This is a genomic window from Mesotoga sp. H07pep.5.4 (assembly GCF_003664935.1).
Taxonomy (GTDB): Bacteria; Thermotogota; Thermotogae; order Petrotogales; family Kosmotogaceae; genus Mesotoga; species Mesotoga prima.
Genome location: NZ_JFHM01000011.1, coordinates 1 through 57671, shown reverse-complemented (window position 1 = coordinate 57671; position 57671 = coordinate 1). Strand labels below are relative to the sequence as shown.

Annotated in this window: 53 protein-coding genes and 1 pseudogene (1 of these 54 running past the window's edge); 30 read left to right on the top strand and 24 right to left on the bottom strand. The window is 45.0% G+C overall.

Annotated features, from left to right (window positions below; genetic code table 11):
- Positions 1–471, top strand: partial view of a class I SAM-dependent methyltransferase gene (locus tag Y696_RS07330; protein ID WP_099771381.1) — the 3' portion only. The gene continues 192 nt to the left of window position 1, outside the view; the window shows 471 of its 663 coding nt (coding positions 193–663); its start codon lies off the left edge, out of view; the stop codon is at positions 469–471.
- A gap of 200 nt (positions 472–671) precedes the next feature.
- On the opposite strand, the gene Y696_RS07325 is transcribed toward Y696_RS07330, so the two are convergent.
- Positions 672–1685: an SIS domain-containing protein gene (locus Y696_RS07325; protein ID WP_121510179.1), complete on the bottom strand. Its 1014-nt coding sequence runs from the start codon at positions 1683–1685 to the stop codon at positions 672–674.
- Positions 1686–1810: 125 nt separating this feature from the next.
- On the opposite strand from Y696_RS07325, the gene Y696_RS07320 reads away from it, so the two are divergent.
- The 12 genes from Y696_RS07320 to Y696_RS07265 all read left to right on the top strand — a co-directional run bounded on the left by Y696_RS07320 (position 1811) and on the right by Y696_RS07265 (position 13937).
- The gene (locus Y696_RS07320; RefSeq protein WP_014731042.1) at positions 1811–2620 is read left to right on the top strand and encodes an alpha/beta fold hydrolase; all 810 of its coding nucleotides are present in this window, start codon (positions 1811–1813) and stop codon (positions 2618–2620) included.
- A 172-nt stretch (positions 2621–2792) separates the two neighbouring features.
- Positions 2793–3815, top strand: a complete 1023-nt coding sequence (locus tag Y696_RS07315; protein WP_121510110.1) for a 3-oxoacyl-ACP synthase — start codon at positions 2793–2795, stop codon at positions 3813–3815.
- A gap of 11 nt (positions 3816–3826) precedes the next feature.
- On the top strand, positions 3827–4573 hold the full coding sequence (locus Y696_RS07310) for a beta-ketoacyl-ACP reductase (protein ID WP_014731040.1): 747 nt from the start codon (positions 3827–3829) through the stop codon (positions 4571–4573).
- Positions 4570–5748 carry a TetR/AcrR family transcriptional regulator gene (locus Y696_RS07305; protein WP_121510109.1) on the top strand — a complete coding sequence of 393 codons (1179 nt, stop codon included), beginning with the start codon at positions 4570–4572 and terminating at the stop codon, positions 5746–5748. The genes Y696_RS07310 and Y696_RS07305 overlap by 4 nt, the downstream gene beginning before the upstream one ends.
- Positions 5745–7043 (top strand): acetyl-CoA hydrolase/transferase family protein, encoded by a 1299-nt coding sequence (locus Y696_RS07300; protein WP_121510108.1) that lies wholly within the window; start codon positions 5745–5747, stop codon positions 7041–7043. The genes Y696_RS07305 and Y696_RS07300 overlap by 4 nt, the downstream gene beginning before the upstream one ends.
- 10 nt (positions 7044–7053) lie before the next feature.
- On the top strand, positions 7054–8253 hold the full coding sequence (locus Y696_RS07295) for an acetyl-CoA C-acetyltransferase (RefSeq protein WP_121510107.1): 1200 nt from the start codon (positions 7054–7056) through the stop codon (positions 8251–8253).
- A 97-nt stretch (positions 8254–8350) separates the two neighbouring features.
- Positions 8351–9586, top strand: coding sequence for an ABC transporter substrate-binding protein (locus Y696_RS07290; RefSeq protein ID WP_121510106.1), 1236 nt, complete (start codon positions 8351–8353; stop codon positions 9584–9586).
- A 69-nt stretch (positions 9587–9655) separates the two neighbouring features.
- Positions 9656–10585: a branched-chain amino acid ABC transporter permease gene (locus tag Y696_RS07285; RefSeq protein WP_121510105.1), complete on the top strand. Its 930-nt coding sequence runs from the start codon at positions 9656–9658 to the stop codon at positions 10583–10585.
- Positions 10582–11520, top strand: a complete 939-nt coding sequence (locus Y696_RS07280) for a branched-chain amino acid ABC transporter permease (protein ID WP_121510104.1) — start codon at positions 10582–10584, stop codon at positions 11518–11520. Before Y696_RS07285 ends, Y696_RS07280 begins: the two co-directional genes overlap by 4 nt.
- Position 11521: 1 nt before the next feature.
- A complete protein-coding gene (locus Y696_RS07275; RefSeq protein ID WP_014731033.1) occupies positions 11522–12238 on the top strand; it encodes an ABC transporter ATP-binding protein in 717 nt (238 codons plus the stop codon).
- Positions 12238–12942, top strand: a complete 705-nt coding sequence (locus Y696_RS07270) for an ABC transporter ATP-binding protein (protein WP_014731032.1) — start codon at positions 12238–12240, stop codon at positions 12940–12942. Before Y696_RS07275 ends, Y696_RS07270 begins: the two co-directional genes overlap by 1 nt.
- A 206-nt stretch (positions 12943–13148) precedes the next feature.
- Positions 13149–13937 carry an alpha/beta fold hydrolase gene (locus Y696_RS07265; RefSeq protein WP_259459879.1) on the top strand — a complete coding sequence of 263 codons (789 nt, stop codon included), beginning with the start codon at positions 13149–13151 and terminating at the stop codon, positions 13935–13937.
- Positions 13938–14009: 72 nt separating this feature from the next.
- Here Y696_RS07265 and Y696_RS07260 read toward each other — a convergent pair whose 3' ends face one another.
- Positions 14010–15110 carry a helix-turn-helix transcriptional regulator gene (locus Y696_RS07260; protein ID WP_014731030.1) on the bottom strand — a complete coding sequence of 367 codons (1101 nt, stop codon included), beginning with the start codon at positions 15108–15110 and terminating at the stop codon, positions 14010–14012.
- Positions 15111–15607: 497 nt separating this feature from the next.
- On the opposite strand from Y696_RS07260, the gene Y696_RS07255 reads away from it, so the two are divergent.
- The 5 genes from Y696_RS07255 to Y696_RS07235 all read left to right on the top strand — a co-directional run bounded on the left by Y696_RS07255 (position 15608) and on the right by Y696_RS07235 (position 22238).
- Positions 15608–16783, top strand: a complete 1176-nt coding sequence (locus Y696_RS07255) for an ROK family transcriptional regulator (RefSeq protein WP_121510102.1) — start codon at positions 15608–15610, stop codon at positions 16781–16783.
- 12 nt (positions 16784–16795) lie between these two features.
- Complete coding sequence (gene xylB, locus Y696_RS07250; protein WP_121510101.1) at positions 16796–18271, top strand: xylulokinase; 1476 nt, start codon at positions 16796–16798, stop codon at positions 18269–18271.
- Between the two features lie 14 nt (positions 18272–18285).
- On the top strand, positions 18286–19608 hold the full coding sequence (gene xylA / locus Y696_RS07245) for a xylose isomerase (RefSeq protein ID WP_183084194.1): 1323 nt from the start codon (positions 18286–18288) through the stop codon (positions 19606–19608).
- A gap of 642 nt (positions 19609–20250) precedes the next feature.
- A complete protein-coding gene (locus Y696_RS07240) occupies positions 20251–20880 on the top strand; it encodes a YkgJ family cysteine cluster protein (RefSeq protein ID WP_259459878.1) in 630 nt (209 codons plus the stop codon).
- 107 nt (positions 20881–20987) lie between these two features.
- Positions 20988–22238, top strand: coding sequence for a hypothetical protein (locus Y696_RS07235; protein ID WP_121510099.1), 1251 nt, complete (start codon positions 20988–20990; stop codon positions 22236–22238).
- Positions 22239–22319: 81 nt separating this feature from the next.
- Here Y696_RS07235 and Y696_RS07230 read toward each other — a convergent pair whose 3' ends face one another.
- A complete protein-coding gene (locus tag Y696_RS07230; protein ID WP_259459877.1) occupies positions 22320–22829 on the bottom strand; it encodes a winged helix-turn-helix domain-containing protein in 510 nt (169 codons plus the stop codon).
- 163 nt (positions 22830–22992) lie between these two features.
- On the opposite strand from Y696_RS07230, the gene Y696_RS07225 reads away from it, so the two are divergent.
- A complete protein-coding gene (locus Y696_RS07225) occupies positions 22993–23772 on the top strand; it encodes a hypothetical protein (protein ID WP_006486818.1) in 780 nt (259 codons plus the stop codon).
- 82 nt (positions 23773–23854) lie between these two features.
- Positions 23855–25511, top strand: a pseudogene (hcp, locus tag Y696_RS14485) (hydroxylamine reductase).
- Here hcp and Y696_RS07215 read toward each other — a convergent pair.
- Both Y696_RS07215 and Y696_RS07210 read right to left on the bottom strand, forming a co-directional pair.
- Entirely contained in the window at positions 25471–26496 is a 1026-nt protein-coding gene (locus Y696_RS07215) for an alpha/beta hydrolase (RefSeq protein WP_121510098.1), read from the bottom strand. The pseudogene hcp and the gene Y696_RS07215 sit on opposite strands and share 41 nt — an antisense overlap.
- 19 nt (positions 26497–26515) lie before the next feature.
- Positions 26516–28630 carry a hypothetical protein gene (locus Y696_RS07210; protein WP_121510097.1) on the bottom strand — a complete coding sequence of 705 codons (2115 nt, stop codon included), beginning with the start codon at positions 28628–28630 and terminating at the stop codon, positions 26516–26518.
- A gap of 344 nt (positions 28631–28974) precedes the next feature.
- Between Y696_RS07210 and Y696_RS07205 the strand changes: the two genes are divergently transcribed.
- The 3 genes from Y696_RS07205 to Y696_RS07195 all read left to right on the top strand — a co-directional run bounded on the left by Y696_RS07205 (position 28975) and on the right by Y696_RS07195 (position 31601).
- The gene (locus Y696_RS07205; protein WP_121510096.1) at positions 28975–30024 is read left to right on the top strand and encodes an acyltransferase family protein; all 1050 of its coding nucleotides are present in this window, start codon (positions 28975–28977) and stop codon (positions 30022–30024) included.
- A 141-nt stretch (positions 30025–30165) separates the two neighbouring features.
- Positions 30166–31125, top strand: coding sequence for a hypothetical protein (locus Y696_RS07200; protein ID WP_121510095.1), 960 nt, complete (start codon positions 30166–30168; stop codon positions 31123–31125).
- Entirely contained in the window at positions 31122–31601 is a 480-nt protein-coding gene (locus Y696_RS07195; RefSeq protein ID WP_121510094.1) for a hypothetical protein, read from the top strand. The genes Y696_RS07200 and Y696_RS07195 overlap by 4 nt, the downstream gene beginning before the upstream one ends.
- On the opposite strand, the gene Y696_RS07190 is transcribed toward Y696_RS07195, so the two are convergent.
- The 14 genes from Y696_RS07190 to Y696_RS07125 form a co-directional block, all read right to left on the bottom strand.
- Positions 31598–32695 (bottom strand): helix-turn-helix transcriptional regulator, encoded by a 1098-nt coding sequence (locus Y696_RS07190; protein WP_121510093.1) that lies wholly within the window; start codon positions 32693–32695, stop codon positions 31598–31600. The genes Y696_RS07195 and Y696_RS07190 overlap by 4 nt on opposite strands.
- A 136-nt stretch (positions 32696–32831) precedes the next feature.
- The gene (gene zupT, locus Y696_RS07185; protein ID WP_121510092.1) at positions 32832–33626 is read right to left on the bottom strand and encodes a zinc transporter ZupT; all 795 of its coding nucleotides are present in this window, start codon (positions 33624–33626) and stop codon (positions 32832–32834) included.
- Positions 33627–33760: 134 nt separating this feature from the next.
- The gene (locus Y696_RS07180; protein ID WP_014731015.1) at positions 33761–34300 is read right to left on the bottom strand and encodes a 2-oxoacid:acceptor oxidoreductase family protein; all 540 of its coding nucleotides are present in this window, start codon (positions 34298–34300) and stop codon (positions 33761–33763) included.
- Positions 34297–35049, bottom strand: a complete 753-nt coding sequence (locus Y696_RS07175) for a thiamine pyrophosphate-dependent enzyme (protein ID WP_014731014.1) — start codon at positions 35047–35049, stop codon at positions 34297–34299. The genes Y696_RS07180 and Y696_RS07175 overlap by 4 nt, the downstream gene beginning before the upstream one ends.
- Positions 35050–35058: 9 nt before the next feature.
- Positions 35059–36117 carry a 3-methyl-2-oxobutanoate dehydrogenase subunit VorB gene (locus Y696_RS07170; RefSeq protein ID WP_121510091.1) on the bottom strand — a complete coding sequence of 353 codons (1059 nt, stop codon included), beginning with the start codon at positions 36115–36117 and terminating at the stop codon, positions 35059–35061.
- A gap of 10 nt (positions 36118–36127) precedes the next feature.
- On the bottom strand, positions 36128–36352 hold the full coding sequence (locus Y696_RS07165) for a ferredoxin family protein (protein WP_121510090.1): 225 nt from the start codon (positions 36350–36352) through the stop codon (positions 36128–36130).
- Positions 36349–37020 carry a cobalamin biosynthesis protein CobQ gene (locus tag Y696_RS07160; RefSeq protein ID WP_121510089.1) on the bottom strand — a complete coding sequence of 224 codons (672 nt, stop codon included), beginning with the start codon at positions 37018–37020 and terminating at the stop codon, positions 36349–36351. Before Y696_RS07160 ends, Y696_RS07165 begins: the two co-directional genes overlap by 4 nt.
- Positions 37017–38102 (bottom strand): butyrate kinase, encoded by a 1086-nt coding sequence (buk, locus tag Y696_RS07155; RefSeq protein ID WP_121510088.1) that lies wholly within the window; start codon positions 38100–38102, stop codon positions 37017–37019. The genes Y696_RS07160 and buk (Y696_RS07155) overlap by 4 nt, the downstream gene beginning before the upstream one ends.
- Positions 38102–39001 carry a bifunctional enoyl-CoA hydratase/phosphate acetyltransferase gene (locus Y696_RS07150; RefSeq protein ID WP_121510087.1) on the bottom strand — a complete coding sequence of 300 codons (900 nt, stop codon included), beginning with the start codon at positions 38999–39001 and terminating at the stop codon, positions 38102–38104. The genes buk (Y696_RS07155) and Y696_RS07150 overlap by 1 nt, the downstream gene beginning before the upstream one ends.
- On the bottom strand, positions 38998–40053 hold the full coding sequence (buk, locus tag Y696_RS07145; protein ID WP_121510086.1) for a butyrate kinase: 1056 nt from the start codon (positions 40051–40053) through the stop codon (positions 38998–39000). The genes Y696_RS07150 and buk (Y696_RS07145) overlap by 4 nt, the downstream gene beginning before the upstream one ends.
- A gap of 12 nt (positions 40054–40065) precedes the next feature.
- Positions 40066–41295, bottom strand: coding sequence for a PLP-dependent aminotransferase family protein (locus Y696_RS07140; RefSeq protein WP_014731007.1), 1230 nt, complete (start codon positions 41293–41295; stop codon positions 40066–40068).
- Positions 41296–41516: 221 nt separating this feature from the next.
- Entirely contained in the window at positions 41517–42740 is a 1224-nt protein-coding gene (locus Y696_RS07135; protein ID WP_121510085.1) for an NADP-dependent malic enzyme, read from the bottom strand.
- 11 nt (positions 42741–42751) lie between these two features.
- Positions 42752–43246 (bottom strand): FumA C-terminus/TtdB family hydratase beta subunit, encoded by a 495-nt coding sequence (locus Y696_RS07130; protein WP_121510084.1) that lies wholly within the window; start codon positions 43244–43246, stop codon positions 42752–42754.
- Positions 43236–44054, bottom strand: coding sequence for a fumarate hydratase (locus tag Y696_RS07125; RefSeq protein ID WP_121510083.1), 819 nt, complete (start codon positions 44052–44054; stop codon positions 43236–43238). The genes Y696_RS07130 and Y696_RS07125 overlap by 11 nt, the downstream gene beginning before the upstream one ends.
- A 279-nt stretch (positions 44055–44333) precedes the next feature.
- Here Y696_RS07125 and Y696_RS07120 point away from each other — a divergent pair, with 279 nt between their 5' ends.
- From Y696_RS07120 to Y696_RS07105, 4 genes are read left to right on the top strand one after another with little or no spacing between them, the layout of a single operon-like run.
- Positions 44334–44813 carry a glutathione peroxidase gene (locus Y696_RS07120; protein WP_121510082.1) on the top strand — a complete coding sequence of 160 codons (480 nt, stop codon included), beginning with the start codon at positions 44334–44336 and terminating at the stop codon, positions 44811–44813.
- Positions 44814–45293 (top strand): MarR family winged helix-turn-helix transcriptional regulator, encoded by a 480-nt coding sequence (locus Y696_RS07115; RefSeq protein WP_121510081.1) that lies wholly within the window; start codon positions 44814–44816, stop codon positions 45291–45293.
- Between the two features lie 13 nt (positions 45294–45306).
- On the top strand, positions 45307–46038 hold the full coding sequence (locus Y696_RS07110; RefSeq protein WP_121510080.1) for a sulfite exporter TauE/SafE family protein: 732 nt from the start codon (positions 45307–45309) through the stop codon (positions 46036–46038).
- Positions 46039–46048: 10 nt separating this feature from the next.
- Positions 46049–46765 carry a protein-L-isoaspartate O-methyltransferase gene (locus Y696_RS07105; RefSeq protein ID WP_099771354.1) on the top strand — a complete coding sequence of 239 codons (717 nt, stop codon included), beginning with the start codon at positions 46049–46051 and terminating at the stop codon, positions 46763–46765.
- Position 46766: 1 nt separating this feature from the next.
- On the opposite strand, the gene Y696_RS07100 is transcribed toward Y696_RS07105, so the two are convergent.
- From Y696_RS07100 to Y696_RS07095, 3 genes are all read right to left on the bottom strand, one after another.
- Positions 46767–47828, bottom strand: coding sequence for an amidohydrolase (locus Y696_RS07100; protein ID WP_121510079.1), 1062 nt, complete (start codon positions 47826–47828; stop codon positions 46767–46769).
- Positions 47829–47988: 160 nt separating this feature from the next.
- Complete coding sequence (locus Y696_RS14290) at positions 47989–48129, bottom strand: hypothetical protein (RefSeq protein ID WP_259459600.1); 141 nt, start codon at positions 48127–48129, stop codon at positions 47989–47991.
- Positions 48117–48569, bottom strand: coding sequence for a hypothetical protein (locus Y696_RS07095; protein ID WP_259459874.1), 453 nt, complete (start codon positions 48567–48569; stop codon positions 48117–48119). Before Y696_RS07095 ends, Y696_RS14290 begins: the two co-directional genes overlap by 13 nt.
- Before the next feature lie 118 nt (positions 48570–48687).
- On the opposite strand from Y696_RS07095, the gene Y696_RS07090 reads away from it, so the two are divergent.
- The 3 genes from Y696_RS07090 (at position 48688) to Y696_RS07080 (ending at position 51280) form a co-directional block, all read left to right on the top strand.
- Positions 48688–49446 carry an SDR family oxidoreductase gene (locus tag Y696_RS07090; protein ID WP_121510078.1) on the top strand — a complete coding sequence of 253 codons (759 nt, stop codon included), beginning with the start codon at positions 48688–48690 and terminating at the stop codon, positions 49444–49446.
- A gap of 260 nt (positions 49447–49706) precedes the next feature.
- Positions 49707–50270: a DUF2202 domain-containing protein gene (locus Y696_RS07085; RefSeq protein WP_121510077.1), complete on the top strand. Its 564-nt coding sequence runs from the start codon at positions 49707–49709 to the stop codon at positions 50268–50270.
- A gap of 185 nt (positions 50271–50455) precedes the next feature.
- Positions 50456–51280, top strand: coding sequence for a DegV family protein (locus tag Y696_RS07080; RefSeq protein WP_121510076.1), 825 nt, complete (start codon positions 50456–50458; stop codon positions 51278–51280).
- A gap of 242 nt (positions 51281–51522) precedes the next feature.
- On the opposite strand, the gene Y696_RS07075 is transcribed toward Y696_RS07080, so the two are convergent.
- Both Y696_RS07075 and Y696_RS07070 read right to left on the bottom strand, forming a co-directional pair.
- Positions 51523–53316: a S9 family peptidase gene (locus Y696_RS07075; protein WP_121510075.1), complete on the bottom strand. Its 1794-nt coding sequence runs from the start codon at positions 53314–53316 to the stop codon at positions 51523–51525.
- A gap of 1145 nt (positions 53317–54461) precedes the next feature.
- Positions 54462–56261, bottom strand: a complete 1800-nt coding sequence (locus Y696_RS07070) for a bifunctional 2',3'-cyclic-nucleotide 2'-phosphodiesterase/3'-nucleotidase (RefSeq protein ID WP_259459889.1) — start codon at positions 56259–56261, stop codon at positions 54462–54464.
- Positions 56262–57671: the final 1410 nt, after the last annotated feature.

Genomic DNA, 57671 nt, shown 5'->3' with positions numbered 1-57671 from the left:
GTGGCCGCCAGTCCTTACTGCAGAAAAGTGATAGGCATTGACATTAGCAGAAGGATGTTAGAAGATGCAAGATCAAATATTGCCAGCGCGGGTGTTGAGAACGTCGAATTCTTTAGGGGCTCCTTCGAGAACCCGTGCGAAGAAGTGAACCTATCAAGAATGAACATAAACAAGGTTGTAGCCATCTACTCTCTTCACCATCTTACAGATCCGATGAAGATGGAAGCGATTTCGAAGCTTACGCAGATTTTGAAGAGGCCCGGTAGGATCGTTGTTGGTGATATTATGTGGTTCGACGATCCTGGAAAGCACAGGGATGCGTGGGACGAAGTTTATTTCGACGACAACGAATTAGATCACCCGGCGAGCATTTCATTTATGAAAGAAGTTTTCCAGCATTCAGGTGCGAACGAAATTGAAGTTGTTCAGATTCATCCGTTGGTGGGCTTGATAAGCACAACTTTTTTGTGAGGATTTTGGTGAAGCCATGCAGGTTATTACAGGCATCAGATATAAGGGCAGCTGCAGTTCGTAGATAGAACCCTACAGGTAACAACTAAACGGAAGAACCGGTATAAGTTTTTTCTCTTGAGCAGTCCCAAGCTCCAGTAAGGTCGTAAATCTTCAAGGCCACTTCCAAACAAGTTGTTTTTGCTTTCAAAGCATTTTGATTATTCTTTGGTGGTCACCTTTGTTCCGAATACACCTGAGCCGGGATCGAATCCCCTATTTCTGGCGATTTCTTCAGCGGTTTTCTGAAGAAGATTCATCATGGGAATGAAAGCAAGGACTTCTTCCAGGCCATCGGAAACGTATATTGATTTCACACTCCCCTCTCTCGAATTCGTTAGGGTAATCAAATCGCATTTGTCGTAAATGTCATTGTGGAGTTCCTGCATTAGGTCGTAAGTCTCTCCCTTGGGATTCATGGTGATTACAACGGGCTTGTCTGCAAGCAAGTCGACGGGACCGTGTCTGAAAGAGGCTCCCGAATAGAATATGAGACTTAGCTTGGCAACTTCAGCAAACATTAGCCTCGCCATCTTTCCAACACCTATGCCAAAACCCCTGGCAACGAGAATCCTCTCCCTTTTCTCAGATAACATAGCTGCAAGCCATGATAAATCATGCGACAAAGCTTCGTCCATTCTTGTGGGCAGGTCAGAAAAGTTCAATCTTCTTGCGGTTTTGAAGGCTGAAATCATCAGAGTTAAGACAATGCTATTCATGAAGGTCTTTGTTGCACCCATAGATCTCTCACTGCCCGCGAAAAGCGGAAATACTCTTTCATCAGGGAAAGCCTTTGCCGCGCTGCTCTTTTCGTTGTTGGTTACAAGTGTCATAGAAGGCAGAAGCGCTTTGTTTTCTTCGATGAATCGGATTAGTTCTGCGCTTTCTCCTGACTGACTGATGAGAAAGATTGTAGAGTATCTTTTTAGCAGTTCTTGGGATGAGTAAGTTATGATCTCCGACATCTCGAAGCTTTCTGCGTCGATGCCAGAGTATCTTAGAAATGAAGCCGCTACCTCTGAAGCATGAAGAGAAGCTCCCATGCCTGTGAACAGGACTCTTTCAAAGTTTAGAGACTTCGCTTTCTCAAAGACGACGTCAGATGTGGAAATAATGGTTCTTACTGCTTCTGATTGCTCAAGCATATCTTCCAGAAATTTTGACAAATCATTCATCCTTTCGTGAGACAAATTCGATGATCTATCGGTCCAGGGGTGTCATTCACTTTAAAGTCTATCATCAAAGATTGGTTTTGACTAATCAGTGAAATCGATGCAATAATAAGGATGGAGGTGAATTTATGGCACTGCTCAGAACTAGCGACGGAACTCAAATCTATTACGAAGTACACGGAGATCAATCTAACCCACCTGTTGTTATTCTCAACGGAATTATGATGTCGGTCCCCTCGTGGGCAGGATTTGTTCCCCACTTTTCAAGGCACTTCAGATTGATTCTGATGGATTTCAGAGATCAGGGCCGATCTGAAAGAAAGGATTCACAGTATCACATCTCCATCCACGTTGACGACCTAACCGACCTGATCGATGCGCTTGAGATTTCTAGCGCAAACGTAGTTGGTCTCTCCTATGGAGGCCAGGTGGCAGAAATGTTAGCAATAAAGAGACCGGAGAGAGTAAATTCTCTAGTACTCGCCAATACTCCCGCCCGAATTTCTCCATACCTTGCAGAACTTGGCGAAGCGTGGAAAGAAGCTGCAGAACTTAAAGATGGAGAGCGGTTCTTCAAGCTGGCAATACCCTTCATCTATTCAGATTTCTTCTACAATCGTAATCTGCAGTGGCTAAAAGAAAGACAGAAGATGTTCAAATCGACACTCAACGGAGAATGGTTTGAAGGGTTCATAAGGCTTATTTCTTCAAATCCCGATTTCAATGTTTTGGAAGAACTTGACAAGATTCAGTGCCCGACTCTGCTACTTGGTGCCGATCGAGACATCATTACACCGATAGAAGAGATGAAAGCAATTCATGAAAGAGTCAGAAATTCGGAATTTCTTGTCATAAAAGATGCCGGTCACGGAGCTTTCCTCGAAAAACCGGGAGAATTCATGACAGCAATCATCGGGTTCGTACTTAAGAATTGTTAGAAAAAGGGACGATTTGGTAGTTATTCATCTTCTTTCGTCGATAATCATCAATAAACTACTTTAATTGAATTTACCAACCGGATCAGTTTAGTGTATTGTGAAAGTGAGAGATGATTCATCTTTCATATATGAGAGATGAATCATGACACGCAAGCCATAAGGGGTGATCTTGGTGAGTTCAGTTCCAGTAATTGGAATAGCGGGGATCGGGACATACATACCTGAGACCTTCATGACTCCAGAGGAAATTGCTGATTCAACAGGCATTCCGCAAGAGGTAATCGAACTGAAATTTGGAGTGAAGAGAAGACTGGTTCCAGGTCCCGGTGAAACCACAAGTAATTTGGGAATAAAAGCGGCACGGAAAGCTCTTGAGAATGCCGGGATAGATCCCAAAGACATTGATCTGTTAATCTGGAACGGCGCTCAGCATAAAGATTACCCTTGCTGGCTGGCCGGACTGAAGGTTGCAGACGAAATCGGTGCTGTAAACGCCTGGTCTTTCGATATGGAAGCCATGTGTGGATCTATGATGGCCGGCATTGACGTGGCAAAGAGTCTCATGATCGCTAGAGACGATGTCAATACTGTTCTGCTAGTGAGCGGCTACAGAAATGTGGATCTTATGGATCTTTCTGAACCATCAACATCATTCATGCTTGATGTAGGAGCCAGCGGGGCCGCTGTAGTTCTTAAGAAAGGCCATAATGAAAACGTCGTCCTATCTTCGGCCTTTAAGGGTGACGGATCATTTTCAGAGTTGTGTGTTGTCCCGGTCGGCGGGACAAAGAAGTGGCCTATGACCCCCGAAGATACGCGGAACTATCATTTCTCCGTCCAGGGAGATACTGCAGAGTTCAAGAAACGCCTCGGAGAGACTACAATGCCTAATTTCTACTGGGTGATTAGAGAGTCACTCAGAAAGAGCGGCTTCTCAGAAAGCGATATCGATTATTTAGCTATTTTGCATTTCAAAAGATCGGCTCATTTTGCAGTTCTTGAAGAGCTCGGGCTAAAGGAAAATCAGAGTACTTACCTTGATTACTACGGCCATCTTGGGCAGAATGATCAGATTCTCTCGATAGAATTAGGTTTGATGGAGGGAAAGATTAAAGATGGTGACGTGGTTGTAATGGTTGGTGCCGGATTGGGCTTCGTCTGGGCAGCGACGACAGTAAAATGGGGCAAGAATTAGGAGGCGAAAAGGTGAGAATGGAAGGTAAAGTCGTCATCATAACTGGTGGCGCAAGTGGACTGGGTAAAGCGGCAGTCGAAAAGTTTGCCCGCGAAGGAGCGATTGTCTACGCCTGCGATATGGACGTCGAAGGATTGGATAATCTGAAGAAGGAATTTTCCGAGCTTCCGGGCAAGGTAATTCCGAAGAGACTCAACGTAACGGATAGGCCTGCAATAACTGAACTTATAGGTGAAATCAAAAGCGAATTCGGCCGCATCGATGGGCTTATCAATAATGCTGGAGTGACTAGAGACGCTCTGATTCAGAGAATGTCCGAAGAAGATTGGGACCTGGTTATCAACGTCAATTTGAAAGGTGTTTTCAACATGACGCAGGCGGTTGCTCCAGTGATGATAGATCAGGGTTATGGTTCGATTGTCAATACTTCATCGATTGTCGGCGTATACGGAAATATCGGACAGTCTAACTACTCCGCTTCAAAGGGAGGAGTTATTGCAATGACTAAGACATGGGCTAAAGAGTTGACAAGAAAGGGCGCGAAGATAAGGGTAAACGCTGTGGCACCGGGTTTCATAAAGACGCCTATGACTGAGAAAATGCCTGAGAAGATACTGGTTGCACTTGAAGAGAAGATCCCTCTTAAAAGAATTGGACTCCCTGAGGAAATTGCGAATGTCTACTTCTTCTTGATTTCCGATGAGTCGAGTTATTTGACCGGTCAGGTAATTGGCGTTGACGGGGGTCTCGTAATTTGAAGGTCTCTCGAAGCGAGAGAACAAGACTACAGATTAAAGAGGCGGCTGAAGAGCTGTTCAGTCGCCTTGGTTTCGAGATGACCTCTGTTGCGAACATATGCAGAACCTGCGGACTGTCAAATGGAGCATTCTATAGACATTACACTGGTAAGGAACAGGTATTCAAAGAAATCGTCCAGGATATCAAGACCAGGTTCGAGTCCGCCTCTGCTTCGGTCATGGGAAACACTGTAGAAGAGAAGCTGTATAACCTTTACAGAAAGGTCTTTGATATTCTTTGGCAATCGCGGAGAAAGTTCATTGCCTTTCATGAGGCCGAGTACAGGTTTCCTGAAGTGGAAAACTCCGTTGACAAAACCTACAAGGACGCTCTTCTCTCAACTGTGATAAACGATAGGTCTCCACTTTCAATGCCTGAACTGTGGTTTCTTATTGGAAGCTCAAGGTTTGCCGCCATTTACTGGATCATATACAACGATACAAGGGTGCCAGATTCGACAGTGCGATCTCTCGTCGACTTCACCCTCAATGGTTTTGTTAAGTCTGAAGAGCTGGATCGAAGGTCTCTGGAATTCACTCTAGATAGAGTAAGAGCGAACGGTGAGGGAAAGGCTAAAGAGGTCATCCTTTTGGCGGCAGAGAAACTAATGGGGGAGAAGGGATATTTCGGTACATCGATATATGATATCACAAGTAAGGCGGGCTACGGACAGGGTACGTTCTATCTTCATTTTGAAAGCAAGGGGAAGTTACTTCAAGAGCTTGTTTATCAGGCAAACAGAAATCTGAGAAGAACGATGAGAGATGCGGTCTCCGGTGTTGAAGGCAGGTTAAACAAAGAGATTAGGTCCTTTAAGGCGTTTTTGCTCTTCATGGATGTTCACAAAGAGCTATATAACATAGTTCGTGAGTCGGAGTTTGTACAACCTGAGACTGGACGTTTCTGCTATGAAAGGCTCTTAACTTCTTACATAAGAGCTCTTGAAGAGGCTAGATTGAAGGATGAGATTAGATCGATAGACTCGCGTGATCTCGGCGTCTTTCTGATGGGCATTGGACACTTCATGGGGCTTGATCTTCTTTTCAAATTGAAGAAAGACTACGAAAAATGGAACGAGTATTTGCTGGAACTGGCTTCTCTTATGGCAAAAGGTTATGGAGGTGCTTTTAGTTGAACTGGAATGATGAATACAGAAAGAAGAAGATATCGATTGATGAAGGTCTGAGAAACATTAAGTCTGGAACAAAGATTGTGACAAGCATGGCGGCAATGGAAGCTCAGGGTCTTCTAAAGAACCTCCACAGAGTTGAGGACGCAGAGAATGTGGCCGTTGCGACTTGTTTGAATATTGGAGAGTATCCGTTCTTCGTTAATAAAGAATATGAAGGCAGATTTCTGAACGAGTCTTGGTTCCATTCGGTGGGTGCCAGGAAGGCAGTCAGCAGCGGCCTTAGGACAGTGACATACATCCCAAACAATCTTCATGTTGCAGGTATTGAGCGTATTATGGCAAACAAACCCGATATTTTCTGGGGTGTTGCCTCGCCGATGGACAGAAATGGATACATGACCGTTTCGTTGTCCACGGTATATGAAAGAGATATGGTAGAGAACGCGAAGATGGTAATTCTGGAAGTAAATGAGAAAGCGCCGAAGACTCATGGAGACACTCACGTTCACATAAGTGAGGTCAATTATGTGATAGAAAACACTTTTGACATTCCTGAACTGCCGGACACTGAACCATCGGAGACTGAAATGAACATCGCGGGACATATTTCTTCGCTTGTTGTAGATGGAGCAACTTTGCAGATTGGAATCGGAGGGATTCCAAACGCCGTTGCAAGACTTATGGAAGATAAGCACGACCTAGGAATTCACACTGAAATGTTTACTGAGTCGATGATTCACTTGTTCGAAAAGGGAGCGATAACAAATAGGAAGAAGAGTCTTTGGCCCGGAAAGTTTATTGCGACTTTTGCACTCGGCACAAAGGAAATGTATTCTTTCATTGAGGACAACCCTGGTGTGCTTCTGCTCAGAGGCAGCTATGTCAACGATCCGTACGTTGTCTCGCAGAACGAAAACATGGTCTCTATAAATACGGCAATCTCTGTCGATCTCACGGGGCAGGTATGTTCCGAAGCAATTGGAACTCGGCACTATAGCGGTACCGGAGGACAACTAGACACTCATAGAGGTGCCTCCATGGCTAAGAATGGAAAGGGAATCATCGCACTTAGATCGACAGCAAAGAAAGGCGCCGTTTCTACAATCGTCCCTCTTCTTCCGCTTGGCTCACCCGTTACCGTTCCAAGACAGGATACTGATTATGTTGTAACCGAGTTTGGGATTGCCAGGCTTAAAGGTCTCAACGTATTCCAAAGAGTAGAGGCTTTGCTGAATATTTCTCATCCGGACTTCAGATCAGAGCTAAGAAAACAAGCTCGCGACATTGGATTAATATAGGAGGTTCTTGATGAAAAAGGTCTTCATTGTTGGTGCAAAAAGGACTGCAATCGGTACTTTTGGAGGAACTTTAAAGGAGGTACCGGCCGTGGATCTTGGAATTACTGCTTCAAAAGCCGCAATAGAGCAGTCGAAGGTCGATCCTAAGAAGATTCAAGAGACGATAATGGGCTGTATTCTAACTGCAAACCAGGGTATGGGACCGGGAAGGCAGGTATCGATTGGTGCAGGTGTTCCTATTGAGAGCCCCGGATACTCAGTAAATATGCTTTGTGGTTCAGGAATGAAGTCCACAATGATAGGGGCGCAAGATATTCTCACAGGCGAAGCCGAGCTAGTACTTACCGGCGGTATGGAGAATATGTCTATTGCCCCATACTTGCTAGACAAAGCAAGGTTCGGATATAGAATGGGCAGCGGTACCATAGTCGATCATATGATACGGGATGGCCTTACGGACGTTTTCAATGACTACCACATGGGAGTAACTGCTGAAAATCTGGCCGAGAAATACGGTATAAGCAGGTTCGAGCAGGACGAATTTGCACTTCAAAGCCAGAAGAGAGCCAAGGAAGCGATTGCGACAGGAAGGTTCAAAGATGAAATCGTTCCGGTTGTGATAAGGGGAAGAAAGGGAGACGTCGTTTTCGATACCGATGAACACCCAAGAGATACCAGCATGGAAATCCTTGGCAAACTCAGGCCGGCCTTCAAGAAAGATGGTTCAGTAACCGCCGGGAATTCTTCTGGAATAAATGACGGTGCCAGTGCAACAGTCCTTGCGAGCGAAGACGCAGTAAAAAAATACGGATTGAAGCCGATAGCAGAAATAGTCGCTTACGCTCAGGCCGGTGTTGACCCCGCCTATATGGGATTCGGTCCCGTTCCAGCGGTCGAAAAGGCACTCAAAAAGGTCTCAATGAACATAAAGGATATGGAGTTGATAGAGCTTAATGAGGCATTCGCTTCTCAGTCTCTGTCAGTACTGAAGGGTCTCATGGAGATCTACGGGGTTTCAAGGGAATGGCTTCTTGAGAGAACTAATGTCAATGGAGGTGCGATTGCTCTTGGCCACCCGATAGGCGCATCGGGAAACAGGATAATAGTTACTCTCCTGTATGAAATGGAAAAGAGAAATCTCGAGTTTGGTCTAGCTTCTCTGTGTATTGGCGGCGGAATGGGAACCGCAGTAGTAGTAAAGAGAGTCTAATCTCTTGCAAATCGTAAATACTGCGTTTCTGTAATGAAGTCTAGATGTACTAGTGCACCAAAAATCGTTATGAACAACCTACGTAGGAGGTGGGAAAGTGAAAAGAGTACTGTTAGTATTATTGGTGGTAGCTGTAACTGCTTTTGTTGCATTTGCTGCCACTCCAATCAAGATTGGTGCCGTCGTACCCCTGGGAGATATCACGGGTGACCAGTCTGCAAAAGCAATGAAGCTTGCCATCGACGAAATCAACGCTGCAGGGGGATTACTTGGTAGACCTCTGGAGCTAATTGTAGTGGATAGCGAGCTGAAGCCCGAAAAGGGAGCTGCAGCAATTGAGAAACTTGCTACAGTAGATAAGGTTGATTTCTTTGTTGGAGGTATGGCATCTTCAGTCCATCTTGCGCAGATCCCAGTAATGAAAAGGTATCAGAAGATCACTATCTGGAGCGGCGCGGCTTCATATCTATGCGAGAATGCAGTTGGACCGGACGCCGACTGGTATTTTCATCTTCATCCATGGGACTACCAGCAGGGTGCGAGCTACGGTCTGGGTTGGACAGAATTAGCCGAGGCTTATCCCGACATCGCAATTGAGAAGATCTTCCTTGGCTATGAAGAAGGCGGTTTTGGATCTGCCTCTCACGAATCCTATCTTGTGCTTCTATCTCAGGCCAATCAGGGAGAAGGAGCGTGGGCAGCTGTCATGGGAGACTATATGGGAGCCTCCTTCAAGAGTGCGGCGCTTGGCGGAGGAGACTACAGAGCAATGCTTCAGCAGGCTAAGGCCTATGACCCCGACCTCTTTGTCTGGGCAGGTTACGATGCTGATGCTCTTCCAATGCTTCAGCAGGCTAAGGAAATTGGTTTTGCTCCTAAGTTCTTTGTTGGAGCACCTCCAGGCTGGCCGGCGCACTTCGGAGATTCTCCTCTAGCAGAAGGCGTAACACTCTACGGAATGTGGGCACCAACAATAAACAAGGTAAGCCCGGCTGCAGAGCACTTCTGGAACGCTTACATCGAAAAGTACAATGAGGAACCGGCAACTTACTTCGCACCACTGGGATATACAAACATCTACTTCCTTGCGGAAGGAATCAAAGCCGCGGGAACTCTTGACAAGGCAGAGCTGATAAAGGCACTAGAAGAAGTAGAATACGCCTCACCGATAGGAGAAGTCCTAAAGATGTCTCCAAGCAATGTAATAAAGCATCAGGGATTCACTGGTCAGAAAATACTTCAGTGGCAGGGCGGAGAACAGCAGGTTATTTGGCCGCTAAATCTCAAGACCGCTGAACCGATTTATCCATTTCCTTCTTGGGAAGGAAGATAAGTAGTGTGAGGTCGGGCACTCGTGCCCGACCTTACTATCTAATAAGCTGTAGCTTGGGTGGTGACTGACTTGGAGAGCATCTCGTTCTTGAGAAAGCACAGGAATCTCTTTCTCCTGATTGCTGTAATTATCGTGGTGGCTATTTGGAAGCCTCACGCCGCCATTTATGGACTCCAAAGAGGAAGCCTATATTCTTTGGTCGGTTTGCCTCTTTCGTTAACTCTTGGAGTTGTAGGAATTATGAACCTTGCCCACGGCGATTTCCTCTCGCTAGGCATCTATTTTGTTTATCTTTTTGCCACAAACCTAGGAATGGATCCTCTCGTGTCCATTATCCCAGTCTTTTTTCTATTGTTTGGCCTCGGAGTGGTGATCTATAAGTTGACTATTACGAGAGTAATGAAGTCAGGTCATTTGAACCAGCTGCTACTCACTTTCGGAATATCTATGATATTACTGGAGGCAATGAATCTCATCTGGACATCAAGACCTAGAAGTGTCTACGTTGAGTACTCTTCTTCGTCTACAACAATTGCAGGTGTAAGATTCGGCACTTATGAGCTATTGTATGTTGTTTTTGCTTTTGCAGTGCTAATTGCACTTCAGCTCTTTCTGAAGAAGACAAGACTAGGGCAGGCAACTTTTGCCGTCGGTCAGAATCCACAGGGCGCGAAAATTGTTGGGATCAACACGGGTTTCGTCTATCTCTTTGTGTTTGGGATATCGATTGCTATTCTGGGAATTGCCGCAGGAGTCATGGTACCAAGATTTGCGATTTTCCCGTCAGTTGGAGCGGCATTCACTATGAAGTCTTTTTGTCTTGTGGCAATGGCGGGACTTGGAAATCTTCCCGGCATTCTTGTTAGTGGTATTGTTCTCGGAGTTGGGGAAGCTATTGTGCAATCTATACCTGGTTATGCGGGCTGGTCAGACATAGTATTCTTTGGAGTTCTGATAGCTGTCATAATGATCAGATCCTTAAGGAGGCAATCATTATGAAGATCACAAAGTCACTTGTAATTATCATATTGCTCGTCGCGGCCGCTCTTCTTCCAGTTGTGACTGAGGCTTACTTCATAAGTGTTGCCATAACTATCTTGACGTTCATGACGCTGGCAATTAGTTGGGATATGATGTTGAGAACTGGTCAGCTGTCTTTTGGAACAGCCGGATTCTTCGGACTTGGTGGCTACACAGGAATTATCGCTGTTGCCGATTTTGGTGTTGACCCAGTAATGGGCATTGTTCTAGGTGGTCTGCTGGCTGGTGGGGTGTCCTTGCTTCTTGGTATGGCTATTCTGCGCTTGAGAGGTCTGTATTTTGCCATTACGACAATGGCTCTCGCAAGCGTATTCATGGTAATCATAAGGAATTTGAGCAAGCTTACCGGAGGCCCAAGTGGAAAGATAGTTTACACAACTCTTTTTAACTACGATTCAGTCAAAGTTTACTGGCTCATGCTGGGTATTACAGTGGGTACAATTGTGGTTTCAGAAGTGTTTCAGAGAACTAGAGTTCATTTTGCGATCGATTCTATTAGAGCCGATGAAACAGTAGCTAAGTCCCATGGAGTAAATATCTACAAATATCTTATATTTGTTTTCGTTGTGACTTCGATAATACAAGGAGTAATAGGTTCAACATACGCACTTCAGTATGGATTTGTTTATCCAGAGAGCAGTTTTTCAGCTCATTATCTTCTTCTACCGATAGCCATGGCGTTGGTGGGAGGAATATACTCAACTATTGGCCCAGTCCTTGGCGCCATTATTCTGGGTCTTTCATCTGAGTATCTCAAGTTAATAATGCCCTATGGACATTTGATTATCTACGGTGTAATCATAGTTGTGGTAGTTCTCTTTTTGCCGAACGGTGTGTATGGCGCAATCAAAGATGTTACGGGATTCAGAAAACGCCGTCTGGAGGAACGATAAAATGAGTATACTTAAGCTTGATAAAGTCACAAAACGTTTCGGTGGACTAGTCGCCGTAGATAACGTCTCTATGGAGATCCAACAGGGTGAAATTCTCGGTTTGATTGGACCAAACGGTGCGGGGAAGACGACTCTAACAAATCTTATATCGGGAGTCCATATGGTGAGCGAGGGGAAAATTATATTCGACGGCATCGATATCACTTTTCTTCCAGCACACAAAAGATGCAACCTTGGGATCGCAAGGACTTTTCAGATTGCTCGACCGTTAAAGAACCTCACAGTTGTTGAAAACATAATGGTCGGAGGACTTTTTGGAAACGGCGAAAAGCTTAAGGAGAGCAAAAAGAGCGCTCTTAGGCTTTGTGAAACAATAGGACTTGAAGAGCCCGATCAAACTCTTGATAAGATAACTGTTCTTGATATCAAGAAGATAGAGATCGCAAGAGCGATGGCCACAAAACCGAAGATCCTCTTTCTTGACGAGGTTATGTCGGGATTAAACATGGACGAAACCAGAGAAATGATAGATACCGTAAGAAAGATTAGAGGAACAGGCGTGACGATATGCATAATAGAGCACGTCATGAGCGTAATTAGAGAAATAACGGAGCGAGTCATAGTACTTGATAGGGGTACTATCCTTGCAGAGGGACCTTACAGTGAAGTATCGCAACAGCACAACGTTATAACTGCTTATTTGGGGGAGGATGCCTGATGCTCGAAGTCAAGAATCTATTTGTCTCATACGGGAGGATTCAGGTAATTACGGACTTCTCCTTCAATGTCGGAGCGGAAGCTGTCGGGCTTTTCGGTCCTAACGGTGCGGGAAAGACAACTCTGATCAACTCGATCATTGGTCTCGTAAAGCCAAGGTCGGGCGAGATTCTCTTCGAAGGCGAATCACTGCTTCCTTATGAAACACACTCCATCGTAAGAAAAGGGATTTCAGTGGTGCCTCAGGATGGTGAGCTGTTCCCAATTATGACTGTTTTAGAGAATCTCAAGATCGGTGCATCCTACATAAAGGAAGCTAGAGACAAAGTAAATGAGAGGCTGGAATTCGTGTTCGGAATTTTCCCAGTACTCAAAGAGCGGGCTTATCAATTGGCTGGAACAATGAGCGGTGGGCAACAGAGAATGCTTGCAGTTGGACGATCTCTTATGGCAGTCCCACGGCTTCTAATTCTAGATGAGCCATCAGTTGGACTTCAGCCCACTTTGGTTACAGAGCTCTTTGAGAAACTCTCAATGATCAAATCCGAGGGAGTTTCCATGATCCTTTCCGAGCAAAACGTTCGACAGGGCCTAAAAGTCATTGATAGGGGGTACGTAATAGAAAATGGGACCCTTGCAATTGAAAGCACTGCTGATGACCTGATGCACAACGAACACGTAAAGCGCTCATACCTGGGTTTGTAAAAAGGAGATTATTTGAGAGGTGAGTGTGTATACTTGAAAAGTTGCTCATAGTCTTCTTTGGAATATGCGCACTTGGAGCAAATTTCTTTCGGACTGGGAGACTTTTCGCCTATGAAACCAAAGAGGTTTCCTCGAACTGTGCTTTGAATGTTAATATGAGAAGTGAAGAACACAGAACACACAAGTCTGACAGGAGGGATCTGGTAATGGAAAGGTCAATAGCCGAACAGTACGTAAGGATAGTTGACAAAAAGATCTTCTATCTTGAAACAGTGGGCGACGATGAGATTCCCGTGGTATTCGTCCATGGTAATTTCGCGTCGAGCAAATGGTTTGAACCTGCTCTCAAGATTCTCCCCAGTGGATTAAAAGGTTATGCAATCGACCTGCCGAATTTCGGGAGATCTGACAGACTTGAAGAGGTGAGTATCGATAATTACGCCAACTACGTGATTAATTTCATACTTGAGATGGAATTAGATGGTGTGGTTCTTGTTGGCCATTCTCTTGGGGGAGCTGTTGCTCAGAGTGCAGTCATTAAGAGGCCTGATCTGATCGATCGAGTCATTTTGGTGGATCCTGCCCCTCCCGATGGCCTAAAGACTCCAGAAGAGGTTTACCCATATCTAGAGATGTACAGAGGGAATAGAGAGCTTCTTAAAAAGGCTCTGATTGGTGTAATGCCGACCCGTGAAGTAGACGAGTTTCTTGAGCAGCTTGTCGACGAAGCTCTGTTGATGGATGGAAGATGTTTTGTAGAGAACGCTAGAGCGCTTGAAAAGTACGATTTCACTGAAGCGCTCAGTGAGATTGAGGTTCCGCACCTCGTCGTAGTTGGAAAGCTTGACAATATTGTTACTGAAGAGATGGCAAGGAGATTCGAGAGAATACTTCTGGATGTTGAAATCCGTGTGCTTCCTGACTACGGACACAGTGTTATTCTTGAGGACACGGAGTTGTTTGTGAAGATTCTGGAAGATTTCGTCGAGCGATAGGCGATACAGTTCAAATATAAACGGGGCTGAAGAGCCCCGTTTCTGTTTAAATAGGGTTAATCGTTGTTCGATTTAGTTCTGCTCTTCAAGCAGCTTGTCAAGCGATTCGCTAACAAGCCTCTTGAGTTCTTTTGCATTGACTGTGTATTCAACATACTCACCATCATAAACACTTTCAAGGAGCCTCCCCTTTTTAAGCTTCTCGAGATGATTGCTCAGGTCGCCGGCGGAGATTCGCAATTTTTTTGCAAGGGAAACTGGTCGATGAGGCTCTCTGCTAAGTTCTCTAAGTATTGCAAGCCTTTCTTTGTGGGCCAGAGCGCTAAAGACGTCGATACATTGAAGTTTCTCATCTTTCTCCCTGAAGGGGACTTCTATTCTGTCATATCCGAGAATAAAGAGGTATCTGTCTTTCATAACCATAAGGCCGGCTTGATCTAGGCCCAGGAATGGCGATACACTCAATTCTATAGTTTGAACCGTCTCGAGGATGTCAAAGAAACTCAAGAGGTTCAATTTTTCAATATATGATGTGCCCCCCTTTCGAATGTATTCTTCAAGGTTCTTCAGATGCTTCTCGTTCGACCTCCTAACTTCGTCCCGCATTCTGTTGAAAACATTTTCAAGGAACCATTCAAAGAGATATATCAGATCCTGTTTTGTTTCAGCCGGGTTTTCAAGAAATCCAAGAAGATTTGCCTTTTGAAAAGACGAGAAAATAGTACTCTCAGTTATGAAAAGGAGCATCTCCTTTTCATCTACCGTCAGCCTTTCAACTAATTCCTCGAATTGAGAAGAGTCTCTAGACTTGACATCGGTTCCAAATCCAGTTCTTAGGAAACGCCCTAGTATGCTTTTCTCGGATGTGCTCTTGAGAGCTTTGATGAACTCCTCGGGTTCTCGTAGATTTCTCTCCTGGACAAGAGAAAAGGTTCCTGCGCCGAAGTACGTTTCACAGTCAAAAAATCGCTCGAGAAGCTCTTTTATATCGTCAGGAAGAATCTTCTTTGTTTCCTTTGCCCATTCAAGGAGCTCTGGGTCAGGCACAAACTGATCTTTGAAATCTTGTTCTTTGTAGGCTTCGATTATCATCTCATTACAGTTGACCCTCATAAGACAAAGAAGAAAATCATAAGCAGGCCAATCTATATACTTGATTCGTTCGAGAAGCACAGGCAGGACCTCCTTGTAATAATCCTTGAGACAATTATACTAAAGAACTGCTTGTTGATCATTCAATTCAAAGATAACAAGTAAGACCATTTATGCCAGAAATGAATGACCATAAAGCAAACCCCTTTTGAAGAGTCTCGGGTTCGATAATCTAAATAATCGGCAAAAAACCGACAGATTCTGGAAATTCTCGGAACTGGCAGTAACTTACATCGTTAGCATCATTCATTTAGCTGATAGAATCATACTAGCGATTCAAATCCGTCCAGGCCTCAAGTAAGAATCACTTGTCCGTTATTCTTGAGTTTCGCTGCTTGGTCGGAAAGTTTTTTAGAGTCTGGGCGAAGAAGATTCTTTCAATTGTTTGCGGCAATAAATAAATTAGGAAGAATCATCTTATGGGCGATATTCCCCACCAGCTGTCTCTAAACGGTTCTGTTTAGATTTAATCAAATCTCTTATTAATAGTAAGCTAGAGTAGAAAGGGGGATTTCAGCTTGGTTGGCAAAAAGCTGGATTCAGAGAATATTGGAAGATCAAATAGAAAGCTGATTCTTCAGTTGCTTAGAAAGAGTCCCGCTACTACTCGAAGAGATCTTGCAGTAGCATCGGGGTTGAATCCAAGCACGGTGACGAAAATAATCAAGGATTTTCTATCAATGGGTCTTTGCGAGGAAGTGAGAGCAGAAGAGACCGGTCGAATTGGGAGAAAGGCAATCGTCCTTAGACTAAACAGAAAGGCGTTCATGTCTGTAGTCATCGATATTGGTGTCGAAGAGACAATTATAGGTAAGGGATTCTTTGATGGCTCAGTTTCAGTTGTGAGTAGATTTAGAACTCCACGTGACTTTGATCAGTTCATGGATCTCTTAACTAAAAAGACTTCCTTGATTTCGAGAAATATTCCAAAATCCAGATTCCTCGGATACTCGTTGTCAGTTCCGGGAATCGTTGATGTGGAGAATTCCAGAATCGTATACGTGCCTCATCTCGGATGGAAGGATCTCGTACTCAGAGAACGGCTCTCTCGACGGTATCCGGTTTTTCTTGATAATGAAGCAAATCTCTCGTTGATTGCTGAGAAGTGGAACAATCCAGATGTAGTGTCAGTAAGAGATATTGTCTTCGTCTATGTATCTGAGGGAATCGGGTGCGGTGTTATGTTTGACGGCCAGATTTATAGAGGGCGCGATTATTCTGCCGGCGAATTTGGGCACATGACGGTTCAGATTGACGGCAAGAAATGCTACTGCGGAAACTTTGGTTGCTGGGAAACCATCGCCTCTACTGAAGCCATCGTCAATCTAGCAACTGAGTTGGGGCTTGAACTCAAAGGAACCAGTAACAATGAGAAGTATCTCAACTGTCTGCGCTCAACAGATGCAAGTTATGAACCACTTCTTCGTGAGATCGAGAGAAGCCTTGGCGTAGGAATTGTTAACATCGTAAATTCCTTGGATCCGGAAGTTGTTGTTCTTGGCGGAGTTGCTTCGATACTTCCGGAAGTATCATTGCGCAATCTGCTCGATTTTGTCAACTCAAGGGTTCTATACGCTACTGGGCAGAACGTGAAAGTAATAAGGAGCATGCTCCACGAAAAAGGCATGGCAAGCTCGAAAATGATAGGAGCAGCTCTACACATAATTGATCGTAAGACGGTCGATTTAGTATAAAGGAGATTTGTCATGGGTACGTTTTTCGGTATAGACGTAGGAACAAATTCTGTTAAAGGAATCTCGGTTGATAAGAGCGGAAAAATCTTGACTTCTTCTTCGAAACCTATTCCTATGGAAACCCCGAAGCCCGGTTGGGCACAGCAGCATCCAGAGATTTGGTGGGACGCAGTTTGCGTTGTTTTGAGAGATCTAGTTGCAAAGGGAGGTCGACTGCCATCGGCAATTTCAGTCAGCGGTCAAATGCATTCCCTGGTTGCCGTTGATGCAGAAGGGAAGGTTGTCTATCCGGCGATCCTTTGGTGCGATCAGAGAACTGAAAGCCAGTGTGCAAAAGTTACGGACTTGTTGGGAGGAGAAGAAAAAGTAATAGGAAGTTTCGGAAATCCAGTACTGACAGGATTCACGCTTCCCAAAATCCTCTGGTTGGCAGAGAGTGAGCCTGAGAGGTTCAAGAAGATCAAGAAATGGATGCTTCCGAAAGACTACGTCGTAATGAAATTGACGGGACGTGTTGTAACTGACTTCTCCGATGCTTCAGGAACTTCCATGTTGGATATTGAAGGGGAATTCGATGAGAGAATTCCAGAAATAATCGGTATTGATCCTCGTTCATATCCCGAATTGATCGGGTCAGGTACGATCGTGGGGACAGTAAGTTCGCCCTCCCTTTCGGAGCTAGAAGGCATTCCGGTAGTTAACGGAGGAGCAGATAATGCTTCGTCGGCTTATGGTTGCGGTGTCGAGAAGACGGGAGACGCAATGATAAGCATCGGGACCTCCGGTACAGTGGTAGCCTTGACTAAACAGGGGATACCAGATAGATCTGGCGGAATTCATCTTTTTAGACATGTCACGGGTAGGGATTTCTACCATATGGCGGTAATTCTCTCAGCGACGAATTCGCTAAACTGGTTTAAAGATAGATTTGGAAACGACCTTTCTTTTGAATCACTTGAAGAGATGGTTAAACAGACGCCCCCAGGATCAAATGGAGTGGTTTTCTTGCCGTACTTGAATGGTGAGCGAACGCCTCATCGTGATCCCAGCGCAAGAGGAACGCTTTTCGGCTTTTCCTCTTTTCACAGCAGGGGCGATGTATTCCGGAGCATATATGAAGGAGTGGGCTTTGCTCTCAGAGAAGGGGCAGAGCTGATCGAGAGTCTCGGATCAGAGATGAATAACGTCAGAATTGTTGGAGGCGGTTCAAGGAGCGAAACGTGGTGTCAGATCGTTGCCGACAATCTCGGCAAGACGATTTGGCTCCCGGAAGTAGATGAAGGGGCAGCTTACGGTTCGGCTCGCTTGGCTGCAGAAGCTCTTGGCATAGGCACTTCATCATGGATAAGGATGAAGAAAGAATTCAGACCGAACGGGGATTTCAGGGCGGTTTATGACAATGTTTTCTCAATTTACAAAGAGTTGTATCCAAAAATAAGAGACAGCTACAAGAAGATAAGCAAGGTGCAGGAAAGTATCACGAAATGAAAGGAGGAAGGGGAATGAGTGTCTTCGACAAGATAGAAAAGATCCAGTATAAGGGCCCGGATAACAAAGATCCAATGGCCTTCAGCTTCTACAATCCAGAAGAAGAGTTCATGGGGAAGACCATGAAAGAGTATCTTCGATTCGCGGTTGCCTTCTGGCACACCTTTCAGGGTGATGGACTTGATATGTTTGGGAAGCCCACAATGAGAAGAAGCTGGGATTCCATCAAGGATCCCATTGCTCTAGCAAAGTTGAAAGTTGATGCCGTCTTCGAACTCTGTGAGAAGCTGAGTATCGACTTCTTCTGTTTCCACGATCGAGACATAGCTCCTGAAGGAGAGACTCTCAGAGAGACAAACAAGAATCTAGACGAAATTGTGAGACATATTTCCGATCATTTGAGGACGAGTAATGTCGGTATACTATGGGGAACGGCAAATCTCTTCTCGAGTCCAAGGTTTATGCATGGAGCGGCGACATCATGTGATGCGGACGTCTTTGCGTACGCTGCTGCCCAGGTGAAAAAGGCAATCGAGGTTACCAAGGAACTTGGTGGGAAGAACTACGTCTTCTGGGGTGGAAGGGAAGGATACGAGACTCTACTCAACACTGATATGCGTCTAGAACTGGAAAATCTTGCAAGATTCTTTCACATGGCAGCAGATTACGCTAAAGAGATAGGTTTTTCTGGGCAGTTCCTAATAGAGCCCAAGCCTATGGAACCGACCAAGCATCAATATGATTTTGATGTTGCGAATGCACTGGCCTTCTTAAGAAAATTCGGTCTAGAAGAGAATTTTAAGTTCAATGTTGAAGCAAACCATGCGACCCTCGCAGGTCATACCTTCCAGCATGAACTAAGGTTTGCAAGAATCAACGATTTGCTTGGAAGTGTTGATGCCAATCAAGGTGACCCTCTTCTGGGGTGGGATACAGATCAATTTCCAACCGATCTCTATTCGACGACCCTTGGGATGTACGAGATAATCAAGAACGGAGGATTAAATCCTGGAGGCTTGAATTTCGATGCAAAGGTAAGAAGAGGTTCTTATGATGAGCGGGATCTATTTATCGGACACATTGCCGGCATGGACACATTTGCTCTGGGATTGAAGGCGGCAGCCAAACTAATCGATGAAGGTACCCTGGAAAGTCTCTTGAAAGACAGATACAGTAGTTATCAATCGGGTGTAGGCAAGGAGATCACCGAAGGCATAGCAGACTTCAGGTCGCTTGAAGAATACATAATCGACAAGAAGAACCCTCTTCCAGAACCTTCAAATCAGGAGTATCTTGAAAGGCTGGTGAACTGGGCGATAATTTCGGCGGGAAAGTAATCTTTACCCTCTGAGAGTAAGGCGAGCAATCATAATTGGTTGCTCGCTTCTTTTTGAAGCACTGAGAAATCTATATGCATTGCTTGAACGTTATTTTCATTCTTTCAGATCGATTATTCCCGTAATGCATCATAATTAAATCTACTCAAGAGAGAGTTAATGCATCAAAATAAAATCTACTCGAAGTCGAGATGAAGGAGATTAAGAACACCTCCCTTTGAGTTAGATTTGGACTTCATTATCTGTATGTCAACCAGTGATTCTTGAGATCGATTCCTTTGTTATCGAGACAAAACAATCGTATACTGAGCGGCTTTCTACTCTCTCTTTAGAGATCATGATTATACGTACTTCTTCTTGGAGTTCTGTCAACAGTCTTTGAAATGCCTTCGAAACTAACTGCCGAAAAAGACGAAGTCTTCGGTTGTTAGTTAAGGTCCATAGTTCACTGAATTGTGGATTTCAAAATCTGTGAACAACAAAGGAAATTACAATCAAAATGTCAACAAGTTTGCTTCTTTCTCACGGAATAAATTCACCTCTCGATCGCGGTATATCCATGGAGAATTTACTTTCGACGAATTGATTCGTTCACTGCAAGGTGAGATGATCTTCTCAGTGTGTTTGCGGGAGGTAATACCTTTGATAAGCAGTTTATCGTTTGATGATCTGTATCAAAAGGCTTCTGAGGTTCTAGAAATTTACGACGATGCCTGTAGAACAATTAGAGATATTCAGATAGAGACTGGTTTAAGATGCCTGCCTTCATGTAGAGAGTGTTGTAAGACATCCGGTGACTCCATTCAGGTGACAATTACAGAGTTTCTTCCTCTTTCGCTGAGACTTTGGAACGAGGGTAGAGCAGACGACTTACTTAGAAGGCTAGAAGACGTTTCTGACAGTGATCGCTGCATTCTCTTCGAAGGTTCTGGAGAGATTAGAAATGAAGGTGGTTGCACCGAATATGCTTTTAGGCCACTAATTTGCAGGCTCTTTGGCTTCTCAGGAGTAATCGATAGGCTGGGTCGGGTGGCCCCGGTGATCTGCAAATACGTAAAAACGGGCTATCCGCTTTCTGTTGAAAGATTCATCGAGAAACTTTCTTCAGGGCTTGAGATTCCAGTCTTCTCAGATTATTTAAAACGGGTACAGGGAATTGATCCTCACATGGGCTCGAGAACTTATTCAATAAACTCGGCCTTGAGAAAGGCGCTTGAGTATGTAGGAATGAGATTCGACTACTCTTCGAAAGGGTTTGACAGGACGGCCTGAATTTCCGGAGAGTCACTCGACAAAAGTATCATAAAGCTTCTCCTGGTAGTACAATTCTTCTGAACCAGTCTCGAAATCCGAGACTAGAAGAATCAGGAGGTGTAATAATGAAGAAACTCTTGCTCATCGCACTGACTGTAATGTTTGCTGTCGGACTTTTTGGGCAGCTCGGACTGAGAACCCTGACTCCAGAACCAACTGAGACTGTTGATGCGTCGGAAACGGAAGAAATTGTGCCCGATAGTGAGGAGCTGAATACCCTTTCTCTGAGAACCATTGATCCTCTGCTTGTTTCCTTCAGAGAAGGATGGAAGTCTCCCGACGATCCCTCCTGGAAAGTGGAGATGATAGGGTCTACGAAGATAATGATTCCCCAGGATTTCTCAATCTTTCAGGAGAAGATCGGTCTAAACTACGATGTGCAGATCTTCGACAATGAAGGGCTGCTTTTTGGGAGGCTTTTCTTGTATCAGCTCGAGTCTTACGTCCGGTCAGAGCTGATTAGCGCCGTTGTAGGTTCTCTCTATGGTGAAGGTGCAACAACTGAGAGTAGCTACGAGGAGACTGTTGAACTGCATGACGGACGGATTGCTTACCTTGTTTCTCTCAAAATCAGACCGGAAGTCGATTATCCATTCGTAGTTGTTTACTCTCCATCGGAAGAGGCAGATACAACTGAGCCCGGTGCAGTTACAATGTGTGTTTTTGAGCCCCTTCATTATTCAGGAAGCGAGCTTGACAAAGCTAAGGAGATAATTGCCGGAATCGTGGGGAGCCTTATCTCGGCTGAAGAAGAACCTGAAGAGGAAGAAGAAGTCATTGCATTGCCTTCTGAGAAAGAGGAGCACACAGATATTTTCGTCAGGATGGTTGAATCGTTGCTGAGCGAAGAAGACCTCGATATATATATCGACGACTGGATAGAAGTTGAAGGTGATTACTTCGCGTTCATGATGCCACCGGAGTTTTCCGTGGCCTTCTATCTGGCAGACTACTTTGAAGTGGCCGATCTGGGATTTCAGGGCACAGTCGTAGGCAAGATCTTCGTTGGTGAGTCGGAAGAGTCAGCTTCCACAAGCGACGTGCTAAATCAATACGTCTATCAGTACCTAGGTAGTTTCGGTGACTATGAGCTGGTGGATAGTTATACTGGTTATGTGGATCGCGAGTCCGTAGTGAACGTCTATGCTCTCGACTTTTCGGGACAGCTTTGCTGGATGGCCCTCTATTCTGAATCACATGATGCTGAGTTCTTTGGTCCCGGAGAATACTTTGTCCTTCTGGGATTGGCAGACTACGAAGAGGCGGTTATGTGGGCAGAGTGGTACACCGGGATTCTAGCGACGCTTGATTTCTAGTTTATAGAGAGTATTACCCACAATATTCAGGAGACATTCTAAGCGTCTCCTGAATTTGTTTCACAACGATAATATAATGCGCTACTTTTCTGATTTCTCTTCAACTTTTTCGGCTTCTGCGCCAAATAGCCACTGAAGGAACTGAACAAACCCGCTTCCAGCGGATTTTATTGCAGTTTTGAGTGCTTCTGCGGCAGTCTTTGCCTCTTCCCTGTAAACTGCTATTCCAGATGAACTAGTCTGACCGCCTTCAATAGATTGAATTTTCTCTTCAAGCTGTTTTGTCGCAGCTCTTTCTTTGTCAAGTTCAGCCTTCAGCAATTTGTTTTCTTCTTCAAGACATGCAATTCTCTCTTTAAGCTTCAGAGTCTCGGTAGATGTGCGGCTATCTTTTTGCTCGCCACTAACCGCTCTGTGTGCGGCTTCGACTACTGTGAGCCCTTGAGAAGTGTAGTCAGGCATCTTCTTGACGATCTCGACAACTTCTTCGCTTACTTCGTCGATAAGACCTTCTTCTATTAAGACTTTCACATAGTTTCGTACCGTTTCGTACCTAATACCACTTCGCTCAGACAGTTCTTTGAAAGTCACAGTGATCACCCCGTGAGAAGCTTGTTCATCATCACTCTCAGTATATCAGAAGAATTGACATTTAATAGAAACTTTGCAGGCACTGCCGGTTTTTTCATTCCGGCTAGATCAGTATTTGTTATGATTGTCTTAGATTCTATTTTCGAGTGAGTGAGGCGAGAGTATGAGAAAAGTATTCGTGATTGCACTGTCTTTCTTTGTGCTTCTAAGCTCGCTTTTTGCCGTTTTTATGGAGGAAGATCTGTCTGCTTTACAGTTTGGTTTTTCTGGAAAGGTACATACTGTACAGATAGAGATAGCAAAGTTAGGAGCAGAACTATTGATTTCCGATCCGGAGACGCTGACCTTTAATGAAAAGGGTTTTCTAATCTCGAGGGAGACTGAAGAAGTGAAGATAGAATACTTCTATGACGACTCCGGCAGACTGAGAAGAAAGGACTTCATCAACCGAGACGGTACAGTTTTCCAGAGGGTTGAAGTGCTCTATGAAGATGATCACTACGATGCCGTGGCCTTTGACGATTCAGGTATTGAACTCGAAAGAACTCGCTACTGGATTAACAGCGAAGAAAGAACTCTGATCTTTTCTGTTGAAACCGAAACTGGCGTTTCAACGAATACTCTCTTCTTCGATGAGAACGGAAGAAAATCAGAGAGGTATTCCCTCATTCGAGAAAACGTTTCTGAACTAGATATGGAGGTTAACATAGTAGTGGAAAGCACATTCACTTATGATTCCAATGGACATTTGGTGGGCGAGAAGACAGTAGTTAGGGTTAGAAGGGAAGGCAGGGAACAGGCTTCGGAGTTCAGAAGTCGAATCGATATACTCCTCACGGACGAACAAGGCAACCCTGTTCGGGAACTTAGGAGAATTGAGTTCCTGGATAGCTCAAGCGCTCCCGAAGAATTTATTTACTCAAGGGTGTACACATATTATTGATCGATCTCCTGTGTAACATATGTTACCGATTCTCCCTCTGGGCGTCTGTAAGATAATTACTGTCAGTAAAGGAGGGATTAGATTGTTTTGTTTTCAGTGTTCTGAATCGATGAAGGGTACTGGCTGCACTGTCCAAGGTATCTGCGGAAAGGAACCGGAAGTAGCCGATCTCCAGGATCTTCTGATATGGATTTTGAAAGGGATTTCCTTGTGGGGCGTCAAAGCGCAAGAAATGGGAGTGAAAGATTCTGAAACCGGTCTTTATGTTGCTGAAGGCCTCTTCACAACGATTACAAATGTGGATTTTGATCCCGAGAGTCTGGGTAAGAAGATTGACAGGGCCCTCAATGTAAGAAGACGAATCGAAAGAATCTTCAAAGAGGCTTACAGAAAAGAGAAAGGAAAGGAGTTCAGCGAACCGATGCCTGAAGCATGCACTTGGGAGTCATCACGTGGAGTGGAGTCTTATAAGGCCAAAGGTGCTCAAGTGGGTGTTCTTGATACGCAGGATGAAGATATTCGTTCGTTGAGGGAGCTTCTCACCTACGGCCTAAAAGGAATTGCAGCATACACAGATCACGCCTATATCCTAAAGCACTCTGACAATTCTATACTAGACTTTCTTCAGGAGGCGCTCGCTTCCTGTCTTAACGACTCATTGACAGCTGAAGACTACGTTGCGCTAGTTTTGAAAGCGGGCGAGTATGCAGTTAAGGCAATGGCTTTACTGGACGAAGCAAACACCGGCAGCTATGGAAATCCGGAAATCACGTCAGTCTATACCGGCACGTATGAAGGACCGGGGATATTGGTTAGTGGGCACGATCTTCTTGATCTAGAAAAGCTCCTGAAACAGACCGAGGGAAAGGGAATAAATATATACTCATGGTGAAATGCTTCCTGCGAATGGTTATCCCGGACTGAAAAAGTTCGCTCACCTCAGAGGCAATTTCGGAACGTCCTGGTACAATCAGCAGAAGGAATTCGAAGAATTCAAGGGTCCCATTCTAATGACCACGAATTGTATTCAGAGGCCGAGGGAATCTTATAAGGACAAGATATTTGCTACGGGTCTTGTCGGATGGCCGGAGGTATCGCACATCCCAAACAGAGTTGACGGGAAAGAGAAGGATTTCACGCCGATCATCGAAAAGGCTCTTGAAATAGGCGATATCGGAGCTAGACCAGGCAAGAAAATCGTTGTTGGGCTGGCCCACGATCAGCTGTCAAAGGTCTCCGATAAGATAATTGATGCAGTGAAAACAGGTGCAATTAAGAAGTTTGTGGTAATGGGCGGTTGCGATGGACATGCTAAGGAGAGACAGTACTACACGGACCTGGCCGAGAGGCTGCCTAAAGACATGGTAATATTAACCGCGGGTTGTGCAAAATACAGGTATAACATGCTAGATCTGGGCGACATAGGAGGCATTCCCAGAGTAGTAGACGCAGGGCAGTGCAACGACTCATACTCGTTGGTTGTGACTGCCTTGAAGCTTAAAGAGGCTTTCGGTCTGGAGGATATAAATGATCTCCCAATCGAGTATGATATTGCCTGGTACGAGCAAAAGGCGGTAGCTGTACTCCTTGCGCTTCTATATATGGGAGTAAAGGGGATTCGTTTAGGTCCGGTACTGCCAGCTTTCATTTCACCGAATGTTCTGAAAGTTCTTGTGGAAAACTTCGATATAAAGCCTATTAGAACCGTAGAAGAAGATTTATCCGAGATTGTTGGATAATCATTTGCCTTTGAAAGAAGCCGACAACTATTTTTGCGACATCTATAAGTGAAGGTTTGATTTCTCCTCCGTCGGGCACCAACCCGTGCCCGGCGTTTTCTACCACCACCAGTTTGCTATAGCATCCGGCAGCAGTGAGCTCTTCGAAGAAGCGTTTCGATTGATCGACCGGTACGACAAGATCGCTATCCCCCTGAACTATCAGAAATGGTGGGGAATCTTTATTTACATAGTTGATTGGACTCGCCTTTCTAAGTATTCCCTCTTCATTCCCAAAGATCAACTCCGCTACCTCTCTCTCAATACCTTCGAATAGGGCTTCAAGATCGGTGGGTCCGTAGAGATCAGCGACACAGAAAAGATTTTCATCCTGACCTGAGTATTTGTCTTCAGAAAACATGCCGGTATTTGCCGTCAATGCAGCAAGCGTCACAAGATGTGCACCGGCGCTTGTTCCGAAGCTTCCGATTGCTTCAGGATCAATCAGTAATTCGGTGGAATTTTCTCTTACAAATCGAATTGCCGTTTTTACGTCAATGACCTGCGATGGGAACTTCCATTTGGGGGCGAGCCGGTAGTCGATGGAGAATACGATGAATCCGGCTCTTATAAGCTCACCGGTAACTACTACGCCGGGTCCACTCCTTTTGTCTCCAGTAATCCAGGCGCCTCCGTGAACATACAGTATTGCAGGTCTTGGAGCAGTAGTTCTGGCAGGATAGTAAACATCCATTGTGAGTATCTCTCCATCAACTTCCGAATAAACGACATCCTCTTTAACCACAAAGTCAACTGCAGGGAATTCTTCGGTATCGACTTTGAGACTCTCAAGAGAGAAATCTCTGGCCGTTCTTGAGGCCAGAAATAATTGCTTAAGAAGCTCTGCAAGTTCTCCAATCTCCGACAATGAATAAGCAGAGAAATTTGTCGGGCATAGCAAGACACAAGAAGTGGCAATAATAAGGATTTCTCTTTTCAGTTTCATTCTCGCGAAACCCTTCCCGTTAAGGAAGCATATTTACCACTCCCAGCACGATAGCTGCCAGAGAGGAAATTACTGCCACAGTCAACCAGATGTTATTTGCTCTTCTCAGTGAAGAGATCTCTTGCGCCGTGGCTTCTCTAGATTGTCTTACTGCTTCTTCAGTTATTGTGATAATTTCCTCCCGGGTGACCAGTGTTTTTTCTAGTTCTTTCGTCAGAGTTGACAGCTGATCTCTGGTCTTTGCAAGATCCTCTTGGGTAAGCAGCAAGTCATCCTCGATCTTTTGAATCGCCTTCAGGTTGCTATCTATTGCTGCAACGGAGCCGTCGAAATTTCCCTTCATGCTGTCAAGACCCACAGATACTCCGACAAGAGAGTCTTCAAGAACCCCTAGTGAAAGTTCCAACTCAGCTACTGAACTCCTTATTTCGGAGAGGTCTGCGGTGATATTTGTGATGGCGTCGGATAACTCATTTCTGGAATTCTCGAAAGTCTCGATCGATACACCTTCCGGAGGAATAGACTCTCTCAAGGCTATCAGCTCGGAGTTGAATTTTACAAAGCCCCGTGACAAACTGTCGGCAATTTCCCTGAGCTGGAGTATCTCAGTTTCAAGTTCATCCATATTTATCTTGCCTGTTCCAAAGACACTGGTTTCAATATTTTCGACTTTTTCCTCAAGCATTGGAAGAATATCTTCTGCTGAAGAATAGAACTCCTCGAGTGAACTTATTCTGTCAAAGAGAATGCGGGTTGCAGATTCCGAAGCGGAAAGCCTGGCCTTGATCTCTTCAAAATCAGACAGTGAAGTTTCTGCGGCGATTACCCTCTTCTCAATGTCTGAGAAACCCTCGGATAGCGAGCTAAACTTTTCCATATGAGAGAGCGCCAGCTCTGACACATAGTCTGACAGTGCATCTACTTCAGCAGTTATTTCGGCGAGCAGCTCATTGTTTGTCCCGATGTTTTCGCTGCTAGTCTTCGCGGAGAGCTCCACAGAGCTCAAGCGAGCTGTCAGACTGTCAAGTGCATCTCCAAGCTCATTCCTGACTGTGCTGATTTCTTCCGACTGCAACCCGATAAAACTTTTCATTTCTTGCAGTTCGTTTTCAGCAGCTGATAACGACGCAGTAATCTCGCCGATCTTATCGTTGATCGAAACAATCTCTTCGGAATCGGATTGTTGAGGTGTGATCTCGCGCAGACTCTTAACCGTGTTCTCCAGATTCTCTATAGATAACTGAAGGCCGGTCTGAGAAGCTTCCAGTGTCTCGATTTTCGAAATCTCGTCGCTCCATTCTGCTAATGATGAGTACAAGCGATCAAGCGATTCGCTTAGTTCTTCAAACTCGATCCTGGTAATGGGATTATCAACAACGGTTTCTTCAAGAGCGGTCAATCTGTTTTCTATAGTCATCGCGAACTCTTCGGTGTCAAAAGCGCCTTGATCAACCGCAGCTTTGTATTCGGCAAGTGCAACCTGCGTGTCAAGAAAGAGAGTGTTCAGTCTCCTGAATTGAAGATTAAGTCCCTCCACATTGTCCTGCAAGAAGTCGAGCCTGTCGTTCAAATCGGAAATGCTAACGGTTAGGGAATCGTAGTTGTCGCTTTCTCCAATATCGACTTCTGAGGAGGTCTCAACCAAAGTAACTGGGGCCATCTCCACTACTCTGTCGGGCTCAGATGTCTTAACTCTCCAGGGAAGCAGAATCTGCTGGATTCTTATGTCCATGAAGTAGTCTTGCAGAGATGTCTCTGATGTGAGTACAAGAACTCCTCCAGAAGGCAAAGAAAACGGTAGTTCCACGGGAGAGGTGAGATCTTCCACTTTATAGATTTTGAAAGCTGCTCTAGAGTCGTCTTCACTGTTGATTATTACAACGTTGTTGATTTCGATATCCATCACTCTGGTAGACCTGACAACGAGTATGCCCAACAGATTTTGACCATCCGAAAATCTAATTTCGGAATCGGTAGCAGCATAAGTTGGAACGAAACGAGCATCGAAACCCGCTCCTGAAAAAGATACGAAGTCTTCGCTCTTCAACAAAAGGTTGTTGAACAACTCGTCGAATTGTTGAGCGAATGTTATACATGAAATAACCACTACCGTCATCAGAATGATCTTTTTCATATATCACACCTCCTGCCAGATGGCCGCTAACTCGTGGATTTTTATTTCGAGAACTGTTCGTATTGCTTTACTAAGTTTCAACTCCGCGAATTCCTTATATAGATAAGTATATCAATGGCGGCGTGATAATTCAGCATTGTATGACTTTGGAATTGTTGTAACCGGGTCAGTTAACCTTTCTTTTGTTTCTCTCCAATATCAAGGAAAATAGGGGATATTTCGGGAAATGATAGCCACTGATTGGCTTCCGTTAACGGTGCCACGCATCTAAAGACAAATAGCTTGAATGAATCTATATCGCCTGTGTTATACTGTCTATGAGATTTTGTGCGGGGTGTTTATTCTTGTCGAGACGTCGGATGGAGGGCCTCACTTCTAGCGATGAAAGAGTTGTCTGGATAGATGTTGCCAGAGGCTTTTTGATGGCGCTGGTCGTTATGTACCATACGCTCCCTCCGCAGATCGCTGCTAATCTCATAAACCCTGCAGCATGCACCTTCTTTTTCCTTTCTGGGCTTATATCTAGAGATATACCGCTGAAAGATAGTATATCAAAGAGATTCAAACAGCTCATGATTCCGTACTACACCATGGCTTTAGCAAATACCGCTATTTGGCTTATAGCAAGAGCAATAGTGCCGAGGCAAGAGATGAATTTCACTTTGGGGTCTGTGATAGCAAACATCTTAACTGTTAGGACGGCGGTTGGCATTATTCCTTTGAACATAATTCCTCTATGGTTTCTCCCCGCCGTCTTTGTCATGGAAATATACTACTCGCTTCTGAGAAGGCTTAGAATACTGATTGTTGGGATTACCATAGGTTTTGTTTCCATGTACTTTTTTTATGGATCGCTTCCATTCAAACTCGATGTAGCGCTGGCCGTCCTTCCTTATTTTGCGTTGGGTAAGTTTGTGAGATCCCGCGATCTTTTTTCAAAAAGGCTTTCATTTCTTTTCACCGCATTAGCCTGTAGCCTTTATGTAGTTACTTCTGCCTTTTGTAATGAAGTTTACCTGATGGAGGACTATTTCGGCACTTTGCCATTCCTCTACGTCATTGCTGCTATTATTGGAATAATCGCCGTTTCCGGACTCTCTCAGATTCTGCAGAAAAGCAAGGCTGTGAGGAATGTTCTGTCGCTATTTGGCAGGAGAACGCTTTTTGTTCTTGGCTACCACATCGCAGCGGGGTTTCTCGTTTATCCTCTCTTCGATCTGATTGGCGACCCAATAGAGATCATGGAAAGATTCTGGTTTGCTTACTGGATTATCAACATGGGTGTTCTTTATCTCATGATAAGATATATTCCAGAGCCAGTGATAACGGCCCTTTCAGGCAGTTTCCTCGCAAAATGGCAAAGAAATCCCGAAAGGCTTACACACGGTAAATGATCGGACGGCTTTTCCCGAGTGTCCCTACTGTTGCAGCTCGTATTCATAAAAAGCGTCGGTGGTTGTCAGTACTTGTTTGACCCGCTTACAATCGAAAAATGGTATTATCCTATTTGAAGGTATGTTACAGGAGGGATTCCTATGCTTTTTCTGCTGATAGTCGTGGCGATTTTGCTTGGCTATGTTGCATACAGGTTGATATTGAGAGAGGGAGGTATCTTTCTAGGTCCCTATGCAATCAAGTTTCGAAAGGAGCCGGGTCCTGAGGATTATCTGCGTCGCCTGAAGGAACTACAGCACCGCAATCAGGACTTCGAAAGCAGGCTTGTCCTCGGTGCTGCGACAAGCAAGTTTCCGGAGAATCTGGAGTTCTTCAAGCTTGCGATGGACAAAGTGTTTTCCGATCTAAGAGATGCTAAGAGCGAGAAGGAAGTGGAGGAAGTCTTTCTTCGAGGGGAAAGACTATTGAAGGAGTTTGGGGCTGCTTCTAGCACAAATTCCATAGGAGTTGTCACTGAGTATTCAAAGAGGCTTGTTCAAGCTCAGCAGGAGTTCTACTCTCTGAGAAAGGAAAGGGATATGGAGCTTGAGCGTAAGCGGTACGAGCGCAATGAGGAGATTCTGAAAGAGCTTGAAAGTGTTTTGGAAGGAATTAGGGCTTCAAATGATGAAATGGCTATAAGGGATGAAATGAACAATGCGGCAAGACTGGAGACCGGGCTCGACTTATCTATTCTAGATGAAGGTCAGAATGAGAGGTATCGGGAAGTAAAGAACGGGTTCTACAGGATGGCTGAAGAAAAAGTCGAATCTCTTAGAAGCGCAAGATACGCCAGGTATAATAGGAAGGCTATAGAGAGATTGAAAAAGCTTATTGATGAATTCTCCGAAAACGAAAAGGAGCTGTCCAAAAGTGGGAGTTCTCTTCCCGTGATTCTTAAAGAGAGAATTGGATCTCTCAACACTTCGTATTTTGATGGCCCTACCATGCAGTATTTTAATTATGTTTATGGTTATATCTTTTCTCTCATAGACGAAGATCTGAAGTTCGAAGTTACAAGAATCATGACAGAAACGGAAAAGGATGCGTTAGAAGTATGAGCGATGAGAAACGTATTCAACTTAAGAATCGGGGCATTCAACTTCATTCCAGCTTTCAAAATGAAAGAAGAGAAGCAGCTGAAGAAAAAGCAGATATTAGAGATGCTCTCGAATTATATGATTTTTCTCTAAAAACGAGGATTGTGTCTGACTATTCGGTTGAGAGTCTGGTTTCACTGAGCAGCATAAAGAAGATGTGCGATAACCTCGAGAAAAAGCTCGATAGGCAGCAGAAGAGCTTTAGGCCACATAGTGTTGTAATGAAGGGGGAATCGGTGACACCGGTTGAAATAATTCTCAAAGAGACTCCGTTGAAACAATGGTATACAACGGGGAAGACTCTGGGAAGTCTTGCATCGATCGGTGCCAAGGTTGCTCTACAGCTTCTCAAGAACCAAAAAGATGAAAAGTCATTCAGGAAGCTCCGCTTGCTCGAGATAGAGATAATGCATCGTAAGCTGAACGAAGATCATTAGTCTTTGCTCGATTCAAGAAGATCTTCAAGTGCCCTAGAGATTTCTTGCCTCACGATTGCTTTGTCGAGTGTGAAATACGTTACCTGGTTCGCTTTTTCGGCTAACACCATACCGGCTTCGCGAAGGATACCTATATGTTCCCCCACCTCATAGTTGGAAAGGTTAAGCGCTCTCGCCAACTCGTTCCCAGAAGATCGTCCCGCCGAGAGGTATCTTATTATCGCCAGTCTCTTTTCGTGTGCAAGGGCATCGAAGGTTTCCGCTGTTATTTCCAGGGCCTCTTTAGGAATTGCCATTACTTCTTTGAAGCGAAAGCCGATGGTGTACATATCTTCTTTTACAAAAGGGGTACTGGCGTTTGAAATAAGGAATTCCGAGAAATAACTGGGACAGATAACGGTCCTCTCAAGTACTTCATTACGAGTGTAGTCGATGTTTTTTATGATTGCCCTAAGAAATTTCTCACCTGAATCACTAATTTCCCTTTCGATTTCATTGACCGCTTTTGAATGAATCTTTGCTATTCTAGGTTCTATTGTCGAGAACACGTTTTCGTAGAACCACTCCAGTAAGTAAAGTAGATCCTCCTTTGTTCTTTCAGGGTGAGACAACATTTCAAATAGGATAGCCTTCCTTTCGGTCGAAAATGAGATATCGTTAGATACGAAGAGAAGCATATCTCTATCATTCTTCATAATTTTGTCGAAAGCATCCATATCGATAGTGCCCATTCGAGGTCCATAACCCGAATAGATGAAGTGAATTAAAAGAACTCTTTCAGGCATCTCTTGAACAAATTCGATCAACTGACTGGCACTCTCGAGATTTGAATGGGTAATATCTGGAAGAAGGCACATTCCAAGAAATGTTTCCCAGTCGAAAAACTCCTTCAGTTTTTCTACAATATCGGAGGTCAATAATTCCCTTGTTTCTGTTACCCAGGTCTGTATGTTCCTGTAAGGTTCAAACTTTTCCTTGAACTGCGGAGAAGCGAAGAGCTCGAGGAATCTGTCGTTGTTGTTCAATCTGAACATACCGTGAAGAAGGTCGCAGGCCGTGCTTGACCGAACTTCCACTTTGTTTAACCAGTTCAAACGAAGCACCTCCAAAGCTTGGGAATTTCGCATATTATTGTAACACTTATTGAACCGAGCGAATCACAGAGCGATCAAAAAACCGCGTCAAGCAGTTTCACATAGAATAGGCAGATGTAGTTAAATGATTGGCAATTTACAGTAGTAGCAAGCTTATTGCCATAAGACCCATCCCCGCTATCAATCCCGAGATCGACAGATGGTGTTTTCCATACTTCTCTGCCGAAGGCAAAAGCTCATCAAGAGAAATGTAAACCATGATTCCCGCGACACCGGCAAATACAACACCAAACGCGATCTCGTTGAACAGAATGTTAATCAAAGAGAAGCCGATCAAAGCGCCTGCAGGTTCTGCAAGACCGGAGAGAAACGAATACAAGAAGGCTTTCTTTCTGCTACCCGTTGCATGGTATATCGGAACAGCTACAGCTATACCCTCTGGAATGTTGTGAATAGCTATGGCAAACGCTATCGGAATTCCAAGAGAAGGCTCCTCTAAGGCAGCTAGAAATGTTGCTAGCCCCTCTGGAAAATTATGAATGGCAATTGCGATGGCAACGAAGACGCCCATTCTCAAGAGAGTCTTACTGCTTGCTTCCATTTCGTCGACGTCTCTCATTTCGTGAGGATTCTCTGCCTTAGGCACGAGAAAGTCGATCAGAGCAATAACACCTATGCCTCCGAAAAAAGCAATCACATTGACCCAGTTGCTTATGCCATCTCCCAGAGCCTTCTGGAGAGATTCACCACTCTTGACAAAGATCTCCACGAACGATACGTATATCATTATCCCGGCCGAGAAGCCTAGTGAAACTGAAAGAAATTTCGTATTGGTTTTCTTTGTGAAAATTGCAAGAATACTACCGATTCCAGTGGAAAGGCCCGCAAAAGAAGTTAGAAAAAGCGCTGTCCAGAAATTTTCAAGTTCCATTTCAGTCCTCCATAGAATACCTTGCCAAGATTATACATCCAATTTGGGAACCAGCGCTTTAAGTATTTGAATCACGTGAGCGAGCATATCAGCGTAACAAGGACGTACCCGAAGGTACGCCCCATTATACGAGTTCAGCTTACTGATTTCATCCCTTCTTCAATTGCCTTAATGTTCAGGTTTACAAGAGCAGCTTTACTTCCGGTAAGTTTCTCTTCTAGCGCTTTTTTTACACCTTCAAGAGTAACTGCGCCCGTCTTTTGGAGATATGCTCCAAGAACAACCATATTGGCTACTTTTAGATTGCCCAACTTCTCAGCGATAGCGTTAGCATCTACTTTTATTATGGAGATGTCATCTCTAATCGTATCTCTGTCAACAACCGACGTGTTTATCACCATCAGTCCATCAGACTGGATCTCTTTCTCAAACTTTATGAGAGAGGGAATATTCATAATAATCAATTCATTTGGCGTGTTTGTTATCGGAGAGGCGATAGGTTCATCACTTACAACTACGGTACAGTTGGCCGTCCCTCCACGCATCTCGGGGCCGTATGAGGGTAGCCAGGTTGTGTGCTTGTTGTCGAACATCCCAGCCGTTGCCAGAATCTGTCCGATCAACATAACTCCCTGTCCGCCAAATCCCGCTGCTATCAGAAGATGTTCACTCATCTAATATCACCGACCTTGTCGACAAATACACCTTCTGGGTATTCTTTTTTCATGTTTTCGTTTAGCCATTTGATGGACTCTATCGGGTCAAGCCCCCAATTTGTGGGACAGGTCGATAGAACTTCGACCAACGAGAATCCCAGGCCCTTCTTCTGCGCAATGAACGCCTTCTTTATTGCAGCCTTCGCCTTAATTACTTCTTGAGGCGAGCTTACGGAAACTCTTTCGAGATAGACTATTCCTGCGGTCTCTTTTAGCAACTCCGAGACATGAATTGGGAAACCTTCAGTCTCAGCTTTTCTTCCGTACGGTGAAGTTGTCGTCTTCATTCCAAGGAGGGAAGTAGGGGCCATCTGACCTCCCGTCATTCCATATATCGCATTGTTAACGAAGATCGTTGTGATCTTTTCACCTCTGTTTGCGGCGTGAATGATCTCAGCCGTTCCAATTGCGGCGAGATCTCCGTCGCCCTGGTAAGTGAAGACCATTTTCTCCGGCATTGCCCGTTTCATTCCAGTTGCAACTGCCGGAGCTCTTCCGTGGGGGGCAACCGTACCGTCAATATCGAAGAACTCGTACGCGAAAACTGAACATCCAACTGGAGCAACCATAAGAGTCTTTCCCTGAATATCCAGTTCATCGATGACTTCCGCTACGAGTCTATGAATAATGCCGTGGTGACATCCTGGGCAATAGGAAAATTCCTTCTCAGCAAGCGATTTGGGTTTCTTGTATGTCGCTTTTTCCATATAATCACCTCATCCTATAAGTCTGACGAGTTCCCTGAAGACTTCGTCAGGTGTCGGGACCATTCCGCCAGTTCTTCCGTAGAAATGCACTGGTAAGCTTCCCTCAACTGAAAGACGAACATCCTCTACCATTTGACCCGTTGACATCTCTACAACTGTGCAGAACTTCTTTCCCCTTGCGGCCTTTTTCAGCTCATCATATGGAAAGGGCCAAAGAGAGACCGGTCTGAAAAGCCCAACTTTTATGCCCTGTTTTCTTGCCGTCTTAATAACGCTTCCAAGAATCCTTCCCATAGTTCCATATCCAACAAGAATATAATCGGCATCTTCAAGGTCATGAGTCTCGAAACGGATTTCTTTTGATCTAATCTTTTCGTAGACCTTGTGTGTTTCAGTATTCATCTCTTCAAGTCTAACGGGATCGATATCGAAAGAAGTAACTTTATGAGGTTCTCTTCCATCAGCTCCTCTTAACGCCCAGCTTGAATGATCGTTGATTTCCTCGAGCTTGACAAACTCTGGGAAGACAACTGGCTCCATCATCTGACCAAGCATTCCGTCGGCAAGCATCATAACCGGGACTCTGTAATTGTCCGCTAGTCTGAAAGCAGTTTCCATGAGATCAACAGCTTCCTGAATACTCCCCGGCGCTAGAACAATCAAGTGGTAATCGCCGTGACCTCCGCCTTTGGTGGACTGGAAGTAATCGCTCTGGGCAGGCTGGATATCACCAAGTCCAGGGCCACCTCTGACAACATTTACAAAGACAGCCGGCAACTTCGCCCCGGCAATGTAAGAAACACCTTCTTGCATCAAACTAAAACCCGGACTGGATGTGGATGTCATAACCCTGTGACCCGTACATGCGGCGCCGTAGACCATATTTACTGCAGCAACTTCACTCTCGGATTGAAGGAAGACGCCATCGACTTCTGGCATCCTTCTCGCCATGTATTCTGTAAATTCCGACTGTGGGGTAATGGGATAGCCAAAATACAATCTACAACCGGCTCTTATTGCAGCTTCAGCCATTGCCTCATTCCCTTTTACCATAATCCTTTCAGCCATAATCTCCCCCCTATACCTCGGCCGTTTCTTTGAAGACGGTTATTGCTGCATCTGGACACATCATATAACAGAATCCGCATCCGATACAGTTTTCGAGATCATGCAGCTGAGCAGGACGATATCCTTTGCTGTTGAATTTGTCCGAAAAGCTCAGTACTTTCTTCGGGCAGAAGTTGATGCATAGGCCGCAGCCTTTGCAACGCTCTTCGTCAATCTTCACGAAGTTTTTGTTCATTGTTCTACCTCCCATGGATTCAACATATATTTCTTAATTTCAAGCTGCTCAAACAAGCGCGGTTCTCTATTCAAGCCATTCATGACAACCGTGAAAGCTACAGGAACAGAAACTTTTTCGGACAGTTGTTTCACGAACTCCTCACCCTTGTCGATCGTCTCTGAGGTCGTTTCAGGACCAATGTTGGTGTTGTTCACAAGGTAGTTGATTTTCATCCTCGACTTTTCTTGAAGTCTGAAAAAGTGAGAAGCGGCGTTCTCTACGGTGTCATTGAATGGCCTAAAACGATTTAACACGTAAAATGTTTCACAGTTGTCATACGGAAGCCTTGAGCTCAGTGAGGATAGGACGACGGCACCGTCATCACTTCCTCCAACGTCAAGGACAACCCTGAACTCTGGGTTCTCTACATAGCCGAAAATCTCCGGAGGAATTATTGGCAAATCCGCGTTTGCCAATTTTCCTTTTGGAGCGATGATCTTTATTCCGAGCTGTTCAAACGAGTCTCTCATATCGCGAGATCTATAGTATGGGCTTACAGTATCAATGTCTGCAAGCGCGACCCGTTCTCCCTTTTTTGTGAGTAGCCTGGATACGTTAAGCGCAATTTCCGTCTTTCCGCTTCCAAACATCCCCATGAAGATAAGGATCTTTTTAGTGAAGTTCACGATTTCCCCCTGTATTGTTTTGCTTTCTCGCTTCCTTCAAGTACTCTCAAACACGCGACGGCAAGAGATAGCTCTTCGTTTCCACCTGGAACAACGTTTATGGGTGCGATAAAGCTCAGTTTCTCTGTCAACCACGGAACCATAAGTCTACTATCATAAGCTATTCCGCCGGTTATTATTATCGCATCCACTTCGCCGGATAGTGCTGCTGCCATTCTTCCTACCCACTTAACAATCTGGTATGCCATTGCCTTATAAGCTAGTTCAGATTCCCGATCTCCGTCTAGTATTGCTTGCTGAACTTTCTGACAGTCACTGGTCCCCGTATAAGCCATGAGGCCGCCTTTTCCCTTTATTAATTTTCTGATTTCATCCTTGGTATATTCATTAGAGAAACATAGCTTTATCAAACCAGTGAGAGGGAGAGTCCCCGCTCTTTCCGGGCTGAACGGCCCGTCTCCATTTAGAGCGTTGTTTACATCGACCACCCTTCCCCTTCTGTGAGCACCGATGGAAATCCCGCCGCCCATATGAACTACAACGAAATTCATCTCTTCATACTTCTTTCCATACCTCGATGCTACTTCCCTTGCAACTGCTTTCTGATTCAAAGCGTGAAATATCGATCTCCTCGTATAGTCCGGATGTCCCGAAAATTTCGCGACAGGTTCCATTTCATCTACTACAACCGGATCGGCTATGTAAGCCGGGATTCCCTTTCCGCTTTCGAGTGAAAGCTCGTTTGCCAGTATTGCTCCAAGATTAGAAGCATGTTCACCGTATTTTGCCAATCTAAGGTCTTCTATCATTTCTTCGTTTACCGCGTATGTACCACCTTCGAGAGGGCGGAGCATCCCACCTCTCCCGATGATTGCATCGATTTCCGAGAGCGGGTGTTTCACTGATTCCAAGAACCTTACAATTAAAGCCTTTCTGAATGCACGCTGCTCGTATAATGAAGGAAATTTACTCAGTTCGTCAGGCGAGTGTCTAATCGTATGCTCACCAATCATCTCTGAATCTCTGAATAGAGCCAATTTCGTTGAAGTCGAGCCGGGGTTGATAACCAAGACAACCGACATCATATCACTCCCGCAAGAAGGACATTTAGAGCTATCGAGTACAACTTTGTTTCCGCTGAATCTGCACGCGAAGTGAGTATTATCGGAGCTTTCCCCCCGACTACAGCGCTTGCTAACTGACATTCAGAAAGAAATGCCATGGCTTTATAGAAGATATTACCTGCTTCGATGTCGGGCATTATCAAGATATCTGCATCGCCCGCCACTGAACTGGAAATCCCCTTGTGCTCTGCAGCTTCACGTGAGATAGCGTTGTCTAGAGCAAAAGGGCCATCAACATCGACAGATCCAAGCTGCCCCCTCCTTGCCATCTGTGAAAGAATCGCGGCCTCAGTAGTTGCGGGCATTTTTGGGTTGACAGTCTCTATTGCCGCGAGAACTGCAACCTTCGGTCTTTCGTTTTCCAGCGCTCGCGCAACAGAAACCGAGTTGATTATTGAATCGGCTTTTTGATTGAGATCAGGAGCGATAACCATTCCTGCATCTGTTACAAGTAGCAGCTTGTGGTATCTCTTTATCTCGAAAACAGTTACTAGATTCATTGTTCTTCCGGTCTTGAGACCAAACTCATCTTTCAAATAGATGCCTAGAAGTTCCCCGGTCTTGACATTGCCCTTCATAAGAATCTCTGCATCTTTTAAGGAAACGGCCTTTACTGCCTTTTCAATTGATTCGATTTTTGTGGAACAGTGGACTATTGTAAAGCCTTCAGAAAAGCCAAGCTCATTGTTTATTTCCTCGATTTTCTTTTTTTGACCAAATAGAATGAACGATGCAATGCCATGCTCTGCAGCCTCTTTAGCCGCGGCCAGAACTATTGAGTCCTCAGCTGCTGCAATGGCAACTGTCTTTGGGTTATTCTTAGCTTGATCTATGAGTTGTGAGAGATGTGGAATCACATTGCCACCTCCGGATCAAAAGTTCTTGCCTTTTCAGTTCCTTCCAGTACTCTCTTTGCTCCTAGAGCAAGAGAAAGAAGCTCGTTTTCGCCAGGTTCTATGACTACCAGCGCGAACTTCCCAATGTATTCTTTAATCTTTTGGACGAATTCAGTATTGTATGCCATCCCACCGGTCAAAACAATTGCGTCGATCGAACCACCAGCTACAGCAACCATTCCTCCGATCTCTTTCCCGATCTGATAAGCCATTGCGTCTACAACTAGAGCTGCGTCGTCATCTTCTTTTGCAAATTTCAGCGCCTTTCTTAGATCGTCGGTTCCAAGATAGGCGAGAAGTCCGCCAAATTTTAAGTATCTGTTGAGAAGCTCCCTTTCCGAGTATTCTCCCGAGAAGCATTTTTCCACTACATCACCTACTGGAAGCTCCCCAGTTCTGTTTGGGCTGAAAGGTCCCTCATCGGTTGCGTTGTTGACATCCACCATCTTCCCTCTCAACTGCAGGCCAACAGAGATACCTCCGCCCAAATGAGCGATTACCAGATTGAGATTTTGGACATCTCTTCCAAGATCAAAGGCTATTTGTCTCGCGGCAGCTTTCATGTTAAGCGCATGAAGTCTAGAGACTCTTGGAAGTTGAGGAAGGCCTGACAAACGAGCCTCTTCGCACAACTCGTCGACGGAGATTGGATCTGTTATAAACACGGGAATCTTCCCTTCAGAGAGCCTTAAACCTATGGGAGCCGCAAGATTCGATGGGTGATCAATTGCCGAGCGATGAAGGAGAAAATCTACCATCTTATCGTCTACAAGATATGTACCGCTTTCCATAGGTGGCAATATGCCTCCTCTACAGGCAATGGCGTCAAAATCGAAAGAAATACTGCTTTCATTTAGGAAGGATAGGATTTCCTCTGCTCTATCTTGAATGTCTTGACTTCGATCATTCCGAGACGAGAAGTGCTGAATCGAACCTCTAACAATCTCCTCTTCGTCATTGAAAACAGCTACCTTTGTTGAAGTTGAGCCGGGGTTTATAGCAAGGATCTTCATCTTTCCACTCCTTTAGAGAAGATTCTTCTCTTTGCCGTACTCCACAACGATCTTCTTCAGCCTTCTTACCCCTTCTATAATATCTTCTCTGGGAGGAAGACAGAAGGACAATCGCATCGAATTATTGCATGTGTTGTCCAACGAGAAGGCCTCTCCCGGGACAAAGAGTATGTTTGCTGCCTTTCCTCTTTCAAGCATTTCTGCCGTATCGAATCCCTCGGGCAGAGTGAACCATATGAATAGACCACCTTCCGGTTTGGTCCAGTGGAACCCTTCCATACTCCCAAAGCTTCTTTCCAGCTCAGCAAGCATTAGGTCCTTTTTCTCTCTATAAAGGGCTATCGTAGGTTCTATTTGGGAGAGCAAGTCATATCTCTGAAGATATCTCGCAGCTATTCGCTGTGTGAGACTCGGAGTACAGAGATCAGTAGCCTGCTTTGCAGTTACCATTTTCTTCACAATAGTCTTATTACCAACCACAATGCCAAGTCTTAGTCCGGGTGACAGTATCTTGCTGAATGTCTTCAGCAGCAATACCCTTTCCTGACCCCCGATCTTGAAGATCGGATCGATTGGTTTGCCCTCATACCGCAAGTCACCGTAAGGATCATCCTCAACTATGAGAACATCGTACTTATTTGCAATTTCGACAAGTCTCTTTCTCTTTTCAAGACTCATCGTTACTCCAGCTGGATTGTGGAAATTCGAAATGGTGTAGATAAACTTAACCTTGTTGAGTTCACCTCTGTTCTCTATCTCCTGGAGGTTTTGTTCAACTTCATCAATATCTGCACCGTCTTCGCGCAATGACATGTAGACATGGCGATCTGATCTGAGAGAAAAGGCGCTGGCCGCCCCCAGGTAAACAGGCTTAGAGACGAAATATATGCTATCTTCATCCAGTAAGATCTTGCTAATCAGATCGAGCGCACTTTGAGAGCCCACTGTAACGAGCAGGTTGTCAACGTCGATTCCTTCTATTCCACTCTCTCTCTTTAGTAAAGATATATACTCTTCCCTGAGTATTGGGTCCCCCTCTGTTGATCCGTACTGAAGAGTGAGCTTGTATTCGTTTTCTAGAATCTCTTTAGATATTTCAGCCATTTCAAAACGTGGAAATGTGTCAGGATCAGGTACGCCTCCTCCAAAAGAAATCATACCTGGTTTTGAAGTAACCTTTAGAAGCTCCCTAATGACGTTGGATTTCATCCTGAGTGCGATTTTCGAGAATTTTTCGGTCACCGAGTACACCCCCTATCTATATTCGTTACTAAATTGCGAGCAACAACATGCCAACTGACGGCTTCTCGTGGAAACTCTCATTGAAAGTATATTACAGAGTATTTTAAGAAATCTATGGAAAAACCGCGAAAACAATTGCATGCAAAAACGTGCAGATATGCAATCAAATTCATATTTGAAAATCCCCAGCCGATCCAGGAGGTTCTCATAATGGAGCAACGTTAGTACCTCTTCAATCCTCTATCTATTAACTCGTCAAGATCTATGTTCCCAGACAGCCTCGAGCAACCTGATTCGATCGATGCTTTCGCTACGGCTAGGGCGACCATTCTCGCAATGCCAGGCTCAAAGGGTTTCGGTAGAATATAGTCTGAAGAAAGATTTTCTTCAGGTACTGCTGAAGAGAGAGCTTTGGTCGCAGCTAGCTTCATGGCTTCGTTTATTTCTCTCGATCTGGTATCTAGGGCGCCTCTGAAGATTCCCGGGAAGGCAAGTACATTGTTTATCTGGTTTGGGAAGTCAGATCTGCCAGTGGCGACAATCGCTGCACCTGCGCCTTTTGCGAGGTCTGGCATGATTTCCGGTACAGGATTTGCCAATGCAAATACGATTGGATCGGGGGCCATTTGTCTTACCATTTCCGGTGTAAGAAGGCCTGCTACCGAGGTTCCAATGAATAGATCCGCACCCTTGACTGCATCTTCAAGATTTCCGCTGAGGTTTTCGGGGTTTATTTCTCGAACGATCTCTGAGTGAAACTCATTCAGAAGAGTACGAGAGTCTTTTCTGTTGAGAATCCCGTTCTTATCGACAGCAACAATGTTCCTCGCACCAGCGGCCAAAAGCATTTTGATGGTTGCTCCGCCGGCAGCACCGACTCCAACCGTCGCGATCTTAAGTTCTTCGATCTCTTTTCCAACTACTTTAAGCGCGTTTCGTAATGCGGCAACTGCTACTATTGCAGCTCCGTGTTGATCATCGTGAAAAACAGGTATATCGAGACTTCTCTGGAGCTCTCTTTCGATGAAGAAACACTTCGGGGAAGCTATATCTTCCAGGTTAATTCCTCCGAAGGTTGGAGCGAGAGCCTTTACAAAGAAAATGATCTCTTCCGCAGTATGGACATCTATACACAGAGGAAAGGCATCGACATTGGCGAATTCCTTGAAAAGAACTGCCTTTCCCTCCATTACAGGTAAACCAGCCTCAGGGCCGATGTCTCCGAGGCCCAGAACCGCCGTTCCATCTGAGACAACTGCGACGTAGTTCCACTTGTTGGTGTAGTCATATGCCAGTTCCTTTTTTCTCTCGATTGTGCGGCAAACGTCTGCGACCCCCGGAGTGTATGCCAAAGACAATGCGTCCATACTATCAACTTTCACCCTGCTTCTTACCTCAAGCTTTCCCCTGAGATCCTTGTGAAGTTTCAGCGCTCTTTCATTCACTAAATCACCTTCTATTCTAAAGAAAAGATATCCAGACCATTCTTGTCTGTTGCAACAATTAGCGGAAAGTCTTCGACTTCGATTTCATATACTGCTTCGGTTCCCAGATCTTCGTATGCGATGACTCGTAACGATTTGATCCTTTTTGATAGCGAAGCTGCAGCTCCACTCGGTGCAAGCAGGTAGGCTCTTCCGTATCTTCTGCACAGTGAGGTTGAGAGATCCGATCTCTTTCCCTTACCTATTGTAGCCTGAACACCCTGTTGAAAAAGCATTTCCAGAAAACAGTCCATCCTTATGGAAGTAGTAGGTCCAATAGCTCCAAAGCTTTCCTTGGTTGGCTTTGCCGGACCGCCGTAGAAAACCACTGCCCCCTCCAACTTAACAGGCAAAGGCCGGTCTTGTTCGTGAAGTTCTTTCAAACGCATCTGGGCCGCATCTCTCATAACCAGTAGCTTGCCTGTATAGTATAGTTCCTGACAGCAAACAAGATCGTCAATCTTCAAAGACCACCACTCCCCTTCTGCAGAGATAGCAGTCCACCGCAAGTGAAACTGGTAGAGTAGCGATGTGGGTAGGTGCAGTCTCAATACTCACTGAGTATGCAGTAATACCTTTGCCAAGGCCTTGAAAACCGATCCCGAGATTATTTATCTCGCGGAGAAGCCGTTCCTCCAGCATAGCGTAGTAGGGATCGGGATTCGCCGCGTTTATCTCTCTTGTCAGCGCGAGCTTCGAGAGAATCATCGACTTTTCGGAGCTTCCACCGATTCCTATTCCTATCTTCAGCGGAGGGCAGCCCCTTGCTCCGTTTTCCAAGACCGAGTGTACAATTGTATCTACAAGTTCCTGCTGAGTTATCGTTGGATTAAGCATGAAGAGCCTGGACAGGTTCTCGCTTCCTCCCCCCTTCACCAGAAAACGAATTTCCAGTCTCTTCCCCGTCTGGATGAACGTGTGAACTACCGATGGGGTATTGTCGCCGGTATTTTCTCTATGATGAAGAGGGTCCTTTACAACTGAGTACCTGTAAGGATTACTTGAATATACATTCCTTACAGCACGGTCGAGGATTTCTGAGATCGGTCTTTCAAGGATCACTTCATGACCCATGAATACAAAGAATTCGATAAACCCCGTGTCCTGGCATAAAGGCAGTCCCGACTCCTCCGAAATCACTGCGTTCTCCCGAAGGATAGCCGAAAATGGGCCAGTGTAGTCATTCAGAAAGGCCCTCGCCCGATTATCCAGAATGGTGTTTGCCTTAACAAGGGCTTCTTCGATTCTGTTTACAATCGTATTCTCATCTATCAAGAACTAACACCTACTTAAGAAAAATCTAGGAAGCAGATATGATGATTCATTTATAACACTTTACCTACTCATTTGCCTCGAATACCCGGATGTGAGCTATATTTGTCTGCAGTAGAAATCGATCAACTACAGATTTCGATGTAGAAGCTTTCAATACTCTTTTTCCGGCAGCTACCAATTCTTTCATGGCTCAAAAGGTGAATTGACTGAGAAGGCTTATTATGCAAATTACTTGCATGATACAACTAAATAGTGTACAATAAGATAGGAGGTGAAGTAATGAGTATATATGACTTTGAACTAATTACTATTGACGGTTGGAACAAGTCTATGGAAGACTTCAAAGGTAAGGTTGTTCTGCTGGTAAATACTGCGAGTAAATGTGGATATACACCTCAGTATGAAGGCCTGCAACATCTTTATGAAGAATTCAAGGAAAAGGACTTTGTCGTTTTGGGTTTCCCCTCTAACGATTTTCTTCGTCAGGAGCCGGGAAGTGATGAAGAGATAAAGACGTTTTGCAGCACTAACTTCAATATCACCTTTCCCATGTTTTCCAAGATTCATGTAAAGGGAAAGAACATTCATCCACTTTATGAGTACCTGACAAGTGGCGGAGGAAAAAAGGAGTTTCTGGGAAAAGTGAAGTGGAACTTCACGAAGTTTTTGATAGATAGAAATGGTGAGATTATTGGAAGGTTCGAACCAAAAGAGGAACCAGAGACATTTCGCTCTGCAATCGTGGAGGCGGTAAGGTGAATGAAGAATAACTCATCTGTTCCCAGTGGAGAGGAACTTCTTAAACTTGACAATCAGCTATGTTTTGCCCTATATTCCAGTTCCCGAGGAATAACTAGATTGTACAGGCCTGTGCTTTCGGAGTTTGGTATTACGTATCCTCAATATCTGGTTATGCTTGTCCTTTGGGAAAAGGAACCGCTTACAGTTAAGGAGCTGGGAGAAAGGCTTTTCCTCGATTCGGGGACCCTTACTCCTTTGCTAAAGAGAATGGAAAAACTTGGCCTACTAACAAGAGAAAGATCTCAAGGTGATGAAAGACACGTCAATATTGGATTGACCAATAAAGGTAAAGAGATGAGAGAAAAGGCTCTTTCGATACCTTTGAGAATTGCGAATCAGGTGAATATTTCCGAGGCCGAGTTCGCATCGCTTATGGCCTCTCTCAGGAAGTTGATGAAGAAGATCGACATGGACGACTCGAAAGCTTCTTCACACTAGGAAATAAACCCAAATGACATTTATGCAGATCGTCTTGATTTACCTTGCCGGTGTGGCAGCAGGTTTCATGAACGTTATGGCGGGAGGTGGCTCCATGGTCACACTCCCGTTGCTTATGTGGATTGGAATACCCCCTCCCGTTGCAAATGCGACAAACAGACTGGGAGTATTGTTCGAAAGTGCCATTGGAATGAAGACCTTTCATTCATCGGGTATCAGACTTCAGAAATCGATCATTCCGGCGATTGTGTTTTCTACAATTGGATCAGTAATTGGTTCTATGTTCGTCTCTAGTATTCCAAAGGATCTCCTGGAGAAAGTCATTGCATTGATGCTTCTTGCAGTAGCAGTTCTAGTGCTTCTGAAACCTGGGAAACCGAATATTTCGAAACCTTCCCAACTACTTACAGCGCTGATCTTTTTGGGAGTGGGCTTCTATGGTGGTTTTTTGCAAGCAGGTGTTGGCTTCTTCTTGATTGGAGCAATAACTCTCACGTACGGGTATGATCTTGTGAAAACGAACTTCGCAAAGGTAGTAATTGTTTTTGTTTACACGGTGTTTGCTCTCGTTGTCTTCCTTTCAAAGGGGATGATATACTGGGTTCCCGGTTTGGTTCTTGCTGCCGGGAACGTTATCGGCGCATATTTTGCAGTGAAGCTTTCGATTAGAAAAGGAAGTGGCTTTGTGAGATGGATATTGCTGACAATTGTAATTCTAAATGCCGTGAAGTATCTCTTCTTTTAGGGGGAAAAGAATGAGAAAAGAGATGATTGATCTTATAAGATACTTGAAGAAGTTGGGATACTTGAAAGACCCGCGAATAGAGGCCGCCATGATGGAGCTTGATCGGGCCGATTTCGTCTCTTCCGAAGTGCGCGACAGGGCATATGAGGACATAGCCCTTTTGAGCTTTGGCAGTTCTGGCAAAGTATGCTCCACTTCGACCCAACCGTCGCTTCTCGTGACGATGATCGAGGAGTTGGGAATGAGAGATGAAGATAGAGTGTTGGATCTGGGAACGGGGACGGGTTTCTGTGCCTGCATACTTGGGAAGATGGCAAAGAATGGAAGTGTAATCACCGTAGAAAAGGACAGAGAAGTTGCTTTCGTCGCTTCGAGAAATTTCGAACGTTATCGTATGAAAAACGTTCGCCTTGTGATTGGTGACGGACGGTACGGTTATGAAAGCGACGCTCCTTACGACAAAATAATCTCAACGGTTGCACTCTCGGGAATGAGTGAAGTACTCTTCAGTCAGATGAAAATTGGAGGGAGGTGCGTATCTCCAATTTACAGGAGTTACATGGATACTCCTGTATTCCTGTTCGAAAGAACCGACGATACTACTCTGAGAGTTTCGGAAGTAACCGGAGCAGTCTTCATGGTGGCAGAGGATTCAGAACCGGATCCTATCTATCGCAATAGAGAGTTCAGACTCAGATTGACAGACGGAAGGTTTCAAATTATCTGAGTCAGCTGCTGGCTACCTTCCAGAAGATCTCAATTCCCTTTTCTATAACTGAATCCTGAGGCAGGAACTTTGAGTTATGAAGACCGTGGCGTTCCTCTCGTCCAGTGCCTAGCCAGAAAAGAACGGAGGGATACTTCAGAGCAATCACACCAAAGTCTTCACCTACGTATTTCATTTCTACAGGATTTACATCGACCAGACCGCAAAGCTTTTCGTAAAGGTCTTTGTCCACCTGAACTTGAGGATATTTCGATCCGATCTTCTGATTGAACTCGAGTTCTCTTCTTGAAGCAACATCTCTACCGAGCTCTTCGAGCTCGCAGATGGCCTTCTCCGAAAGCTCGTAAGCTCTTGTTCTCACAGTTCCGTAAAGGGTGCAAGAATCGGCTACTACGTTTCTCACCCTTCCCCCTTCGATTAAGCCGAACCTGAGAACGGAGTCTCCTCTTTCAATGGAGTAAACTCTCTGCAGGAAATCCATAGCTCCCTCGATAGCGTCTCTTCCCTCCCTATAAAAAGCGACATGTGCCGATCTTCCCGTGAAAGTGCAGTCCGTTTCGAAAGCCGAAGCAAAGAGAACTCCGGGTCTTGAATATACAGTCCCTTCAGGGAACTCATCGTTCACATGAAGTGCCCATGCCTCCTTTATATCGTACTGCTGAAGTGCTGGGATACATCTTTCTGCGCCTCCGCCTCCCTCTTCTGCTGGCTGGAAGAGGAACAGGAGGTTTCGTTTCAGGTTTGCGACAACCACTCTTTCGATCAGGCCGATAAGGATAGTCATATGAACATCGTGCCCGCAAGCGTGCATGAATCCCTCATGTTTGGACTTGAACTCTACTCCCGTTTCTTCGAATACCGGTAGAGCGTCCATATCGGCTCTGAAAAGAGTGAAAGGGTCGTTTGATTTCTTCCAACGCGCCAAAATCCCGGTACCCGATACCTTCTCGTAGGGAACATCGAGACGATCCAGAAGACTCATTATATATGATTGAGTCTTAAACTCTTTGAATCCTATTTCCGGTATCTCGTGCAGGCTGTGTCTTACTCTGATCAAATCCATATAGATGCCCCCCTTCTGGAAATCTTAGTCATTGATGTTCAGAATACAACTCCTTACCCATTGCATTAAGAGAATATTCGAAGAGAACGGGTTTAATAACCAGGATTTCCACACGACGAATCGAGTTTGCCGCTTCACAATTATAAACAAAAAAGGCGCGTTATAAGGCGCCTTTGTCTAAAGCCGAGATCAGTTCAGTGTTGTAATTCCAGAGTTCAATCAAAGTTGAATCTTCCCCGTAATCCTCTCCCATAAAAGTCTCCAGAGCAAAAGGTATATTCGGATCGATTATCCAGTACATTGATAGCTCTCCGTCTTCACAATATAAAGAGAGACTTTCGTTCCGGTGTAAGTTTCATTCTTTCCCTGAACGGAATGCTGTCCTTCATACTTCAAGGTACCAAATCCATAGAGCTTTGTGTTCATCTGCTCGTCGTGGTCGATAGCGTCATACACGAAAGTAAACATCGGATTCAAGAATGCGAATAGCTTCACAGAGAATTGCTGCCCGAACATCATATCTGCGGTGTGTTCTGTTTCGAGTGGCAGAAAGCAGGTAGTATCGTAATTCAGGACGTATTGATCTTCATCCCGATCTATTGTCACTCCGTATATCATTTCCTTCTGCTCTCCGTTCTCGAAGTACGTTATCTTGTTGTAGACGTACTTCAGCGTAGAGTAGTCCTGTAACGGCATCCATGATGCGAAAACGCTCCCTACAAGAACAAGAAACAATAACATTGCCACCCTCATCATATTATCATTCCAAGATTCAGCAAGGAGTCACACAGCCTTCTTCCGTTAAAGCAAACAGGAATTGAGAGAGCTATAATGGCTGGAAAGAGTCTAAATAGCCGGGGTGATCAATTTGAAGAAAGCTTTAATCACGGGAGCATCGTCGGGGATCGGTGAAATCTTCTCTTATGAACTGGCCAAACAAGGCTTTGAAACAGTACTTGTGGCGAGAAGATATGAACGTCTTGAAGCAATTTCGAACAGAATAGAAAGGGATTATGGGATCGAGTCTAAGGCCATAAAGGCTGACTTAACATGTCAAAGAGATCTCTTAGAAGTATCGGGACTCTTAGGCGGAGTTGACCTTTTGATAAACAACGCCGGGTTTGGAATGATTGGCCCATTTGAGGACCTCGAAACAGATAGAGAGATGCAAATGATCAAGTTGAACATTGGTGCACTCTACTTCTTGACTAAGAAATATGCCTTATGCAGAGTAGGCGTCGGCGGAGGGGTCATTAACGTAGCCTCTACCGCAGCTTATCTTCCTGTGCCTGGTATGGCCGTATACGCAGCTACAAAAGCCTTCGTGCTGAGTTTCAGCGAGGCGATTAGCGAGGAGCTTAAGTCAAAAGGTTTCAAAGTGATGGTTTTGTCCCCCGGACCGACAAAGACAGAATTCTTTGACGTTGCTTCGGGAGGCAGAAAGAAACTTCCCGGCTCGATGAGTCCCGAGGAAGTTGTTAGGAGAGCTCTTGATTCCTTTGAGAAAGGTAAGAGAAGTGTGGTAAGCGGTGTGATTAACAAGGTCATTGCAACTGGATCAAGACTCGTTCCAAGGGCTGTCGCGCTAAAAGCGGCCAGAAGGGCATTCGAGGACTAGGTGAAAACACTTCCTCTCGTGAAAGATCGATTTGTAACCTCCATGATCGACCGCCTAGAAAGATTGAGACCATCTTAATCCTTCAGTCACTCTCTTTTGGAGAGGATGACACTTCGTCTTGACTGCCAGGCCAAGATAATTCCTATAGCAGTTTTGCATAAGGCCGTGACTCTAAGCGAACTATAAGCAAGGATTCTCAGGAGATTCTAAGAATGGAAGGTTAGTATCTACTCGAGATCCAAAAAATGGAGGTATTGAATATGAAGAGAGTGTTTTCGGCAATAATGATGGTTCTTATTATTGGTACAATGGCGCTGACTAGCGGGCTAACCGCAGAGGAAGACGGAATTGTATTCATGAGGGAAGAAGAAAAGCTTGCCCGTGATGTTTATACAGTGCTCTACGAAATGTGGAACGTGAACGTCTTCAAGAACATCGCCGAAAGTGAGCAACAGCATACAGATGCTGTTCTTTCACTGATTGGTGAGATTGGTCTCGAAGACCCAGTCGGTGAAAACGACATTGGTGTATTCACTGATCCGGAGCTTCAAAAGCTTTACGACGAGCTAATTGAAAAGGGTAGCAAGTCCCTACTGGATGCGGTTGAGGTAGGTTTGTTGATAGAAGAGATAGACATTGCCGACATCGAAGAACTTCTTGCAGGAGAGATTGGCTCGAGAACAAGAACGGTTTACGAGAACCTTCTTCGAGGGTCGGAGAGTCACCTCAGAGCGTTTCTCAAGCAATATGAGAGGCTTGCGGGAAGTTATTCTCCTGAAGTCTTGAGTGTTGATAGATTCAACGAGATTGTTTCTGCGAAATAGAGTTGCGATTTACCAAGATAGAAGAGAGCGGGCGAACCGCTCTTTTCCTTTTGATATGAGGGAATAAAAGGATCGGTTGATCTTAAATAAACGGGATCGAAAAGTATTCCAAAACTCCGATTAAACATTGAATATTTCTCTCTATGACCTATAATTTAATTATCGGATCTGAGAGGAGAGGTACTGTGATCAAAATAGTTACGGACAGCTCATGTGATCTACCTATCGATACTCTAAAGGAGTTCGAGATTCCATTTGCTCCCCTGAACATTTTCGTTGAAGATCAAACGTTCAAGGAAGACATAGACATAACTCCGGAGGAATTCTGGCAGTCAATGCGCAGGTCCGACGAGCTTCCGAAAACCTCTCAACCCTCCCCGGCAGACTTTGCAGGAATCTTCGAAGAGATTCAGAAGAAGGGCGATACTCCGTTGTGTATTACTATTTCATCCAAGCTAAGTGGTACCTACCAGTCGGCGGTTTTGGGCGCTGAAATGACAGGCAGCAAGGCGATTGTTTTCGACTCTCTTGCGGGGTCTATCTCTCATGGAATTCAAGTTTTGATTGCGGCGAGAATGGCTAAAAGCGGTGCAACCGTTGAAGACGTTTTATCGGCGCTAAGAATCTACAGAGATAATGTGAAAATAATCATTCCGCTAGCAACTGTAGAAAACATCGTCAAAGGAGGACGTCTTAGCAAGTTCCAGGGGAGTGTGATCAACATACTCAACATGAAGATCATACTGCATGGAGTAAATGGGGAGGTCAAACTTCTGAAGAAAGTCAGGGGAAACAAAAGATTCAGAGCGGCAATAAGTGAGCTGATCGAGGCATCTGCAAAAACCGGTAAGAAGATCTTCGGCATAACACATGTCAACAATCTCGAAGATGCGAAATTCTTTTCTTCAGAGATAAGGAAACGTGTCCCCGACTCTGAAGTCATAATTGGAAAGATGGGGCCTGCCATTGCGACTTATGCCGGAGAAGGTGGACTAATACTTGCGTTGTGAGGGTCCGGATCGCTTTGTGTTTGACGCCCGGAACATCAGTTGAAAGAGCGGACTAATTTTCTTCGTTCTGCACTGTTGATACCGAAGAGAGACGTGTCTTTCAGCGAAATAGCTGAAACATCAGAAATACCCTTTTTGTTCAGTCATTTCAGCGGGTGAACTGAAACCCTCTCTATCCCTCTCTCACATACAATTCCGAGTTAAACGAACCGCTCACTCCGTGTTCCTATTGTTCATCTTCTTTAGCGCAGGTATTTATCTAAAAACGCAAGCATTGCTTTAGCCCCTTTGATTCTATTAACTTTCTTCTTGAAGCCATGTCCCTCATCCTCAAATACAACATATTCAACCGGAACACCGTTTTTCTTAAGGCTCTCAACGATTTCGTCCGACTCTACTTTTAATACTCTTGGATCATTTACACCCTGAAGAACAAGGAGTGGTCTTTCAATTCTCTCGGCGTGGAAGAGAGGGGAAATGCTCTTGAGGTATTCCTCTTCTTCAAAGGGGTTTCCAATCTTCGTATATAGTAGATCTTTAATGGCTTTCCACCAGGCAGGCACCTCTCTGAGAGTTCTCACCCAGTTTGAAACACCGAAAAGATCTATACCTGCTTTGAACTCCTTCGGTCTAAAGGCCAGAGCTGCGAGCACCATAAAACCTCCGTAGCTCCCTCCATTTATGGCGATTCTTTCTTCATCGATAAAATCAAGTGTGGCTAGAAACCTGGCGGCTTCCACGCAGTCATCCAGATCAGCTTCTCCGTGCTTGTGATCTGCCGCTCTGAAGAAGCTCTTTCCATAACCGGAGCTTCCTCTGTTATTCACCGCGTAGATTGCATAGCCATGATTCGCGATGAATTGGATTTCCGGGTTGTATTTCGGTAGAGACTGGCCGCCAGGTCCTCCATGGACCCACACAACGGCGGGCGCTTTCTCTCCGGCAGGTACGTTCTTGGGCGGATAGAAAATCCCTGGTACTTCGAGACCGTCGTATGAAACAAAGCGAAGAACCGAAGCTTCGGAAAGATCATTGCTGTTCACGTTTTGGCTCATTGAATCAGTGAGCTTCTTTGTCTTTTTTGTCTCGAGGTTTATCGTAAAAATATTGGGAGATGATGTCGCCGAATCGCAAAGATAATACAGAAGCCGACCATCTTTACTGAAGCACTGATCGTAAACGACACCGCCGGTTTTTATAGGTGGTATCTTGAGAGAGTTACTTTTCGTTTCGATCACATGGAGTTCGAAAAAACCATCTCTATTCAGTACAAGCACAGCACTTTCTCCGTCCTCCGACATCCTTCCTGCAATTATGTCCCAGTCTAAGTCAAGAATCTCTTCACTGACACTGCTTTCAATGTTCATTTCCCAGAGCGTCATGAACTCTCCGGCCGAATCCGATACATAGTACAGCTTTAGTGAATCTTTTGAGAAGAAGAGAGGTTTGAAATTTCCTTCACTTTGATGGGGGGAGAGAAGTTTTATATCCCCGGTTACAGAGTTATAAAGGTAAATATCCGAATCGTTTGCAGTCCGGGGCTTACGAAGAGCAATAAGCTTCTCATCACTGGAAATCGGACCCAGCTCGAACAGGTCCCTGTTTTCGAAGACCAGCTCGCTTGTCAAATCACCTTGATTGAATCGGTAAAGATCGAATCTACTTTTGTCAATCCTGTTCGAATAGTAGTAAACCTTGTCACCCACACTCATGTGAAATCCCGACTTAGTTTTTTCGAAAGGGGTGAGATCTCTGATCTCTTCATCAGCAAATAGATAGAGATGGTGCAGCTCATCGCCACCTTTATCCATCGCGAAAATGAAGCTTCCGTCCTCGAAAATGAAAGAAACTAATGCGTTCTCATCGAGGGACGTAATCTGTCTGTGTCTTCCCTTCTCTTGATCTAGTTCAAATACGTTATAGTTGCCAGTCTTGTCGGAAGAATAGAGAATTTTCCTTGAATCGGCGGAAACCGCGAAAGATGCAATTGTCTCATTTTCCATCAGTTCCTCGATTGTGTACTTCTTTTCGGCCATTATTGATCCTCCTAATCCTTGTCCATCAACAAAGCGCTGATTTTGGTTTCTAAACTAGATGCTCACCTAAAAGTACGAGGTTGCTACATTCTGTATAATGCAATCATATAACAGATGCAGCATAAATAGGTTTGGATCAGTAACTAATCGGAACTCCTGTAAAACATGTAAAAAGGCACTTCAGGAAGTTTTGATCCTTTTCTTAACCTCAATCTCTTTCGATCGCAGCTAACGATTTATCATTTTGTCCTCTATTACGAATCATGTTGCAGGTTTTGTTCGCTCGTAGCTACACCTCTAAAATGGAATGAGCCGTTTTTCCGTTAAAACCCGACAGAGAACTCCGCGCCGAATTTCTAAAAGGAGATCATGTGATTTTCGATTTGCCTTATTATAGATGAAGAGCCGGGAGCCAACTTGAGAAACTTGTGACAAATTCAAAATACCAATCGGTAGATGATATATTTTCCGGAATGATCCCGTGAAAAGTGTCGGTTGGGGGTTGTTCTAAGAGGAGAACCTGTGAAAGCAAGGGGTTGGCAATCGCAGATCTATTGCTTGGAATAGGGCTTCTGCTAATTGGTATAGCTGTATCCTTTGTTAATCGGCAGTGTGAACATTAAGAATCTTAAGTAGCAGTAATCAGCTTGACTTCTACAAGTTTGAAGGGGAACCTTAAGGCGGCAACGGCCTCTTAATCACTCTGAGGGCAAATAATTCGAGCATCGAGATAGAGAACAGACTGTCCCTCAACCAGGTTATGAGAAAGAGCAATTGATAGAAGAATTGTGTCCGATTCCGTAATAGTTCTCGATTTAAATAATGACTGAATGAGAGCAGGGATCAAATGACACGTGCAATTTGTTCTCTTCACATCACTTCTTCTCATCTCATCACAAGTTGGGTGAAGAATGGAGATTTCAAAATGTCTTTCCTTTTGAAGTATCGGAATAAGTAGAAGCAAGTTCAAATTTGGTTCATTCCCCATTCGCAATGGTAATAGCCTTAACTTTAGTAGTTGCAGGTGGACTAACAGAATTACTGGCTTGATGGAGCGTGATTCGAAATCTCTTACGCAAGAAGACAACTACTGTAGTCGAAAAAAACCGGAGGTCTGGGACCTCCGGTTTGGATTGATTCAGGGCCTAATTGGCAACCGCCTGAGGAACGTTCTCAGCAAGCTCTATGAGGTCTACTTCGAAGAGTCGGTCTCCGATGTACTTTATACCCTTTATTCCAAGTTCTTCCGGTAGAGTTGCCGCTTCATCGCTTGAGGAGAAAGTGATCTTTCCGGCAGACTCGAATGGAACTATTGACCAGTTGAAGGATGGTGTTGGATTGATAGTGCCCTTCTCGATAATATAGTCGATGATTACGCTTCGATTCTCGACTGTTGAGGAGAGGACGATGTCGGCATCGACCAGATGATAGCCGCCGCCACCTGCGCGGTAGTTGTTTGTCACAACAAGGAACTCCATATCGTCTTCGACTTCTTCACCCTCATAGGTGAGATTCACAATTCTCTGACCTACGGGGTTTCGAACATCTATCTGATAGTTGATTCCTTCGATTATGTCGAAGTTGTATGAAGAGAACCTTGCAAGCAAATTCTGTTCTTCCGTGCTGTTAGGATCGATCTGATTGAAATTCTCCGCGCACTTTTCAAGCCAGCCTTTCAATTCGAGACCGTTTACCCTCACGACATGGAGTGTGTTCGAGTATATATAGATATCTGCAGCGTTCATAATTCTTACATCCCCTGCATCTACACTGGTATTTGTTCTAAACGGAGCCGCAGCTGAAAGGAGAGGCATAGACTCATATTCAGTGCCCTTGAAATACTCTTTAACGTACCAAAGCTGGGCTTCGTTTACGAGTTGAGTGACTTCATTATCTATTACCCTGCTGAAATAGCCCTTGATCGGTACGGCCGTCGTTCCCACGGGAGCCATTACGTAATCAATAGTGGCTTCGTGCTGTTCTTTGACTGCTTCAACTATCTCCGGAGCAGCCTCGACTTTTTCGTCGACATGCCACAACTGCGGGCATGAAGAAAATACCTCCCACTCTCCATCACTGTTCAGAAGATGAAAATGTATCAGACCTAAGGAGTTTCCCCAGCTTCCTGCCATTGTCACCGGGACTCCATCTATTTTGTCGGCAATTTTCCCGTGGCTGTGACCCATGATGATGCCGTCTATTCCTTCAACGTTTTCGAGTATTGCTTCAGCGTCTGAGCTTCCCTGGTGAAGGGAGACTATCACCAGATCGACGCCCTCTTCACGTAGTTTGGGCACATACTTGGCAGCTGCGTCTACTATAGGTTCAGCATAGACTTTTCCTTCGAGGAGGACTCTGTCCCACATCATTATTTCCGGAGGTAGAAAGGCTATAACGCCAATCTTGATTGGAATTCCGTCGACTTCTCTTTCCAATATCACATAGGGGTCATACCTTAGCTCTTTCGTGTCTTCGTTGTAAAGATTTGCCGAGATCATCGGGAAGTCAGCGGAAGCAATGGCCAGGTCCAGATATTCGAGACCGAAATTGAATTCGTGATTTCCAATTCCAACTACGTCATAATCCATGATATTCATGGCTTTGATTATCGAGGGAGTATCTCCCATCTTGATTGGATCTATTCTCGCTTCACGTTCTGCGAGAACGCTACCCTGAATGGCATCTCCCGTGTCGATCAAGATGGTGTTGTTGTACATTTCCCTTGCCCACTTTATCAGTGTGAAGGTCTTTGCAGCGCCGTAATCACTGACTTCTTTGACAGTAAGATAATCATAAGGCATTACATAGCCGTGAAGATCAGTCGTGCCCAGAACGACTAGTTCGTGAACGGTTACCGTTCCGAATGCCATTACAGGGACTAAGGCAGCAACAAATAGAACGATAGCAACTGCAGGAATTCCTTTCTTCCAGTTCAAAAGCTCCACCTCCATTTAGGTTGACCGGCCCAGTTTTCGCCGGATAGAATTATTGACCCGTGACCGTAGGAATCTAATGCTGAAGATAATTGAGGATTCCAAAGAATGTTTCGAAACAGTACTATCTTACCACAGTCATGTGGACTCATTAAGAAAGAAAAAGCACATCTCAGTAAATGAAAGTAGGCAGTCTAATTAACGAAGAGCGGAAGATCCGGGACTAGGATTGTGGGGTCTAGGGTCTGGCAAGAGCAGAAGTGATGCTGCATTTGGCAGGAGGCGATTAGAAAGCCAGTCAGGCTCCGCCTGGCCAGTCTCTGCCTCCGGCAGAGGCCAGTCACCTTCGGTGGCCAGTTCCGCTTCGCGGGCTAGGAGCCGCTGAACGCTTAAGAACGAAACCCCGCTGGTCGCTGTAAAAACCGAGAAAGAGCACGTCGGAGACGTTCGCTTCGCTCACGAGAAGATGAGAGCAAAAATAGGGACTGACAATTCTCCTCATGTCCCATTTTTCGAGTAAAAGGTAGAAATTCCAAACAGGACCTCTTTCGGGCGAACGGCCGTTCGCCCCTACAAGAGAACTGCACAGTCATCTTAAATTGTCATCGCGTAGCGCCTGCCCTGAAGCGCCCCTGTTCAGGGGGTCTGCACGGGATCTCGCTCTTTAAGAACCCGGTTCTGACAACCCGCTTTTATAAACCCGATCTTTCTAACCCGCACTTCGTAACCCGCTTCTAAACAAGGCTCTTCTGCCCGACTAAGTCGGAACTGGCCGCACGAAGTGCGACTGGCGTGCGTTAGCAGACTGGCTCCCAAACGGTCCTATTGTCTGTCTCGTTTTTCGCGAAAGACAGGGATCCTGACCAGGAGCATTGTCAGGATGACAAGAAGGGAGAGTCCCCTGCCCTTAAATCATGTTGTATCATCCCGTTATTTCCAAGCTCTCTTATCCCGTAGAGTCTGCGCCAATATGGATTATGTTCATGATCCAATTCCGTCATCCCGTGATGCTTTTGCACGGGATCTAGCATCTAGAAGCTGCTTTAAGCTGTGGAGATCAGTTTCACCAGCTCGAGAACCAGAAGAGAGTTTCCGGTGAGTGCTGTTTTTTCATGACTGGTTGGAGTCCAAACGCTCTTGAATCATCACCTTGCCCAAGAACGAAGAACAGATCTTCGCTCTGGAACCAAGAACAGGTTTTTTAATCGGAGAACGGAGAACCGCTCAACGGTCAATCAGTCCTATGCTCTTTCCAACCCCCGACCTCCGACCCCCAACCACGGTCTGGTGAGTAGCCCAGGGGGATTTCACCCCCAGGCTCTCTCAGAACCGGACTTGAATCTCTCGATTCATCCGGCTCCCATTATCCAGCCGAATAGAATATCCCCATCGTCCAGTGTACAAATAGATGAGGCTCCCTGC

Bases quoted from the DNA above. Each gene is read 5' to 3' on its own strand.
- zupT (WP_121510092.1), bottom strand. From the start codon at position 33,626: ATGGAACTTGAAAATTTCTGGACAGCGCTTTTTCTAACTTCTTTTGCG.
- xylA (WP_183084194.1), top strand. From the start codon at position 18,286: ATGAGTGTCTTCGACAAGATAGAAAAGATCCAGTATAAGGGCCCGGAT.
- Y696_RS07215 (WP_121510098.1), bottom strand. From the start codon at position 26,496: ATGAAACTGAAAAGAGAAATCCTTATTATTGCCACTTCTTGTGTCTTG.
- Y696_RS07175 (WP_014731014.1), bottom strand. From the start codon at position 35,049: ATGGAAAAAGCGACATACAAGAAACCCAAATCGCTTGCTGAGAAGGAA.
- Y696_RS07265 (WP_259459879.1), top strand. From the start codon at position 13,149: ATGGAAAGGTCAATAGCCGAACAGTACGTAAGGATAGTTGACAAAAAG.
- Y696_RS07195 (WP_121510094.1), top strand. From the start codon at position 31,122: ATGAGCGATGAGAAACGTATTCAACTTAAGAATCGGGGCATTCAACTT.
- Y696_RS07180 (WP_014731015.1), bottom strand. From the start codon at position 34,300: ATGAGTGAACATCTTCTGATAGCAGCGGGATTTGGCGGACAGGGAGTT.
- Y696_RS07085 (WP_121510077.1), top strand. From the start codon at position 49,707: ATGAAGAGAGTGTTTTCGGCAATAATGATGGTTCTTATTATTGGTACA.
- Y696_RS07235 (WP_121510099.1), top strand. From the start codon at position 20,988: ATGAAGAAACTCTTGCTCATCGCACTGACTGTAATGTTTGCTGTCGGA.
- Y696_RS07115 (WP_121510081.1), top strand. From the start codon at position 44,814: ATGAAGAATAACTCATCTGTTCCCAGTGGAGAGGAACTTCTTAAACTT.
- Y696_RS07225 (WP_006486818.1), top strand. From the start codon at position 22,993: ATGAGAAAAGTATTCGTGATTGCACTGTCTTTCTTTGTGCTTCTAAGC.
- Y696_RS07325 (WP_121510179.1), bottom strand. From the start codon at position 1,685: ATGAATGATTTGTCAAAATTTCTGGAAGATATGCTTGAGCAATCAGAA.
- buk (WP_121510088.1), bottom strand. From the start codon at position 38,102: ATGTCGGTTGTCTTGGTTATCAACCCCGGCTCGACTTCAACGAAATTG.
- Y696_RS07120 (WP_121510082.1), top strand. From the start codon at position 44,334: ATGAGTATATATGACTTTGAACTAATTACTATTGACGGTTGGAACAAG.
- Y696_RS07295 (WP_121510107.1), top strand. From the start codon at position 7,054: ATGAAAAAGGTCTTCATTGTTGGTGCAAAAAGGACTGCAATCGGTACT.
- buk (WP_121510086.1), bottom strand. From the start codon at position 40,053: ATGAAGATCCTTGCTATAAACCCCGGCTCAACTTCAACAAAGGTAGCT.
- Y696_RS14290 (WP_259459600.1), bottom strand. From the start codon at position 48,129: ATGTACTGGATAATCGATCCGAATATACCTTTTGCTCTGGAGACTTTT.
- Y696_RS07105 (WP_099771354.1), top strand. From the start codon at position 46,049: ATGAGAAAAGAGATGATTGATCTTATAAGATACTTGAAGAAGTTGGGA.
- Y696_RS07200 (WP_121510095.1), top strand. From the start codon at position 30,166: ATGCTTTTTCTGCTGATAGTCGTGGCGATTTTGCTTGGCTATGTTGCA.
- Y696_RS07110 (WP_121510080.1), top strand. From the start codon at position 45,307: ATGACATTTATGCAGATCGTCTTGATTTACCTTGCCGGTGTGGCAGCA.
- xylB (WP_121510101.1), top strand. From the start codon at position 16,796: ATGGGTACGTTTTTCGGTATAGACGTAGGAACAAATTCTGTTAAAGGA.
- Y696_RS07165 (WP_121510090.1), bottom strand. From the start codon at position 36,352: ATGAACAAAAACTTCGTGAAGATTGACGAAGAGCGTTGCAAAGGCTGC.
- Y696_RS07320 (WP_014731042.1), top strand. From the start codon at position 1,811: ATGGCACTGCTCAGAACTAGCGACGGAACTCAAATCTATTACGAAGTA.
- Y696_RS07095 (WP_259459874.1), bottom strand. From the start codon at position 48,569: ATGTTATTGTTTCTTGTTCTTGTAGGGAGCGTTTTCGCATCATGGATG.
- Y696_RS07280 (WP_121510104.1), top strand. From the start codon at position 10,582: ATGAAGATCACAAAGTCACTTGTAATTATCATATTGCTCGTCGCGGCC.
- Y696_RS07075 (WP_121510075.1), bottom strand. From the start codon at position 53,316: ATGGCCGAAAAGAAGTACACAATCGAGGAACTGATGGAAAATGAGACA.
- Y696_RS07275 (WP_014731033.1), top strand. From the start codon at position 11,522: ATGAGTATACTTAAGCTTGATAAAGTCACAAAACGTTTCGGTGGACTA.
- Y696_RS07100 (WP_121510079.1), bottom strand. From the start codon at position 47,828: ATGGATTTGATCAGAGTAAGACACAGCCTGCACGAGATACCGGAAATA.
- Y696_RS07170 (WP_121510091.1), bottom strand. From the start codon at position 36,117: ATGGCTGAAAGGATTATGGTAAAAGGGAATGAGGCAATGGCTGAAGCT.
- Y696_RS07210 (WP_121510097.1), bottom strand. From the start codon at position 28,630: ATGAAAAAGATCATTCTGATGACGGTAGTGGTTATTTCATGTATAACA.
- Y696_RS07270 (WP_014731032.1), top strand. From the start codon at position 12,238: ATGCTCGAAGTCAAGAATCTATTTGTCTCATACGGGAGGATTCAGGTA.